This window comes from Asprobacillus argus (assembly GCF_032248395.1).
Lineage (GTDB): Bacteria > Bacteroidota > Bacteroidia > Flavobacteriales > Flavobacteriaceae > Polaribacter > Polaribacter argus.
In genome coordinates this window covers 1-45,007 of sequence record NZ_JAVTTO010000007.1, presented here as the reverse complement: position 1 = coordinate 45,007, position 45,007 = coordinate 1, and the positions used below count along the sequence as shown (strand labels likewise).

The following is a 45,007-nucleotide window of genomic DNA, read 5'->3' as shown; positions in this document are numbered from 1 at the left end:
GTTTAACAGGAGATAATAAAGTATATGATGGTACCACTGCTGCTACGGCAACTGGAACGGCAACGTTATCCGGAGTTATTGGTGCGGACGATGTATCTATAGGAGGATCACCGGTGTTTACCTTTGCGAGTGCGAATGTAGGCACAGGAATTACCATAAATACGTCGGGTTATACGATTTCAGGAACAGATTCTGGAAATTATACCTTAACGCAACCTACCTTATCTGCTGATATTACAGGAATTGCATTAACCATTACCGGATTAACAGGAGATAATAAAATATATGATGGTACCACTGCAGGTACTGCTACAGGAACGGCAACGTTGTCTGGGGTTGTCGGTGCAGACGATGTATCTATAGGAGGATCACCAGTGTTTAGCTTTGCATCGGCTAATGTGGGTACAGGAATTACTATAAATACGACAGGTTATACTATTAGTGGAACCGATGCTGGAAAATATACCTTGATACAACCTACTATGTCAGCCGATATAACGGCGGCAAGTTTAACGGTTGTTGGTTTGACAGGTGATAACAAAGTTTATGATGGAACTACTGCCGGTACTGCTACAGGAACGGCAACGTTATCAGGAGTGATAGGAGCAGATGATGTATCGATAGGAGGTTCACCAGTCTTTACCTTTGCAAGTGCTAATGTGGGTACTGGTATTACTTTGAATACATCCGGGTATACTATTAGTGGAACGGATTCAGGAAATTATACGCTTACACAACCTACATTATCGGCTGATATTACAGCAATAGGATTAACCATTACTAGCTTAACAGGAGACAATAAAGTATATGATGGAACTACTGCAGGCTCAGCCACAGGAACTGCAAATTTATCAGGAGTCGTAGGAGCTGATGATGTGACTTTAGGAGGTTCACCAGTATTTACTTTTGCGAGTGCCAATGTAGGAACAGGCATTGCGCTAAACACAACAGGGTATACGATTAGTGGAACTGATTCAGGTAACTATATACTGACACAACCTACCTTATCTGGAGATATTACAGCTGCAAGCTTGAATGTTACAGGTTTAACGGGTGATGACAAGGTGTATGACGGAACCACAACAGGTTCAGCCTCTGGAACAGCGAATTTATCCGGAGTTATAGGAGCGGATAAAGTTAGTTTAGGAGGTAGCCCAACATTTACTTTTGCGAGTGCTAATGTAGGTACAGGTATTACGATAAATGTTGCGGGCTATACGATCTCAGGAGCCGATTCTGGAAACTATAACTTAACACAACCGACTTTATCAGCTGACATCACCGCTAAAGCATTAACGGTCACAGGCCTTACAGGAGATGATAAAATATTTGATGGAACTAATGTAGCTACTGCTTCAGGAACAGCGAATTTATCAGGTGTTATAGGTGCTGATGATGTGAGCTTAGGAGGCTCACCAGTATTCACTTTTGCTTCACCCAACGTTGGTGTCGGAATTACCATAAACACCACAGGATATACCATCTCAGGAACAGATTCAGGGAATTATACATTAACGCAACCAACTTTATCAGCAGATATAAATTACCCAACGGTATCTTTTAGCGCAACAAGTAGTAATGGTTTAGAGAGCGTTAGCTCGGCGAACCTTTCAGTAGATTTATCAACCGCTTTTGCTTCTCCAGTTATGGTTGATTATGCTGTAACAGGAACTGCTACTGGTGGTACAGATTATACATTAGCTAATGGCACGCTTACTTTTAATCCAGGAAGCACCAACGAGAGTATTACCATTGCAAGCATTGTAGCAGATATGGTTGTAGAGTTGGATGAAACAGTGATTATCACTTTATCAAACCCAACCAATGCAGCATTAGGGACTAACACGATGCACACCTATACCATTACCAATGATGATTCAGCATCACTAAGCATCGATGATGTAACTAGAGCAGAGAATGCCGATGGAGGAGCTACTACTGATTTTACCTTTACGGTCACCTTAACTGGAGATGTAGATACAGGATTTACGATTTCCTCCGCAACATCCAACGGTACAGCTACTGCAGGTGCTGATTATGTGACCGGTTTTGGTATTTTGGCATTTTCAGGAACTAGTGGTCAAACGTTATCTTATACGGTAACGGTAAATAACGATAGTGCATTAGAAGCAGATGAGACATTTAATGTACTCTTGAGCAATATACAAGCCAATGGACGAAATGTTATGTTTAGCGATGATACAGGGCAAGGAACTATTACCAATGATGATAGTGCTTCGGTAACCATTGCAGACATAAGTGGTAATGAAGATGATGGAAATATTACTGTAACTGCGACGCTGGATAATCCGGTACAAGGAGGTTTTATGGTAGATGTAAATACTACTGATGGAACGGCTACTACTGCGGATTCTGATTATACTGCTGTAAGTGGACAAACTTTAATCTTTGCAGGAACTGCAGGAGAGGCACAAACTTTTACGATTACACCAACATCAGATACAAAATTAGAAGCTAATGAAACCCTCACTGTAGGTCAAAATAACCTAAGCGCAACTAGCCTAGCAGTTGTGATTACAGATGGGGCAACAATAACTATTAATAATGATGATACATCTGCAGTAACAATTGGATCTGTAAGTACCAGTGAAGATAATGGAGCAGTTACGCTAACCGCTACATTAGGAAATGCTGTTCAAGGAGGTTTTACTGTGGATATGAATACAGTAGACGGAACTGCTACTATAGCTGATAACGATTATAGTGCTGTTACAGGCGAGACACTAATCTTTGCAGGAATTGCCGGTGAGACGCAAACTTTTACGGTTACACCAACAGCCGATACGAAGTTAGAGCCTAATGAGACGGTTACGATAAGCCAAAGTAATTTGGCAGGGACAACGTTGTCCGTTATTATAACGGGAACAGCAGTAGTTAAGATTAACAATGATGATAGTGCTGCTGTTACGATTGCAGACGTAAATCAAAATGAAGATGATGGGTCAATTACGCTAACTGCTATGTTAGATAATGCAGTTCAAGGAGGCTTTACAGTTGATGTAAATACGGCTGATGGTACGGCTACGGTAGCTGACGGTGATTACACTTCAGTGATAGGACAAACCCTAACTTTCGCAGGAACGGCAGGAGAAATGCATATGTTCACGGTGTCTCCAACATCAGATACTAAGTTGGAAGCCAATGAAACGGTTATGATAAATCAAAATAATTTAGGAGCTACTATTCTTGGTGTTGATATTACAGACACAGCAACTGTTACTATAGATAATGACGATGCCACAATGATCACATTAACCGATATTACGGTAGATGAAGATGAAGGTACGATCAATGTAGTTGCTACGCTAGGAAACGCTGTTCAGGGAGGATTTACTCTGAATGCTAGTACTGTAGATGCGACAGCAATTGCTCCTGGAGACTTTACGGCTTTAATGAATCAACCAATTCCTTTTGCAGGTACAGCAGGAGAAACTCAAAATATTGCTCTTACAATCACTGATGATAATGTGGGAGAGGAGACAGAAATGCTAACAATGATTCAGTCTTCCATAAGTGGAACAACGTTAGGAAGTGATATTACTATTTCAGATACAGCTACAGTAACAATTATTGATGATGATGCTCCAGTAGTAACGATGGTGTCAGTTCCTTCTGATGGAAACTACGGAATAGGAGATAACTTAGATTTTACGGTATCATTTACCAATGCAGCAACGATTAGTGGTAGCCCATCGATTCCTATCACTATTGGTTCAGTAACCCGTCAAGCTGTTGTTAATGGAACCTTTACTGGATCGTTGACAGCTGATTTTAGATACACGATCGTTGAGGGAGACTTAGATACTGACGGAATTTCTGTAGGAACAGATATCTTACTAAACGGAGGTTCAATAGTTGGATCCACTAATATTGATGCGATTCTTACTTTGAATAATGTAGCGAGCACGGTGAATGTAAATGTTGACGGTATTAAACCAACGTTAGTAATTACCACGAATGCACCAGATCCAACAAATACGAGTTTTACAGCGACCTTCACGTTTAGCGAAGATGTTACTGGATTTGAAATAGGTGATATTATTGTCGGTAATGGAGCTGCTAGTGCCTTTGCATCGACTAGTGCTACCGTATATACTGCTACTATTACACCAGCAGTAGATGGAAATGTGACTTTGGATGTGAATGCCGATATTGCTTTTGATGCAGTTTCTAATCCAAACGTAGCGGCAAGTCAATACAGTGTTTTATATGATGCAACACGACCTACGCTGACCATTACAAGTCCTGCGCCAGATCCAACGAATATGGATTTTACAGTTACATTTACTTTTAGCGAACCAGTACTGAATTTTGAAATGGCTGACTTGGTAATTACGAACGGAACGCCAAGTGCATTTACAATAATTGATAGCCAGACCTATACAGCATTGATAACTCCAGGAGTAACAGCTCAGGTAGTTGTAGATGTACCAGACAATGTAACTGAAGACCCAGCCACGAATGGTAATGTTGCTGCTCAGTTTAGTATAGAATTTGATAACACGCCCCCCGACATTCCGTATTTAAGTCATATTTCCGAGTACACATGTACAGGGAATGTGCTTAAGACGGGAGATAATACCTTGGAGATCTCAGGAGCGGCAGAACCATTATCTATAGTAGAAGTATTTATTGATGGAACTTCCATTGGTACTGTAGCGGCTACAAATAGTGGATTCTTCACATTCGATCATACGGGAACTACTCTTACAGATGGCGTTTATGATATTACGGTAACTGCTACCGATGCAGCTACTAATACAAGTCCAGTATCAAACACATTGACTATAGAAATAGACTCTTTGGATAGTGATGGTGATGGTTTACCAGATTTCTGTGATGATGATGCAGATGGAAATGGGGTAGCAGATACAGATGAAGATTGTGATGGTGATGGTATTATAGACAGTTTAGATACTGATAATAGTGCTTGTACTACCGAAATTCAAAATGTAAAAACGTATGGATTCTCTCCTAATGGTGATGGAATAAATGATGGATGGTTTATAGAAGGAATAACGGCCTATCCTAACAGTGTGGTGCAAGTATTTAATAGATCAGGAAAGTTAGTTTTCAAGAAGAAAGGATATCAAAATGATTGGACAGCAGTCTCGAATCAAATTAGTAATAGTGGAAACAATAGTAGACTTCCAGTAGGACCTTACCTGTTTATCATCGACTTAGGTGATGGCAGTAAACCCACTCGAGGATGGCTTTATATTAATTATTAATTCGAAAGATGATTCAACAATTTACAAACAGAACAATCATGAAAAGATCAATCATAACACTATTCGTAATCACCTTCTCTTTATTAATGAACAATAAAGCGCAGGCACAACAAGATCCTAATTTTACTTTGTATAACTTTAATATGAATATTATTAACCCAGCTTTTGCTGGTAATAAGGATACACCAGAACTGAATATGGTTTATAGAAGCCAATATATTGGTATTGACGATGCCCCAAGAACCGTGGCGTTAGCGTATTCCAGAGCTTTAGGTAGTAACCTGGGTATAGGAGTCTCCTTAATTAATGATCGTGTATTTGTATTAAATGAGACGGATGTAGCCATCGATATTTCTTATAAGATTCAAACGTCGGATGAAACCAATATCTATTTTGGATTAAAAGCTGGAGGTGGTTTTGTGAATATTGACTTGACAAAATCAAATGCTCCAGGAAATGACCCTTTGTTTACGCAGAATCAAAGTTTCTTTAATCCACATATAGGAGCAGGATTAAATATTCAAAATGAGAAGTTTAATATATCTATATCAGCACCAAACTTTTTAAATGGAAAACGTTACGAAAAACAAGGGAACGCGCCGTCGGCCGCAGTAGAAAATATGCATTTTTATATAGGAGGTTCTTATAACTTTAATCTAACAGATAACTTACTTTTAACTCCAAGATTTATGATGCGTACGGTAGAAGGAGCACCTACTTCTTATGATGTAGGTTCTTCATTGGAGATTAATAACAAGATCACAGCTGGAGCGAACTATAGAGTAGAAGAGATGGTCTCTATTTATGGATTGTTCAATGTAATAGATAACCTAAAGTTAGGCGTGGCATATGATATGGTAACGACAGATGTAAATTTGGTAAATGACAATGGATCTTTAGAGTTCATTCTAAAGTATCAGTTCAAATAGGTAGAAATATATTTTGTATCTTATTACAAACAATAAATCGAGAATAAAAACGATTACGTATATGAAGAGATTTAATAGTTGTTTTAGGGGTATAACTATTAGATAAGAAAAGGGTCAAACATCTGTTTGACCCTTTTATATGTTTTAAAATAATAATTACCCATATTAATATTGTTTTTAATAACAATCATTTGAGCTTCACAAAAAGAGACTAGAGCTTCACAAATTTTCATTAAACTTATTTTGAAATCCTAACTTTATTGACTCGAATCCACTTAAATAATTTAGGTATGGGTATCTAATTAATGATTTTAGATTCGTTTTAACAAGGTAATTATGTACGTTTATATTGCCGCTAAGTTCAAACTTCCAATGAAGTGAAAGGTATTATCTCTTTATCCTCCCCCGAGTTTTGGTAAGAGATATGGAAGAATAGGAATGCATCTTCTGGTAACCTGAAGATAAAATGCACTTCTATATTGAGGGCTCTTATAACTTTAATTCACTAGGTGAATTTGCAAGGTGGAATGAAATGAGCCCTCACTTCCTATTCAAATAAGTAGTAGTATACTATGTTAATCAAAGAATAAATCGAAAATAAAAACGATTAAGTATATTAAGAGATTTAGTAGTTGTTTTAGGGGTATAACTATTAAATAAGAAAAGGGTCAAACATCTGTTTGACCCTTTTATATTTTATGAAATAAATTTAATTATTTAGCATCACTGGCATTACCAACATGGTTACTTGCTCACCTTCATCTGTACCATCAATTGGTGTTAAGATTCCAGCTCTATTTGGCAAGGACATTTCAATCAATACTTCGCTCGAGCTTAGGTTGTTTAACATCTCACTTAAGAAACGAGAGTTAAATCCAATTTGCATATCGTCTCCTTGGTATTCACAACTTAAACGCTCATCAGCCTTATTAGAGAAATCTAGATCTTCTGCAGAAATATTTAACTCAGTTCCCGCCATTTTTAAACGGATCTGATGTGTTGTTTTACTTGAGAAAATAGATACACGTCTTACAGAGTTTAAGAAAGAAGCTCTGTCTACTGTTAATTTATTCGGATTCTCTTTCGGAATTACTGCTTCGTAGTTAGGATATTTTCCATCAATCAATCGACATACCAACACGAAATTATCAAATGTAAACTTTGCATTAGAATCGTTATACTCGATGGTAACTTCTTCAGAATTTGCTAAAATCCCTTTTAATAAATTTAAAGGTTTCTTTGGCATGATAAACTCAGCAGTTTGTTCTGCGGTTACATCTGTTCTTGTATACTTCACCAATTTATGTGCATCAGTAGCAACAAAAGTCAAGCTTTCAGAACTAAACTGGAAGAATACACCACTCATTACAGGACGAAGATCATCGTTTCCAGCAGCAAAGATGGTTTTAGAAATAGCTGTAGCCAAAACTTGTGATGGCATCGTTGTTTTACTTGGAGATGGTAAACTTACCGCTTTTGGGAATTCATCTCCTCCAAAGTAGGCCATGTCATATTTTCCCTGATCAGAACTAATCTCAATAGTGCTGTCACCTTCAGTTTTAAAGGTAAGTGGTTGATCCGGAAATGTCTTCAAAGTATCTAATAACAAACGAGCAGATACAGCAATAGAACCAGATGAGTCAGATTCTACATCTACTACGGCACTCATTGTTGTTTCTAAATCGGATGCAGAAACCTTTAACGTGTTTTCTGACAATTCGAATAAGAAATTATCTAAAATAGGGAGGGTATTATTACTATTGATAACGCCACCCAAAACCTGTAATTGCTTTAATAATTGAGAGCTAGATACTATAAATTTCATGAATTCTTTTTTTAAAAAAAATTGAATTACAAATATATCTTAAATAAGTGATTTTAAAAATATATTTATTAACAGATTTAAAGCTTTGTTGATAGCGGAAATTGAAACGTTATAAATATGTTAATGCCGATGTTTTCGGATATTAAAATGTTACATTTGTTAGCAACCAAATCGTTTTTTATGAGGAAAAATAGCCTATTTATTCTTTCTTTTTTGCTGATCTCTTCAGCAGTATTTGCACAAAAACCCAACAAGTTATCGTCAAATCAAATTTTTGAAAAACTACAAAAATTGAATTTTTTAGGATCTGCTTTGTATATCGCAGCGCATCCTGATGATGAAAATACACGACTTATTTCGTACCTCTCAAATCAAAACAAAGCGAGAACAGGGTATTTGTCATTAACAAGAGGTGATGGTGGACAAAACTTAATAGGACCTGAAATAAGAGAGTTATTGGGGGTAATCAGAACACAGGAATTATTAGCAGCGAGACGTGTTGATGGAGGTGAACAAAGATTTACAAGAGCTAACGATTTTGGATATTCCAAACACCCAGATGAAACATTGGAAATATGGGATAAAGAAAAAGTGTTAGCCGATGTAGTTTGGGCGATTAGAACCTTTAAACCAGATGTTATAATCAATCGTTTTAATCATAGAACTCCTGGAAGTACTCATGGACATCATACCACTTCGGCCATGCTCAGTGTTGAGGCTTTTGATTTGGTAAACGATAAAACTAAATACCCTGAACAATTAGCATACACTAATGTATGGCAACCTAAACGTTTGTTCTTTAATACATCTTGGTGGTTCTATGGTAGTCAGGAAAATTTTGCCAAGGCTAACAAAGACAAAATGCTTTCTTTTGATATTGGGGTATACTATCCTCTAAAAGGACTGTCGAACAATGAGGTGGCTGCAATTGCAAGCAGTCAACATTTATGTCAAGGATTTGGAAGACTAACAACTAGAGGATCTCAAACGGAATATGTGGAGTTTTTAAAAGGAGATTTTCCCGAAGATAAATCTGATATCTTTTCAGGTATAAATACTACTTGGAATCGTATCCAAGGAGGAGGAGATATTGGAGCCATCTTGTATGATATAGAAGAAAGTTTCAATTTTGCAGATCCTGCAAAGCATTTACCGAAGTTCTTAGAGGCTTATAAAAAAATTCAATCTCTTGAGGATGAGCATTGGAAGAGTATAAAATTGAAACAAATCACCGAGATCATTGAAGCGTGCGCAGGATTATACTTAGAAGCATCAGCTACTAGTTCAAGTGCAATTCCTAACTCAAAAATTGATTTGCGAATTGAAGCATTGAACAGAAGCAAATACAATGTAATCTTAAACTCTATAAGTACTTCATCGGACAAAAGAACTATTGTTAAGGATGTGGCACTAGAGAATAACAAAAGACAAAATTTTAGAGAATCTATAACCTTGAATAATGAAGCCTATTCCGACCCTTATTGGTTAAAGAATAATTGGTCGTTGGGGATGTATGATGTACAAGATCAAATGTTGATCGGGAATCCAGAAACGCCTAGAAATGTTAGGGTAACATTCAACTTGACAATTTGGGAACAAGACATAAGTATTACAAAGAATGTAGTATACAGATATTCTAAAAGAGATAAAGGAGAGTTGTATGAACCCTTTGAAGTATTGCCAATGGCTACTACCAAATTAAAGGATAAAGTGTTAATTTTTTCGGATGACAAAACAAAAACAGTTTCTGTTGCGGTAAGATCCGGTGCAAATACTATAAGTGGCAAATTAAGGTTAAATGCTCCTAATGGGTGGAAAGTAAGTCCATCTTTTATAGATATCTCTATTGCTCAAAAAGGAGACGAACAATTGTTTGATTTTAAAGTTACACCTCCAAATAGAGAATCGGAAGGAAAGTTAAAACCAGTACTATTGATTAATGATAGAAGATACTCAAAAGAACTGGTCGAGATTAATTATGATCATATCCCAAAGCAATCTGTCCTACTTAACTCTGAAGCAAAAGTGGTACGATTAAATATCCAAAAATCTGGGAACTATATAGGCTATATTAAGGGTGCCGGAGATGCGGTTCCAGAGAGTTTGCAGCAAATAGGATATACAGTAGTAGAAATTGATCCTAATAAAATTGATGGCGAGAATTTGCATAAGTTCGATGCTGTTGTTGTTGGTATTAGAGCCTATAACACAGTAGGAGCTTTGAAGTTTAAACAGAAATTTTTGTTAGACTATGTGAAAAAAGGAGGTAATATGATCGTGCAATACAACACAAGCGGTAGAAGAGGTGGCGTAGATGTTGGAGCTCCGTATGATTTAAAAATCTCGAGAGATAGAGTTACGGACGAAACTGCAAAAGTTAATGTACTCGCAAAAAATCACTCGCTCATGAATTTCCCAAATAAAGTTTCTGAGAAAGATTTTGAAGGGTGGGTACAAGAAAGAGGATTGTATTTTCCGAATCAATGGAGTGCTGAATTTACGCCGATATTATCCATGCATGATAAAGGAGAATCAGCAAAAGAAGGAAGCTTGTTAGTTGCCAAATACGGAAAAGGAAATTATATCTATACGGGCCTAAGTTTTTTTAGAGAGCTTCCTGCTGGAGTACCTGGAGCATATAAGTTGTTTGCAAATATGTTATCTATGGGTAAAGAGAACATAAAAAAGGATGGCAAATTAAAGCAATAATTATGAAAAGGTATTTGGGTCTGCTAGGTGTACTTTTTTTTATTTCATGTACTGCACAGCAGGCAAAATTTGATAAAGTCACCGCAGAGGAGGAAGTGGTTTTAAAGGAATTTCAAAATGTACCGAATTCTGCGAGCTTACAAATGACCAAAGCCAGCGAACCAGGAGAAACCATGATGTTATGTCTAACGTTTGTAGATAAGCAAACAAAAACTCCGTTACAAAATCAGAAAGTTTTATTGTATCAAACTTCAAATGATGGAAATTATAATCCAGAAGTATCGGGCGATGAAAAAACCGCTCGAATACGTGGTGAGGGGTTTACAGATACCAAAGGAAGACTTTATATAAAAACAATATTACCTGGAAGCTATGCTACTTCAGGAGATAATAGGCATATTCACACGCAGGTATTTGGTGCCAGACCAGAAGCTTATGATATGCATTTCAAGCAGTATACGAGTGCACGAATGAAAAGGTTTATACAAAGTAGAGATCAATTTTTTCTAGTAGATCTTAAGCATAACGCAGAAGGAAAACTAATCGGATTCTTGACAATTGAAGTCAAAAATCCAAAATAATACTACATGGCAAAAGAAGAAAGACAACCCTGGAGAAAGATCTATACCCTCATACTAGTGGCAAATCTCATCTATATTATCCTTTTTTATTTTATTACAAAAGCCTACTCAATTTCTTAAACTATGGATGGAACTTTACATTTTTTAGATTGGATTGTATTATCGGTAACCATATTATTTATTGTAGGCTTTGGAGTTTATAAAACCAGAAAAAATGGTAATGTAAAAGATTTTATCAAAGGAGGAAATGATACAAAATGGTGGACTATCGGTCTCTCCGTGATGGCTACTCAAGCTAGTGCCATTACTTTTTTATCTACACCCGGGCAGGCTTTTCATGATGGAATGGGGTTTGTGCAATTCTATTTTGGCTTACCCATTGCCATGGTTATTATTTGCCTTGTCTTTATTCCCATTTACTACAAGCTGAATGTTTATACAGCCTATGAGTATTTAGAAACGCGGTTTGATCTAAAAACAAGATCCTTGGCTGCCATTTTATTTTTAATCCAAAGAGGTTTGGCAGCTGGAATTACAATATACGCACCAGCGATTATTCTTTCTTATGTATTAGGATGGGATTTGGTCATATTGAATATCTGCATTGGTGTATTGGTTATTATTTATACAGTTTCTGGTGGTACCAAAGCTGTAAATGTGACACAGAAACAGCAAATGATTATCATTTTTGCTGGAATGTGGATTGCATTTTATTTGATCATGCAATATATGCCAGATGGAATTACGTTTGGAAAGGCTTTAGACATTGCTGGATCAAGCGATAAAATGAAAGTATTAGATTTTTCCTTTGACCTTAGTAACCGATATACTGTATGGACAGGGTTTTTAGGAGGTACATTTTTAATGCTTTCTTATTTTGGAACGGATCAAAGTCAAGTGCAACGCTATTTGTCTGGAAAATCACTACGAGAAAGTCAATTAGGATTGCTTTTCAATGGTCTATTAAAAGTACCTATGCAATTTTTTATTTTGCTAGTAGGAGTTATGGTATTTGTATTTTATCAATTTAATGCATCTCCTTTAAACTTTAATCCGCAAGTGAATGAGGCTATTATTAATTCGGAATACGCCGTTGAATATAAAGCTTTAGAGTCTCAACATGTTCAAATAGAAAATGAGAAAAGAACATTATTGTTAGATGGTGTTCAAGATCATGAAAGAGCTCTGATTAGAGAATTGAATCAGAAAGATCGATCCTTAAAAGAAAGAGCTAAAGAAATTATCGCAAAGGCTGATTCTAGTGTGCAGACAAACGATAAAGATTATGTTTTTATTCATTTTATTTTAACAAGGTTACCTAGAGGGATCATAGGGTTATTACTTGCTGTAATTTTAGCTGCGGCCATGTCATCTACTGCTTCAGAATTGAATGCCTTAGCATCTACAACAACGATTGATATTTATAAGCGAAATATAAGAAAAGGCAGGTCTGAATCTCATTACGTAAGCGCGTCAAAATGGTTGACATTTGGTTGGGGATTATTGGCGATTCTCATTGCCTGTGTAGCGGATCTATTTGATAATCTAATACAGTTGGTAAATATAATTGGCTCCGTATTTTACGGAAATGTCTTGGGTATTTTCTTATTGGCATTTTTTATAAAATATGTAAGAGGAACTTCGGTTTTTATTGCTGCTATAATTACTCAATTACTAATATTTGCTATTTATTTTATGGATGTTCTACCATACCTATGGTTAAATCTGATCGGTTGTGTTATTGTGATGATTTTAGCTATTTTTATTCAATCGGTTACGAGAAAAAATAACATGGACCCCATTGAAAAAATAACTGGAGTATAATGACTATTAGAACAGCTACTTTAAAGGACATTGAAGAACTATTGATCTTTGAACAAGGTATTATAGATGCCGAAAGACCTATGGATATTACTTTGAAGAGAGAAAAAACATATTATTATGATCTTCCATACATGATTAATGAGCCAAGTATAGAGTTGTTGGTCGCCGAGATCCAAGGAGAGCTAGTAAGTTGTGGATATGCTAGGATTGTAAAAGCAAGAGAATGTTTTCAATATGAGCGATTTTCATATCTAGGTTTTATGTTTACCAAAAATGAGTATAGAGGTAAAGGTATCAACAAGAAAATAATGGAATCTTTGTATGATTGGACGCGATCTCAAGGAGTTCATGAAGTGCGATTAGAAGTATACCCGAACAATCCGGCCGCAATAAAAGCCTATGAAAAAGCAGGTATGAAGGAGTGTTTAGTTACAATGCGAGTAGACCTTCGCGAGAAAATGTAAAAAGCGAACTACCTAGGTAATCCGCTTTTTGCCCCCTCAACAACTAATTAAAAATGTAGAAATCTAATTCAAAATTTGAAGATGGATGTCTTAGATTACCCCAAGTTCCATTTTCGCAAAAAATACCGGATACATAAGAGTTTGTCGTTTCATAATACAAATCTTGTTTCCAGTTAGTACTTATTCCTTTATCAATATATTCTTGCATAACAGCTGGAGACATAATTTCGAACATCGAAAGATGTCTATATCCACCAGTAGTTAAAACATAAACAGCAAAATCTCCCGAATCTAAATGTGCTGTTGGAGCAGTAGCAATTTCTTCACCCGAACTAACAATGTCTCCTACTGAAAGCCCATTTTTAGGTGTAATATGAAAAATCCGTACAATGACATTTTCATTCGCTGAAAGTCGAATATCTACCTCGTAATCCGTTGGGTCTTCTGAAACTCTGGTCTGTGTGATATTCACAATGGTGCCATCAGCAGGAGCATAATATTTTAAAGACGAAGGTAACTGTGTTGCTCCCGTGATCATTCCTTCAGAATAGGTGTGAAAATAGTGCTTTAAATTGACGCACGATTCACCACTATAGTCGACGAAGTTGTGACCGGCTGCGGATCTGTATCTAGATATTTTTTGAATTTTATTCAATTCAACATGTAAAGAAGTTAAATAGGGTTGTCCTATTACTTGGTCTAATTGGTTTGGCGTTAATGTGTAATTGCAACTTCCTTTTTTGGCTATCAATGTAGAAGTAATTAAAATATTTCCTTGTGGATCCACAATGCTAAAGGTGCCATCAAAAGAATTTGATAATTCGCTATAAGTCAAAGAACCAGTAAAGTTCCCTGTTCCGCTGGCAATTGTGTAAGTACCATTTATAGTTAAGATATTATTAGAAAAAGAGCCTGACCCTGATCCTGAATTTTCTCCCCCATCAAAGTCGTTAAATTGAATGTTATACTCGCCAGTGTTGTTGCTGTTAGAGATAACCAATTCGCTATCGACTAATGAAAAATCAAGGCAATAGGTCCCAACTATATTAATTTCGTCAACTGTTTCGGTAGTGTTATTAGTACAAGAATTAAGAATAAAACAACTAAAGACAATCCAAAAAAAAGAGATAAAATAATTTCGCTTCATAATGTTTTTTATGGTTTCCGTCAAAAATAAATAATGAGGAAAGGAATATTTTGAGTAGCCCTGTATTTTGGGATAAACAACACGCTTTTGTGATAGAATGCGGTATGTTTTTTTTACTAGAATTATGAAAGATTTATATTTGGGGTATTCAGCAATCGCGCGGTACATAATGAATACTAAAATCATACAGTTTTTTAAGCACCCTTATCCTTTTTATGAGAATATGATGCAGGCTTTTAAGCTGGGTTTGGGAATTGGCTTTTTTATTGGTTTTTTTTGTTACTTATTTCGTCCGTTTGGATTAGAACATGCAACGGATATTCAACTATTAGGTTTTGGATTGGTATCTTTTTTGGTTTGTGGATTCTACATGATGCTCTTACCATTAGTATTTCCAAACATATTGAGTCATAGAAAATGGAAAATATATAAGGAGATCTTATGGATACTTTTAATCACCAGTTCTATTGCAACAGCAAATTACTTTTATCTTGGATTTATATTTGATGCAGGCTATGCTTTTAATCTCCGCATTTTTGTTTTTGTTCTAACCAGTACTGCTATTATAGCCGTTATTCCTGCAATAGCCATTATCTTATACAAACAAGTATTTGTGTATAAGAGAATCGTGAAAGAAGTTGAAAAAATTGATGCAAAACTTGTTTCTAGAAATAGCTTGTTCATCGAAGATGAGAGTAAGATCAGGATCACGTTTAAATCCGACACTAGAAAAAATGATGTGCATGTTTTTTTGGATCAATTTGTTTTCCTGAGCTCTTTTGGAAATTATATTGAAGTCTATTATTTGAAAAATAATGAGTTAACAAAACAGTTAATACGAAATACGATTTCTAATGTTGAAAAGGACCTGAAGGAGATTAAAAGTATTGTGAGATGTCATAGATCCCATATGATCAATTTACAAAAAATAGATCGAGTAAAAGGAAACTTGCAAGGATATCAACTCTTTTTTAAGGTGGTAGATATGCAGATTCCGGTATCTCGGAGCTATACAAGACTGATAAAAGAAGCTGTACTTAATTAAACAAAAAAAAGCGAACCTTAAGGGTCCGCTTTTAAGCTTTTAGAATCAAATATTACATTGCTCCCCATTCTTTTAGAGATGCTTTGTTCATTTTCATATAATCAGCATTGTTTTCTTTCGTAGCTAATTTTAAAGAAGTTTTTGCGGCAGCAATTGCTCCTTTTTTGTTTCCTGCCTTTGCATAGATCAAAGACTGTTGCCTGTAATACCAGAAACGAGGACGTTCTTTCGTTAGTTCAATCGCTTTATCTATCCATTTAGCGGCTTGCGCTATATCCTTACCCTCTTGCTTAAAATACACAGCAGCAGCATAGTAATCATTTGCAGAAGGACCATTCATGGTTTTGTTAATAGAGGCCATTACAGATTTATCCGTTGGAGTTTCAAACTGAACGCCAACATAGGTGTTTTCCCATAGGATACCAATCACCGCTGAGTTATTAGTAAGGTCATCAAAAGACATGGTATAGGTCTCTATTTTCATAGGCATTTGCATTACGTTCGCTGTAGCTTTTGCCGCTACTTTTGCGTCGTCCCATTTTCTAGGAGTTCCCCAATTCTTAGCATCTGAATAGAATAATACTTCCCAGCTATCTTTATTTGGAATAGTATACATGGCATACGAACCAGCTTTTAAGTTCTGACCATTAACAGTAACATCTGTACTAAATGTAATCTTGGTATTTGCATTGGCACCAGTTCTCCAAACTTTTCCGAATGGAACTAGGTCTCCAAAAATGGTTCTTCCCTTCATACTAGGACGAGAAAACTCTAAAGTAACATCCGTCATTCCGACTTTTTGTTCAATTTTAGAGAAAGGGCTAGGTTGTGGCGTACTTACCTGAGCATTCGAAGTATACGTAAACGCAACAAGGCAGACAATCAATAATAATTTTTTCATGAGTTCTTAGTTTGTTTTTAAAGTGCCCTAAAAATACGAAAAAAGAACAAGGCTAATGTTAACTATAGCTTAAAATAAGAGAATGTATATTTGCAAAAACATTTCTATAAATGAAAAAATATATAGCTGAATTTATTGGTACATTTTCCATGATCTTTTGTGGAACAGGAGCAATGACCATTAACGAAGTTACAGGTGGCGATGTTACGCATGTTGGCATCGGAATTACATGGGGTTTAATTGTGATGGCAATGATCTATGCTTTTGGAGAGACCTCTGGAGCACATTTTAACCCGGCAGTAACTATTGCCTTTGCCTATGCCAAGAAATTTTCCTGGAAAGAAGTACCGAAATATATTTTCTTTCAAATACTAGGAGGCTTTGCCGCAAGTTTTTTGTTGCTATTCTTATTCCCAGACAGCGAGCTGTTAGGATCGACAATTCCTAAGGTTGATGTTTGGCGAGCCTTTGTATTAGAACTTTTATTGACTTTCTTTTTAATGGTGGTAATCATTAATGTTTCTACCGGTAGTAAAGAAGTAGGAATGATGGCCGGTATCGCTATTGGAGGAGTAGTATTGTTAGAAGCTATGTTTGCTGGACCAATTACAAACGCTTCTATGAATCCTGCACGTTCTTTAGCGCCAAATATTGTATCAGGAAATGTACATGGATTGTGGTTGTATATGGTGGCACCAGTTCTTGGGGCACTGCTAGCAGTCGTGAGTTGCAAATTAGTTAAGGACGATAATTGTTGTGATGAAGAAGAGTGTTAAGAATACTTTTTTCTTCGTAAGTAATTTAACACGAAACCAAATCCAAATAACAATAAAAGAGGTAACACAACATTCAGGAATTGCCAGTAGGTTCTTTCTTTAAAAGCACGTTGCTTATCCAGGTTATTAATCTGCAAATTCTTATTTCTAAGCGTGATCAACCCTGAATCATCTAATAAATAATCAACAGCATTGATTAAAAGGTCTTTGTTGCCAAATTGTTCATTGGTCCACTTATCGGTAGATAGGTCATGAGGTTTCCCTTTTAACAATTGATTTCTTCCAACATCTCCATCAGAAATAACAATCATTTTATTGGGAGTACTTTGTCCTTTGAACAAAGGAGTGTTATACGGTTTTATACGACTTTTATATGCTGAATTAAAATCACCTTCTAACAGTACACCAAAGAGTTGATAACTGCCCTTATATTCTTCCTCTTTAGGCTCATTGGCAATGCTTTGTAGCTCAATAAAATTAGGTGTTCCCGTTTTTTTTGTCAATAAAGAGCTTACCAAAAGAGGTGTTTTTTGAATAGTATTTTTGAGTGTATCAATCTGAGTTACGAATTGCATCCGAACAGGAGATACGTTTTTTGTAATCGGATGATTCGGATTTCCATTTACAACAGGATGGTAGAACCAAGGCAGGTTTTGAAACTGAGGCTGATTCCCAACGTTCCCAGTTGAAAGAGGAATCTTAGCTGCATACAAATCTTGTATTAAGGATGTGTTTATACGAACTCCATAACTAAACAAAAGGTCTGTAAGATTCAAATCTCTTGGATAAGCGAGCATCCTTCCGGAAGCTAATAAACTATCCATATCGGCTTGAACATTATCAATCATCCATAATGTTTTTCCCCCATTTGTGATGTACTGATCCAAGGTGAATTTTTCCTCTTCTGTAAATTTTTGCGTAGGTTTTGCAATGATCGCCAAATCAAAAGTTGACAAATCTTGTAATGTTCTTTGTGGGTTGGAAGCAACAGAATCTAAAGTAAATTTAGCCAGGCTGTTTTTCTTGGCAACTTCGGATAAAAAGCTGTATAGATATCTATCTTCCAACTGACCATTACCAGTAATAACCGCAACTCTTTTTCGCTTCTTTTTGACAATGTTGTTTATTGCGTCTACGAATGAAAACTCTAAACTTTCTACGGCATTTTGTAATTGTTCTTCCTGAGACGCTACAATAGATTGGGGAAGTAAAGAAACTATTGAACCCCTGTTTTGATATTCAACCTCAGCCCATGGAAAAATAATAGCCTGAGAAAGCTGGCCATCTTCTTCTACTGTCAATTGACTTGGAATCATGCCTTTTTTAACGAGTTCTTCACGAATGTCGTCTGGATTTTCAAATCGAATTACAATGCTCGAATTTTCTGCTCTTAGCTCCTCTAAAAATTGTTGTGTTTCAATTTGCAGTCTTTTAAACTCAGCAGGAAAGTCTCCCTCAAGATATACGGTAATATATAGAGAGCCATCTATTTTATCTAAGATAGAAGTGCTTACTTCGGATAGCGTGTATCGCTTGTCTGTAGTAAGGTCAAAACGACCATAAAAACGTTGAGTTCCAATATTAATAAGAACCAACCCAACGAGTACCAATATAAACGCTTTAATCTTTTTACTCATCTCCAATTTTTTGTTTGGTTATAAATAAAAAGAATACGATCACACTAAGGAAATACACAATGTCTCTGGTATCTATTACTCCCCGACTAATACTTTTAAAATGTTCATTGATACCCAATAGCCTAATGGTATAACCATCTTCCGTAAAACTAGCTGCCATTGCATCAAATCCGTAGAACAGCAAAAAAGTGATGAATACGCCTAGTATAAATGCGACAATCTGATTTTTAGATAGGGTGGAAGTAAATAATCCAACAGCAGCATACGTAGCTGCTAAAAGAAGTAATCCAATATAAGAGCCAATGGTGCTTCCCATATCTATGTTTCCTACTGGGTTTCCTAACTCATAAACTGTATACACATACGTAAGAGTTGGAATCAGAGCGATAATAATAAGTGTTAGAGCAGCGCCAAATTTACCTAGTACAATCTTCCAATGACTGATAGGTTTTGTTTTTAATAATTCTATAGTACCTGAATTCAACTCGTCGGCAAAACTTCTCATTGTTATCGCTGGAATCAAAAAAAGGAAAATCCATGGAGCCAGAAAAAAGAAATTGTTGATGTCGGCAAACCCAGCATTCAAAATATTGAAACCATCTTTAAATACCCATAAGAAAAGTCCATTTAATAATAAGAAAACTCCAATCACCAGGTATGCTACTGGTGACGAGAAGAATGCATTAATCTCTTTTCTTAAAATTGGATACATTGAGTTCTAATTTATTCTAGGCTAACAAGTTTATCTACACTCCAAGCTTCAGGTTTATCATTAAACAATACCTTGGTTTGGGCCCATACATCTTTAAATAGTGCTGAGTTTCTATAACGTTCAAGATCTTCTTCTGTATCCCAATAACTATAGGTGAAAAAAACATTGGTGTTTTGTTTATCTCTATACAATTCTAATAAACGACAACCAGAGCTCTTTCGTATATATTCCTTTTTGTTATTGAAATTATTCAAAAATGTCGGAATATGTTCTGTATGAAAACTCATTTTTACAATTCGCACAAACATATACTAAATTGGTTTAAATTCTTGAGTGTTCGGAGGTAAGAACTCTATACTGATAACATCTCTATATTCAAGGCCCAATAATGTGGAGGCACCTCCTACGGTCTTTAAATTACTTCTGTAAATAGCAATCTCTAAATAACCAGCGGAGTTGAATAAGGCTAATCGATTCCCATCAAATTGTCTTTTATCTTTTGCGCCGTCATCTACCACCTCATTATATTTATTAAAGACCTTTGTAAAAGTATAACGAGAAGCAGTAACTACATAATCCCGGCCTTTTCCTATATCCGTAAACATTTTCCTACTGATATTGGAAATAATATTTCCATAATTATCGATATAAATAACGCCACCAATAATTTTGGTTTGCTCTTGATTTACTTTTGGCTGAATCTCGATTAACTGTTTGTATTTTTTGATTTCCTTTCCTATGACATCTAAACTGCCTCCTCTAGAAATGAAACATGCTACCTGAACAAACACATCTAACACCGGGAAACTACTTTCAACACGATCATGAATATTGATCTCTACAATTTTAGTAGGTTTAATATCAGAAGTGATCATACAGATCAAGCCATTATCTGGACAGATGAAATAATGTCCATCTAAAGCCAAGGCTATATGTTTGTTATCTTCACTTAATTCGGAGTCAACACCTACAATATGTATAGTGCCTTCTGGGAAACTTTTATAAGAATTTTTAATAATATAAGCCGTTTCCGCAATGTTAAATGGAGTTATTTCGTGTGTGATGTCTACAATCTTTGCATCAGAAAGCTCAGAATGAATGGCTCCCTTTACCGCACCGACAAAGTGATCTTTGGTTCCAAAATCGGTGGTTAAGGTTATTAGAGACATTAAACGTTGAACTGTTAATTAAATGTGTAAAAGTTGCAAAAAAAATCCTCACAAATCTAAGCAATTCTGAAAATTAATTAGCTATTTTTAAAATGAATTATTAATGAAAAGAAACTTCTAAACCTAAACATTTGAACGAACGAATTATAGAACTCACAGAAATTAATCCAAAAGATTTTTTTGGAACACATAATAGTACAGTTGAACAATTAAAAAGATACTTCCCTAAAATGAAGATTGTAGCGAGAGGATCTAAGCTAAAAATCTACGGAGAGCCGGATCTTCTTGACGAGTTTGAAAAAAGATTGGAAATGTTGATCAAATATTATAATCGATATAACAAATTGGATGAAAATAGCATCGAACGCTTATTAACATCCAACGGAAAAGAAGAAAGTACTACTGCCGCAGCAAATGCGAAAGATGTATTGGTACATGGAGTGAGTGGTAAGTTGATTAAAGCACAAACCACCAATCAACGTAAGATGGTATCTCTAATGCAAAAGAATGATATGCTTTTTGCCGTGGGACCTGCTGGTACAGGGAAAACCTATACCGCTGTGGCCTTAGCGGTAAAAGCATTAAAGGAAAAAGAAGTTCGTAGAATTATTCTAACTAGACCTGCGGTAGAATCAGGAGAGAACCTCGGGTTTTTACCTGGGGATCTAAAAGAAAAATTAGACCCATATATGCAACCTTTATATGATGCTTTAAGAGACATGATTCCACACGAGAAATTAGAATCTCATATTGAAAAAGGAGTTATCCAGATTGCACCTTTAGCATTTATGCGTGGTAGAACATTAGATAATGCATTTGTGATCTTGGATGAGGCACAAAATACGACACACAATCAAATGAAAATGTTTCTAACAAGAATGGGTAAGCATGCGAAGTTTATTATTACGGGAGATCCTGGACAAATAGATCTTCCTAGAAAGCAAGTATCTGGTTTAAAAGAATCGTTATTAGCCTTAAAAGATATTGATGGTATTGCTCAGGTTTACCTAGACGATAAAGATGTAATTAGGCATAGATTAGTGAAAAGAATCATTACAGCTTATAAGAGTATAGAGACGGAATAATCTGAAGAAAGATAGTAAAAAATATATCTAAAAGAGTATTTTTGCCGCCAACAACAACACAACAAAATGAACACTATCAACGAAACAAACTTTCAGTTTCCGAACCAGAAATCAGTATACAAAGGTAAAGTACGAGAAGTCTATAATATCAATAATGAGGTATTGGTGATGGTTGCTTCCGATAGGTTATCTGCTTTCGATGTTATTCTTCCAAAACAGATTCCGTTTAAGGGACAAATACTAAATCAGATCGCTACAAAGATGATGAACGAAACAGCCGACTTAGTTCCGAATTGGCTCGTTGCAAATCCTGATGAAAATGTAGCTGTAGGACACTTGTGTGAACCTTTTAAAGTTGAAATGGTAATCCGAGGATATTTATCTGGACACGCGGCTAGAGAATATGCATTAGGAAAACGTGTTTTGTGTGGTGTACCAATGCCAGAAGGTATGAAAGAGAATGGAAGATTTCCTGAACCCATTATAACTCCTTCTACTAAAGCGGATAATGGAGAGCATGACGAAGATATCTCTAGAGAAGAGATATTGGCAAAAGGGATTGTTTCTGAAGAGGATTATGTAGTATTGGAAGAGTATACCCGAAAGCTTTTTACGAGAGGAACTGAAATTGCTGCTAAAAGAGGATTGATTCTGGTAGATACGAAGTATGAATTCGGAAAGACCAAAGATGGTCGTATTGTTCTTATTGATGAGATTCATACACCAGATTCATCTAGATACTTTTATGCTGAAGGCTATCTAGATAGACAAGCGAAAGGAGAGAAACAAAAACAACTCTCTAAAGAGTTCGTGCGTCAGTGGTTGATAGAAAGTGGATTTCAAGGAAAAGTAGGACAGCGAATACCAGAGATGACTACCGAAAAGATCACTGAGATTTCGGAACGCTACATAGAATTATTTGAACAGATCACTGGGGATGATTTTGTAAAAGCAAATACAGATAATGTACTGAACAGAATTGAGAAAAATGTAACTTCGTTCTTAACTTCATGAAAGCAGTCACAGTAAAAAAGATTAAAGACGAATTACAACATCGCTCAAATAGTGATCTTATTGAACTGTGTCTACGATTATCGAAATTTAAAAAAGAGAATAAAGAACTACTTACCTATTTACTTTTTGAATCACATGACGAAGAAGCTTATATAGAAAGTGTAAAGGAACATGTAGATGAATTGTTCGAACAGATCAATACCAAAAGCTTTTTCTATATCAGAAAGAGCGTCAGAAAGATCCTGTCTCTTATAAAAAAATATATACGGTATTCTAAAAAGAAAGATACGGAAGTAGAATTATTGCTTCACTTTTGTAAGAGGTTAAAATATTTCAGCCCATCAATAACAAGAAGCCCAAGACTTCAAAATGTGTATAATACGCAAATGGGGCTACTTCAAAAGGCAATTACCACGCTCCATGAAGATTTACAATATGACTATCAATTAGAGCTAGAGAACTTAGCATAAAAAGAACCCGCTACGAAAGGCAGCGGGCTCACAATCAACCAAAACTTCTAGTTATTTTGGCATTACTACGCTATCTATAGCGTGAATAATACCATTGGAAGCCTTTACATCTGTAATAATAACTGTGGAAGTGTTTCCTTTTTCATCAGTTAAAATCACATTGCCATCCCGCAATGAAGCCGTAAGCTTACCACCTTGAACTGTGGTAATTACAAATTTCCCTTTGTTTGCTTTAATTGCTTTTACAACTGCCTTGGCATTAAATTTTCCTGCTACTACATGATATGTTAAAATCGATGTAAGCAGTTTTTTATTCTCCGGTTTTAATAAAGTGCTAACAGTTCCTTGAGGTAATTTTCCAAAGGCGTCATTTACGGGTGCGAATACCGTAAAAGGGCCTTTCGCTGAAAGAACATCCACCAACCCTGCTGCTTTTACAGCAGCTACGAGTGTAGTAAAGTTTTTATTAGATACAGCGACTCCGACAATCGTTTTGTTGCTATCATTCTTCACTTCCTTTTTTACAGGATCTGTTGAGTTCGTTTCGTTCGCAATACTTGTAAAAGAAATACTTAAAGCTAAGATTGCGATACATAATGTTTTGAATTTCATGGGTTTTGTATTTAAGTTCTCTACAAAAGTACTACCCAAATACATAGTTTTGTTTAATGTTTTGTTAAAAAAATTAAACAAAATATTAAAATTGTATTAAAAAACTGCATATTAGGGTATATGCAGTTCGTTGCTTTTTGATCATAAAGCCTTACTTCGCTGAAGATTGTCTTTTTTCTAGTAGTTCTCTTTCTGCCATTATTTTCTTTTGATAACGACCTTGAACAATATCGGTGATCACTAAAATACCAATCACAAAGTAGAAGGTAGTTTTACTCATAGGTACAATTTCGTTTCCGAAAAGTTTTAGATGAGCTAAGTGCCCTCCTTCTGTGATTAGCATAATTCCTACTATAAAAAGAATAAACAAACCTAATACCTCATACATTCTATTTTTGGCCAAAAATGCAGATATTCTATCCGCTAAGAACAACATCAACAAACCACTGATAACAATAGCTATTGCCATTACAATAAAAGCCGTTGTTGAGTTTTTAATTTCGTTTGTAAGCCCAATAGCCGCTAAAATTGAATCAAAAGAGAAGACAAGATTCATTAAAACGATACTTGTGATTACAGCATTAGGGGATTTGGACGTTTTCGAATTTTCTGCTAAGTCATGAGAAAGGTCCTTCAATCCTATCATATGCCATATTTCTTTAATAGCCGTATAGATAATAAATCCTCCCCCAATTAACACAATAATACTATGACCATTAAAGGCAAACTTCACAACGTTTTTTATTTCACCAGTTAAAAAAGAAAATGGTTCTTGGAAAAAATCAATAACAGACACCAATACAAAGAGTAAAACAATTCTCAAGGCAATCGCTATAATAATTCCTACTTTACGTACTCTTTTCTGATCAGAAGCAGGCGCTTTTTTTGATTCTAAAGAGATGTATAAAAGGTTGTCAAAACCTAGAACAGCTTGCAACAGTACAAGCATTAACAATGTGAAGATGATTCCTATCATAATATTTATTTTTTAAGATGCTAAAAGTATTAAAAAAGATATTTCCATAAAATTCGAATGGCTACAAATGCGATCAAAATAGCTGTTGCTTTCTTCAATTGAATAGCCGTAAAATAACGATTACTCAATCGACTTCCAATCTGACCTCCAATAAACACGGTCACCAATAACGTTATGGTAAAGCCCCAATCAATCGTAAAATTCTCATTAGAATATTGTCCTATAAGCCCAGCTATGGAGTTAATTAGAATAAAAAGACTGGCTGTTGCAGCAATTTTTTTAGGAGTATTCCAATGAGTTAAATGAAGTACTGGAGCTAAGAAAATACCACCTCCAATACCTACCATGCCCGAAACGAAACCAATAATACCACCATACATACTATTTTTAAGTGTCCCTGATTTTTTAAGAACTTTTTCCTTTCCGACGATTCGTTTTGAATTCCACATGGTAATGGCTGCAAATAGTAAAGTAAATCCTAACAAAATAAAGAAAAAGGTCTGGCTGATTTGTAGCATTCCTCCCAAGTAGGCTAGGGGAACACTGAATACAATTAAAGGCGTAATGCGTTTCCAGTCTAATAGTTTACGTTGTTGGTACAATAATACATTTCCAGAAACCACTGCAATATTACACAACAAGGCTGTCGATCGAATTTGAATAAAAGCAATTCCCATGAAAGCAAGTACCGCCAGATAACTCGATCCACCTCCAAAACCCACGGAAGAGTAGAGTAGGGCAATGGCAAAGAATAATACTATTATTGGCCAGTGTGTTTCAAGAACAGTTACAAGTGATAAAAAATCCATAGAATGCTATGTGAGCTAACAAATATAATTTTATCTTGTTCTTTTTTTAGTAGAAAACTAAATTTCAACATATGAGTTATCAACAAAAAGCCACTTCCTACTGGAAAAAGAACATTCAATACTTAATCATATTATTGTCCATATGGTTTTTGGTTTCCTTCGGAGCCGGAATATTGTTTAAGGAAGAACTAGATACGATACGTATAGGAGGATTTAAGCTAGGTTTCTGGTTTGCTCAGCAAGGGGCGATCTATGTATTTGTGATTCTCATTTTTGTATATGTTAAGTTGATGAATCGATTGGATAAAAAGTATGGCTTTGACGCAAAAGATGAATCTTAAAAAATAATGTAATGGATATTCAAACTTGGACTTGGATTCTCGTTGGAATCACTTTTGCCTTATATATTGGTATTGCGATATGGTCTAGAGCTGGATCTACTAAGGAGTTTTATGTAGCAGGTGGAGGCGTTTCTCCTTTAGCCAATGGTTTAGCTACAGCAGCAGATTGGATGTCTGCAGCTTCATTTATTTCTATGGCAGGACTCATTTCTTTTAATGGGTATGACGGTTCGGTGTATCTCATGGGGTGGACAGGAGGCTATGTGCTACTTGCCTTATTATTGGCGCCATACCTAAGGAAATTTGGGAAGTTTACAGTCCCAGATTTTATCGGAGATAGATATTATTCCAATGTAGCAAGATTTGTGGCGGTAGTTTGTGCTTTGTTGGTATCCTTTACTTATGTTGCTGGACAGATGCGCGGTGTTGGCTTGGTATTCTCCAGATTTTTAGAAGTAAATATTAATACGGGTGTAATGATCGGAATGATCATCGTTTTGTTCTATGCTGTCTTAGGAGGGATGAAAGGAATTACCTATACCCAGGTGGCTCAGTACTGTGTACTGATCTTTGCGTTTATGGTACCCGCTATATTTATCTCTATTCAGATGACAAATAACCCCATTCCACAATTAGGTTTTGGAGGAGCGGATGAGCAAGGTGTTTATTTGATGGATAAGCTGGATAAGCTACATCGAGATTTAGGATTTTCTGAGTATACTTCAGGAAGCAAATCTATGCTAGATGTATTTTTGATTACAGCTGCTTTAATGGTTGGAACTGCAGGGTTACCACATGTAATCGTTCGCTTCTTTACAGTAAAAAAAGTATCCGATGCACGTAAATCTGCAGGTTGGGCATTATTGTTCATAGCTATACTATATACAACAGCGCCAGCAGTGGCAGTTTTTTCTAGAACGAATCTTATTGAAACAGTTAGCAATACACCTTATAACGAAGCTCCGGATTGGTTTAAAAATTGGGAAGCAACAGGATTGATCAAATTTGATGATAAAAATGGAGATGGTAAGATCCAATATCTGGCTGATAAAAATAAAAATGAGTTGACCGTAGATAGAGATATCATGGTGCTAGCAAACCCTGAAATTGCAAATTTACCCAACTGGGTGATTGCTCTGGTCGCTGCAGGTGGATTGGCAGCGGCATTATCAACGGCCGCAGGATTGTTGCTGGTAATTTCATCATCAGTGTCACATGATTTGATCAAGAAAATGATCAAACCTAACATTTCAGAAAAAGGCGAGCTATTGGCCGCCAGAATTTCTGCGGTTGTGGCTGTATGTGTAGCTGGGTATTTTGGAATACACCCTCCAGATTTTGTTGCCGCTACAGTTGCATTAGCATTTGGATTGGCGGCTGCTTCGTTCTTCCCGGCAATAATATTAGGAATTTTTAGTAAGAGAATGAACAAGGAAGGCGCGATAGCTGGTATGATTGTTGGAATCTTGCTGATGCTGTTTTATATGACCAAATTTAAGTTTGACTGGTTTGGTGGAGGTACAAAAGAAGATTGGTGGTTTGGAATTTCACCAGAAGGTTTTGGTACTGTCGCCATGATCGTTAATTTTACCGTGGCGATATGTGTATCCAAATTTACTCCTAAACCGCCCAAAGAAGTTCAAGAAATTGTAGAAAATATAAGAATACCAAGTGGAGCAGGAACGGCTCAAAATCATTAAAAATCATGTCCTTAGAAATAAACTCCTATCAAGAATATCAAGAACACTATCAAAGAAGTGTTGAAAACCCATCTCTTTTTTGGGAAGATATAGCGAACCATTTTTTTTGGAGAAAGAAATGGGATAAAGTGCTAGAGAACGATTGGTCTATACCTTTAACTAAATGGTTCACGGGAGCACAATTGAATATCACTGAGAATTGTTTAGACAGACATTTAGAAGAACGAGGAGATCAGACGGCAATCATTTGGGAACCTAATGATCCAAAAGATAAAGCGCAGCATGTAACCTATAAACGGTTACACAGTAAAGTTTGTACATTTTCTAATGTATTAAAGAAGAACGGAGTTCAAAAAGGCGACCGTGTATGTATCTATATGCCTATGGTTTTAGAATTAGCTGTCGCTGTGTTAGCTTGTGCTAGAATTGGAGCAATCCATTCAGTGGTGTTTGCTGGATTTTCCGCTACGGCACTGGCAGCAAGGATCAATGATGCTTCGTGTAAAGTGTTATTAACGGCCGATGGAGGTTTTAGAGGAGATAAAATAACACCTTTAAAAGACATCGCGGATGAAGCTTTAAAAGAATGTCCAACGATTGAAAAGACAATTGTATTTAAGAGAACAAAACAGCATGTTTCATGGAATCCATCCATGGATGTTTGGTGGCATAAGGAGGTGGAGAAAGTTGATGACGTATGTCCAGCAGAAGTTATGAATGCAGAAGACATGCTATTCATTTTATACACTTCGGGATCTACGGGGAAACCTAAAGGAATGGTGCATACATGCGGTGGTTATATGGTGTATACGACCTACTCTTTTAAAAATGTTTTTCAGTATAAAGAGGGAGATGTTTATTGGTGTTCAGCGGATATAGGTTGGATCACTGGTCATAGCTATATTGTATATGGACCATTAGCAGCAGGTGCTACTACCGTAATGTTCGAAGGTGTTCCTAGCTATCCCGATTTTGGGCGCTTTTGGGAGGTTTGCGAAAAGCATAAAGTGACGCAGTTTTATACTGCTCCAACAGCTATTAGAGCGCTGGCAAAACACCCGATTTCATTGGTGGAAAAATACGATTTATCCAGTATTAAAACCCTAGGAACGGTAGGAGAACCGATTAATGAAGAAGCCTGGCATTGGTATGATGACCATGTAGGTAAAAATAAATGCCCCATTGTAGATACCTGGTGGCAAACCGAGACAGGAGGGATGATGATCTCTTCTATGGCAGGTATTACAAAAGACAAGCCTACCTATGCTACATTACCACTTCCAGGAATTCAACCTGTTCTATTGGATGGAGAAGGAAAAGAAATTCAAGAAACAGAAGCAGAAGGAATAGTGGCAATTAAACATCCTTGGCCTTCATTGGCAAGAACGATTTATGGTAACCACGAACGATATAAGAATGTGTATTTCTCTGCCTATCCAAATTATTATTTCCCCGGTGATGGAGCGCTAAGAGATGCGGATGGAAACTACAGAATTACCGGGAGAGTAGATGATGTAGTTATTGTATCAGGACATAATTTGGGAACTGCTCCCATAGAAAATGCGATTAACGAGCATGAGAAAATCGTAGAAAGTGCGGTGGTAGGATTTCCGCATGATATAAAAGGAAATGCATTGTACGCCTATGTAATTACCTATGATGGCGTAGAAGAAAAACCTGAGTTGATAGATGAGATTAAGCAAGTCGTGGCAAATACCATTGGACCGATAGCGAAACCCGATAAGATTCAATTTGTAAAAGGATTACCTAAGACCCGATCTGGAAAAATCATGCGTAGAATTCTGCGTAAAATAGCTTCTAACGACACATCAAATTTGGGAGATGTATCTACATTGTTAAACCCTGAAGTGGTTCAAGATATTATTGACCATAAATTATAGTAGCTGTAATACATTTGAACCAAAGTAAATATAGATAGAGCATAGAATAAGCTCACCTATAAACACGCCTGTAAAAATGTATTTAAAAGGCGCTTTTAAAATACCGCCTGCATAACAAATAAAATCGGTGGGTACAACGGGTAGTAAAGACCAACCAGCTATAAATAAGACAGATTTTGAACTGGAAAAACGACTTCTCCAAGCGTTTACTTTTGACGAAAAACGATGATCTAATCGCTTACTGAAGCCAAGAAAATCTGAAAAATAGTAAATGCAGGTTGCGGATAACATGATACCAATCATGGAGATAACCAAGATTAACAGTAATCTGCCAGGGAATAGGAGTGCACCAGCCAGCACAAAAGGTGTACTGGGGATTAGGAAAAAACCACGAATCAAACTTAATAGAATATAGATCCATAACATCTCACTATTGAATGTTTTAACAAATTCAGTAATACTCTTTGGAGAGAAAGTTTCAGGAGATAAAAAATATAGTATAGCAAGTACAACGATGATTACGACCCATATACTATAAATAACAATTTTTCCTTTTCTAGGCATACTTTTGGTTAGGTGTTGATAGTTACTTTTGATATCAACGAGTCTAACCAAATATTGTTACAGGGCTGTTAAGAGAAGTTAACGGATATATGAAATCTATTTAGGCACTGGAATTTAGATAAAACCCTTGTCCCTAGCAATTAAGATCAGCTCGCGATCATCCTGACCATTGGTGTCAAATATTTGACGTAAATGACGTTTGCGCTTTTCAATTCCTGCGCTAGAAAGCGGTACCAGATGTTGCAATTCTTTTGTTTTAGTTCCTATAGATAGTTCGTATAAGATCTTTCGGTCAATATCATCTAGTAAAAAATCGCTAGATACTTGTTTACGGAGCAATTTCATCACAGTTTTGCTGTAATACGGAGGCTGAGTGAGTACTTCTTTAATAGCGGTAACTAGTTCTTGTGGAGTGATGTCGTTTTTAATTAAAAAACCATCAGGATCGATGTTTTTAAAAATACTATGTACCCTATAGTTGTCATTAAATGTGGTAGATACAATGATTTTTGCATTCGGCAATAACTGGTTGATCTTTAGACCGAGGTCTTCCCCGGATAAGATCTTTCCATCTTTAGAAGGAGGCAAGCGCATATCTAAAAAAACAATATCTATAGATTTCTTATGTTTGGCATGTTCGCAAATAGTTGCATAAGCTGAATCGCAATCATTTGCCATATGTATCGCAAATGAATATGAAGAATCCTGTTTTTCGAGATATGTAAAAGCGCTTTTATATGCTTCTGAGATCAACGGGTGATCGTCAATTAGTAAGGCGGTATATGATTTTCGTGTAGCCATAATTTACATAGGTATTTTTATGAGTATTGAGGTACCTTGTCCTATCATCGAAGAGACCTCAATGGTGCCTTTTAATTTCTGCACTCTTGAGCGCATATTTTTCAAGCCGATCCCTTTCCTTTTCTGAGTTTGAAATCCTGAACCATCATCTTTAATAAAAACGACAAGTTGAGAGTTTTGTGCAGAGAAATCTACGGTAACAAGTTGTGCATGTGCATGCTTTGTGATATTCTGCAATGCTTCCTGAAGGATACGATAGATGTTTACCTTGGTAACCTGATCGATGTCTTTCCAGCTAATATTTTTTTCGATCTGTAGCGAATACTTGAAATCTCCAATAGTGCTTTTATCTTTAAGTAATTGCTCTATAATAGTTGAAAAATTAACTTTGGAACTTTCAAATGAAGTGTTCAGTTTGTGAGAAACATCACGTATCTCTTTTTCGATCTCTTGCAATTCGTCTAAAAAGGATTGATGTTGCTCTTTTACTTTTTCATCCGCATTCACATCTAGGAACCCTAGGCCTACGCGTGTACCGAATAATTTACCCAGAATACCATCGTGCAATTCTTCTGAAATACGATTACGTTCTTTTACTTTTTCTTCCTCCAAAATGGTTTGTTGCTGAATGGTAAGTAGATACACCTGCTCGTTGGCTTTTTGTTGTTCGGTTTCCAACAATAGTTTTTCTGTTTTGGCTTTTTGAATACGTAAAAAGTAAAGCAAGGATAGAATTAATAATACCCCTGCACCGGAAGATAAGATCCAGATCTTTTGCTCCGAAAGGCGTTTGGTTTCTTCTATATATTCGTCTGTTTCAAAATCGATACGGGTAAATTTATTTTGAACCTTACGCTCAACAGCTATCAAACTATCATTGTATTGAATATGTCGACGTAAATATTTTTCGGAGTTTTGAGGATCTAGATTTGCCATTAAATCTAAAGATTCTAGATAGTCAACTCCATTTTTGACTTTGTTGGCCAAACCGTTAGCTTCTCTGGCATATTTAAAAGCTGTTGTAGTATCTTTTATATAAGTATAATACTTAGATAGCCTTATTTTGCTACTAACTATACCTGCTTTATTGTTTGTACTGTCTCGAATTTTTAAAGCTCTGAGCATATCTTTTTTCACCAAACTAGTATCTCCCAACATTAGTTTACAAAAAGCTCTATTGTCTATAGCACGAGCATATCTCGTTTTACTTAAGTCATGGTCTAAAACCTTATTAAAATATTTAATAGCTTTTTTATATTTCCCTTTCTTTAAGTATGTCAATCCGATATTGTTTAAACTAGCCTGTAAGTAGAAATCTTTAACTTCAATTTTCTCAATATACTCAAGCGCTTTCTCATTATAGAATAAAGCTTTTTCATATTCTTTAATATCTATCTGAATAAGAGCCAGGCTATTATATGATTCAAATAGGTATTTATAATTTTTTAAAGGTTTAAACTTTTTAATGGCTTCGAATAGTAGCACTTCACTTCCTGTATAATCTCTATATCTACTTTTAATAAAGGCCATAGAATAAAGCATCCGAGCAGCTTGGTATTCTTTATGAATCCCATTAAAGTAGTCGTATGCTATGGAATAATGAGGGTATGCCTTAGTATAAGCTTCTCCATTCAAATAGTAGTCGGCATAGCTCCATTGTGCGTCTGCAATCCCAAAAGAATCTTTTAGTTTATAGGCCAGTTTTAAGGTTTCTTCGTTGATCTTTTGAAAGTTTAAGGTATCTTTTAACTCATAAAAGCGATAAGCAATGGTACTTAGTTGATTCGCTTTTGCATTTGTACCTTCTTTTAATATTACTTGATTATACGCTTTTTCTAAAAACACTTTTTGTTGATGAGAAGTGTAGTTCTTATTTTTTGCTGCCTTGATCCAAATGGTAATACTGTCCTGTTGCGTTTGTAATGTTGGTAATATTAGCGTAGCACGTGATTGCAGCGAAAACACTAGCGCATACAATAATACAGCAATTTTTAGAAGGGATACTTTCAACAGCTTTTGAGTTTGGTAAAAACAAATCTAGTAAAAAATAAAAAAACCCTTAGCATACATGCTAAGGGTTGGATATATCAGGAAGGATTATCACCCTCCTTTTCCACCACCACCGCCTTGCGTACCATTATCACCAGTTAAGCCTTGAGTGTTTTCGATGGTATCTAGTACGAGCTCATCGTTTTCGTTGATAAGATCTGTACAAGATGCTAAAAATAGCGACATGATAATCAATACTAAAATTGTTTTTAAAGTTTTCATAATGTAATTTTTAAAATTTGACAATAGTCTCCTGTGCCGTAAATACAGCGTGTGTGTAGAAAAGAATCGCGAGGTAGATTGTATCGGAGCTACCGATGAAATACTACCCTGAATTCATTTCAGGATCATTGCCTTCTGCAGTCAGGCATAAAGAATTTCAAATTGATTTTTTTAGCAATTTTGAAGCCTACTGAGCACTCCTAGGCCTATCATGGAGATAGTAGGGCTCGAGAAATTCTAATCGTTCGTAAATAAGGAAGCGTTCGCAATTTTATAAAACGCTAGTTGAATCTATACTCTAAAATACGATAGTCTTTGAAAGAAAGCAACGTACTTTTAGTAAACGAAGCTTATCGGTGAGTAAACGCTCTTTTTCATTTAGTGTTTGCATATTTATTGTTTTCATAGTCTTAGTGTTTCTTACTATTAAGATACGAAAAATCAACGATTTATCCAAGAAAATTCAAGTGATTTTGTCGATCTTAGTATTGGTAATATCAATAAATATGCCGTAACAATTTTTGCTTTTCATAGACAATAAAAAAGGCACCTTATGTTGGCGCCTTTATAGATGAATAATGAGCTTTATACTCATGTTATGTCGTTCTCTATAAAAGACTCCCGTATTTGAATTAAGATTGAGGTCAGTTCCTTGAATTGACCAAAGGTGTTCATGTCATTTTGTTTCATGTGTTCTTGTTTTAGTTTTTTAATACTCGTAGCAAATAACTGCTTGCTATCTGGGTACAAAGATGAAAACATTTTTTAGAAAAACAAATAAAATTTGAAATTAATTAATTGATAATCAATTATTTATGATTAAATTAGGTATAGGGAGTACTGCTCGGACCATAGTCCAAGTATCGCATTTTTGACAATCGTTTAAGGGTCAATTGTTTAGAGTTCAATGCTTGTTATTTTGTATGTTATGTTTCACTCATTATTTTTTTTAATAAAAAACATAAAAAAAGCGTCCAAAATTCTTTGGACGCCTTCGTATATGTTTATTTTTTGATTAGATCTTATTCATATAATCGTTTAAAATTGACATACAACAGCGCCCTTTTCGTAGAAAAGGTCTCCATAATGTTTATTACATCCCATCCTGAACATAGTAGATTAATAGCGATATGTATACGTTGTTGTCTCATTTATAACACTACAAATATAGAATCTTTCTCGGAATTGTAACTGCTTTTCGCTTTAGATGTCTGTGTAAAAAATGAAAAAGTAAGGTTTTGCCTTACTTTTTGTATGGCAAAACCTTACTTCTATTCTTCAGGATGCAAGTACATTTGAAATGGATATTTGTTGAATATTTGGTACAAGCAATTTCAATATTTATTAGAACAACCAAAAAGGGGAAAATTTTTGTATGAAAAGGAAAGATGAAACTCGGAGACTATATATTGCTTGTATCTTGTAAGCTAACTAAATGTATTTAGTTTGTTTATTGGAGTCTTTAGAGTTTTCATATAGATTATTATATAGTCGATAAAAGGCGCTTTGTTATGAAGCGTCTTTTATTTTTGTAAATTGCCAAGCTAAAATTCGACATAGAAACAAATTAACTACTCATGAAGAAAATAGGACTTCTACTATTGGTTGTCGTTTTTACGATTTCTTGTAAAAATGAACCTAAAAAAGATGTACAAAAAGAAAAATTCCCTGAAGCTTTGGGAAAAGTGTTTGATAAACATGGAGGTATAAACGTCTGGAGAAAAGCAAATACATTATCTTTTAATATAGGGGAGGAATCGCATACTGTAGATTTGCACTCAAGAAAAACGGTAGTACATTCGCCTAAGTACTCATTAGGATATAATGGTAAAGATGTATGGATGGTACGTCAGGATTCTACTGCCTTTAAAAGGGATCCTAAGTTTTATTATAATTTGTACTTCTATTTTTATGCAATGCCTTTTGTCTTAGCAGATGATGGAATTTCTTATGAAGATGCATCTCCTTTAGTATTTGAAGGAAAAGAATATCCAGGAATAAAGATATCTTATGCTTCAAATGTTGGGACATCACCAGACGATAACTATTATATATACTTTAACCCAGAGACCTATCAAATGGAGTGGTTACGCTACTCTGTAACATTCTTCTCTAAAAAAACTTCCGAAAAGTTTAATGTAATTCGATATAACGATTGGAAAACTGTTGATGGTTTATTATTGCCAAAATCAATTACTTGGTATCAAAAAGATGAAAAAGGATTACCGACCAAGCCAAGAGGTACAGCAACCGAATTTACATTGGCAATTGTCAAAGAAGCTAAATTGCAAGATGCTTTTTTTGAAAAACCTAGCCAAGAATAGCTTCAATAGTTGATATAATAAACTGATAATACTCAGATGTATCAGGCACCAATGAAATTTTTTTATTGGTGCTTTTTAATACATTAAATTCAAATAGCTTAAGATCATCCACTTCCTCTTCTTGCATAGAAAGTTCTTCAACGCTTTTTGTTAGTTCACAAAGGAATACGTGGTAAAATTCATTGTCTTGAATACCATTTGGATGACTGCGCTCTCCTTTGCGAACGGCAATTTTACGGAGCTGATTTTTTGTAACATCTAAACCAATTTCTTCAAGAATTTCTCGCACTGCAGCGTTTTCTATAGACTCTCCTGCATGCACATGACCCGCTACCGAAACATCCCATCTATTTGGATAGGTCTTTTTCTGAGCACCTCTTTTTTGCAAAAGAAGTTGTTTGTTGCTCGTGTAAAACCAAACATGTACCGTGGCATGATAATACCCTTTTTGATGAGCTATAGACTTTAGACAACTATTTCCAGTTGGTGTTCCATCAGTAGTAAGAATATCTATGAATTCGTCCATGACCCCAGTTTTAACTGGATCAATATACCGCTTTTTTGTTATGGTCATTGTCCTTAAGTGAAGGAATTTTGGCTTCTTTGGAGGGGAAATATGTATGATGAGTTTCCTTACCATTCTTGTACACTTTGAACTCAGCTTTGAATTCCGGATTTCCATAATAAAAACTTCTTAAAGTCAAACGATCTCCCTTTCTCAAACCAGCTTTATAGGCGTTGGAGTTTTCATCAACACGAGCAATAGACTTTTTGTCTTCGCTTAAGGTTAATCCAAGGTCGAATACAACACTAGTCGGATTGAATTCACAGTCAAATTCGTTGAACATGCCAATAAGATCAAACAATTTCCCTTGAACAATATGTTTATTAAAGAACAGCGAAAGATCCTCAGTTAGATATTCGTTTGCCTTTGAAAGAAAATACGGGTGGCTTAACTTTTGTTTATTGCTGACAGCATCCTCTTTGATAGCCAACATAAGGTCATCGAGGGATTTTGCACCATTAGACGCTTTTCGAATTTTATTGTCTAGATAAAAAGCGAAGATAGTGCCACGTCTGTAGGGTAATTTCTCATAGTCTCGGCTAGTCCAAAAATTGTTGTAATTGATCTCTGAGTTTGGGGCTTCCTTCACAGGTGATATATATAAAGCTTTTATTCGTTTATTGAGTTCATTAATAAAATAACTTTCGTCTAAATTTGCGATTCTATTTCGCGCTATATTTTTGAGCGTATAATACTCGGTAAAGCCTTCACTAAACCAATACTGTTCTTCCTCATTTTCGTTTACGATAATATGTCCAGTCCAATTGTGTTGTAATTCATGATTGAATAAATATACCAACCCTTCTAGATTTAAATAAGTATTGTTAGTAGCAGTAGTTGCAAAAGAATTAGTAAGACCACTTCCTTGAAACCCGGTCCCTCGTTCTAAAAAAGTAGGTGTCATAGTTACAGCAAAGTATTCTTGAGAGTGATCTTGCCAGAAATCGCGTTGCGCTTGTAATGTGCTTTCTAAAACATCCACAATGGTAGAATCGTTAAATACTTTCCAATCTCCACGAATACCCAGCACCGCATCATTTCCATTAATTATTATTTCATGAGCTCTATAATCCCCTCCTGTAAATACTGCGCTGTGAAAATGATTTTTGTCCGTATTTTTAATTACCTGATGTTGATCGTTAGTGCCAAAACTATTGATCAAGTTGAAAGTTGAGTCAAACCCTTTCCAATGAATATGAACATTGAATTTCGAATCCGAACTTGAAGCATAATTGCTTGGGAGCATAAACAAGTTGTGCGAAAAAGCATGGAAATATTCATCCTGAACGATAGGTCGAAAAGCTTTTTTTGTGGTGATTGGAAGTTTGGTATCCTGGACAATCTTGTATTGAAAATGGATCGTTTCAAGATCTTTAGGATGTTTAAGTATAATTTGACCACTATCCTTAATTTTCATGACTTCTACACCCTCATTTAATGATTCTAGATCTGCTAAGACATTATGGATATCTGTTTCCCCCCAAGCATGATCTTGAAACAATAACGTGGTTTCTCCATCATTTTCAGCATCGAATTTCATAGCTATATTAAGAACGGGAATCGAATCGTATAAAGTTTTAGTGACAGTATAGTGTAGTGTTTTTTCTTTAGAACAAGAAGCTATCAGAAAAGTAGTGCAAATAATAAGAACAAGTTTTCTCATGATCTTTGGTTGGTTTAATTCATTTAAAAGACGAGAGAAAAAATGGAGTGTCACAAAAAAAGCTCCTTTAGGAGCTTTTTGTTATTTAAAGTAAGAAAAGGTTTCCCCATCTTCAATCTTTAAGAGTGTCTCATAGATCAATTTAATCACGTTTTCTACGTCATCTCTATGCACCATTTCTACAGTTGTGTGCATATATCGTAAAGGAAGTGATATTAACGCCGAAGCAACTCCACCATTACTATACGCAAAAGCATCTGTATCCGTCCCAGTAGCTCTAGATAAAGCAGATCTTTGAAATGGGATCTTTTTCTCTTCCGCAGTGTCAGTAATTAAATCTCGTAGCTTTTGTTGCACTGCAGGAGCATAAGCTACTACAGGACCGCCACCATTCTTAATGGATCCCTGTTTTTTCTGATCAATCATTGGTGTAGTCGTGTCATGGGTCACGTCTGTTACGATGGCTACATTGGGTTTGATCGTCTCTGTGATCATCTCTGCACCTCGTAATCCAATTTCTTCTTGAACCGAATTTGTTATATACAAGCCAAAAGGTAATGATTTCTTGTTTTCATGCAGTAAACGAGCTACTTCAGCAATCATAAAACCACCCATTCTGTTGTCAATAGCACGACACACAAAATTATTCTTGTTTAAAATATGAAATTCATCTGGGTAGGTAATTACACATCCTACATGAACACCTAACTTTTCTACTTCGTCTTTGGTCTTACAACCAACATCAATAAAAATATTATCAGGCTTTGGAGCTTCTTCTTTAGCTTTATTTCTAGTATGAATGGCGGGCCACCCGAAAACTCCTTTTACAATACCCTTCTTGGTATGGATGTTTACTATTTTACTAGGTGCAATTTGATGGTCGCTTCCTCCATTTCTAATAACATAGATAAGTCCATTGTCCGAGATATAATTTACATACCATGAAATCTCATCGGCATGTCCCTCAATGACCACTTTATATTTAGCATCTGGATTAATAACCCCCACAGCACTACCATATGTATCTGTAATAAACTCATCTACATACGGTTTTAAATAGTCCATCCATATCTTCTGACCTTCCCATTCATATCCAGTCGGTGCCGCATTGTTCAAATATTTCTCTAAAAATGTAAGTGATTTTTTGTTCAGTATTGATTTTGCCATATTTCTTTTCGTTTGTGTAAAAATAAAAGGATTTTTAGAATCATTTTAATTAAATGTAAAAAGTTGTAACAATTATTGTTACTTTGATACTTATCAACTAATTAAAACCAAGTAAAACCATTTTAGCATGCAATTAACCATACAGAATTTGACAAAAACCTATAAAAATGGTGTCAAAGCGATAGATGACTTAAGTATAGAAATAGGTACCGGAATGTTTGGACTATTAGGTCCAAATGGGGCAGGAAAATCATCATTGATGAGAACCATAGCTACACTGCAAAGTCCAGATTCTGGGACCATTACTTTTGGAGATATTGATGTGTTGAAAGATAAAATGGAATTGAGAAAAATTTTAGGATACTTGCCACAATCTTTTGGTGTATATCCAAAAATGTCTGCAGAGGCATTGCTAGATTATTTTGCAACCTTAAAAGGAGTGAGTTCCAAAGTAGAGAGAAAAGCATTAGTAAAAGAAGTATTAGAAATTACCAATTTATACGATGTCCGTAGGAAAAATGTAGCAGGATATTCTGGAGGGATGAAACAACGTTTCGGAATTGCACAATTGCTATTGAACAACCCAAGGTTGATTATCGTCGATGAGCCTACTGCGGGGTTAGATCCAGCAGAACGTAACCGTTTTTTAAATGTATTGCGCGAAGTGGGAACCAATTGTACTGTTATCTTCTCTACACATATTGTAGAAGATGTAAAAGAACTGTGCAATGAAATGGCAATTTTGAATGGTGGAAGAATTTTAAAACATACAACTCCGCTAGAAGCAACTAAAGAGATTGAAGATCAAATCTGGACAAAGGTGATTCAACGAGATGAATTAGAAGATATCGAGAAAAATCATAATATGCTTTCAGCAAATTATAACACAGACAACTCCTTAAATATTCGTGTGTACAATGCTGAAAACCCGGGAGATGGTTTTGAGAAAACAATTCCTCAATTAGATGATGTATACTTTATTGCATTAAAGAAAGATGAATCAGTTGAAGCCGTTTCAGCTTAAATAGCGAGTTTATGTTTTCAACAATATTCAAACACGAATTAAACTACTGGTTTAAGAAACCGGCATTTTATATATACTTAACCATATTCGCATTGTTATCCTTGTTTATAGCGGCATTGTCAGCGGGTATATTGGATTCTGTAACAGCAACCACTGGATCTTCAAGAATAGTGAACTCACCATTTGGAATTACCAGTCTTTTTAGCGGATTGACAGTTTTTATTTTCTTCTTGTTTCCCTCGATCATAGGGGTTTCCATCTATCGAGATTTTAAAAGTGAAATGCACACCATTTTATATTCTTACCCTTTTACAAAAGCCAATTATTTGTTTGCTAAGTTTTTGAGTGCAGTTGTAATAGTGACATGTATTGTACTAGTAATTGGGTTATTTATGGTAATTGGATTTCGTTTTCCAGGAACCAATCCAGAAATCGTAGGAAGTTTCAACCCTACTGTATACTTTAATACCTATGTCATCTATATATTACCAAACGTATTGCTATTTGGAACCATCGTATTTGCTGTGGTAACGTTTACAAGAAACATTGCAGCTGGATTTATCACTGTGATTATTTTAATATTTTTTCAAGAGTTAGCTGGGAGTTTATCATTCGATGAAAGTACAAGATATTTGGGAGCTTTTTTAGACCCTTCGGGGATTTCAGCTGCAAATTATTACACCAAATATTGGACACTTGCTGAACAAAATGAAATGTTGTTACCATTTAAGGGTGTAATCATTTATAACCGATTGATATGGTTAGGAGTTTCTGTTTTGATTTTCGGATTTGTCTTCAAATATTTCTCATTTAGCCAAAATGCATTTAGCTTTAGCTTCAGGAAGAATAAAGGAGAGCGCAGTACAAAGCGAAACTTTGGAGGTATAGTTACAGTGGATATCCCTATGGTGAAACATGATTACTCTTTCATTAGAAACCTTAAGACAACCTGGAGATTATCGATTATTGATTTTAAGTATATCGTTAAAAGTTGGGCTTTTTTATGTATTGTATTGGTTGGTTTAATGTTCATTTTAGTAGCCTTAAGCGAAGTTGGAAACATCTTTGGAACACCGACATTACCAGTTACATGGAAAATGCTTCAAGGAGGAAGTATATTTAAACTGTCAATAAATATTTGTACGTTCCTGTATGCAGGAATGCTGGTGCATCGAGCAAGTATAGCAAGGTTAAATCATTTAGTAGATGTAACACCGATTCCAAATTGGACATTGTTATTATCAAAGTTGCTAGCAATATTTAAAATGCAGTTACTCTTGTTATTTGTTATTATGGTTTCAGGTATGTTATTTCAAACATATAAAGGATACTATGACTTTAACATAAGGCATTATATTTATGAGCTATATGGCTTGAACTTTATAAATTTTGTGGTTTGGGCACTACTGGCAATCTGGATTCAGACTTTATTTAGAAACCCTTATTTAGGATTGTTTGTTTTACTTGTGATCTCTATTGGAATACCATTTTTGTCAATGGCAGGTATAGAGAATGACTTATATAAATACAACGAAGGGCCTGGTTTTGCATATTCAGATATGAACGGATATGGATCATTCTTTGCTAGCTATATGGCCTATAAAATATATTGGGTGTTATGCGGCTTAGTTCTTTTAGTGATCTCTAGTCTTTTCTGGGTGAGAGGAATTCCAAATTCTTTTAAAGAGAGATTAAGTATTGCGGTTTCAAGATTTAAAGGGATTACCGTGATTGGGTTTGTGGTATTTCTGGTAGGATTCTTTGTGCTAGGAAATTATATTTATAGTGAAGACTATTCAGGAGAAGATCGATTATCATCTAAAGAAAGAGAAAAGAAAAGAGTCGAATGGGAAAAAACCTACAAAAAGTATGAAAACTACAAACAACCAAGAGTTGTAGCGGTTAATGTCAACGTAAATATATTTCCAAAAGAAAGAAACTTTAACGCAGATGGGGCATATGTAATAATCAACAAAACGGATGAACCCATTGATAGTCTGTTCTTAAATTATAATGACTATCCATCAACATTTAAGTTTGATCGAGAGACTGATCTAGTCTCAAAAGATTCTGTATTCAATTTTGATATTTACCAATTAAAGACTCCATTACAACCTGGAGATACACTTGGATTAACCTTTACAGTAAAGAATAGTCCTAATACTAGGTTAAATACGAATTCTCCTGTGTTGAACAACGGAACATTTATTAATAATTTCCAATTGTTCCCATCTTTTGGATACAATGGCTTTAGAGAATTAACAGACGATAAAACCAGAAAGAAATATGGACTACCAAAAAATGATCTGAAACCACACCCTTCTGATTCTACTGCACTGGGGAATACCTATATTTCTAAAGATTCAGATTGGGTAGATTTTGAAGCCACGGTGAGTACCTCAGAAGATCAGATTGCTATTGCGCCTGGGTATTTAATAAAAGAATGGAATAAGGAAGGTAGGCGCTATTTCCATTATAAGATGGACAGTAAGATCCTCAACTTTTATGCCTTCAACTCGGCGAGATACGAAGTGAAAAAAGAGCTGTGGAATGATATAAGTTTAGAGATCTATTACCACAAGGGGCATACTTACAATTTGGACAGAATGATGGATGGTATGAAAGCCGCATTAAAGTATGATGCTGAGAATTTTAGTCCATACCAACATAGACAAGCCAGAATTATTGAATTTCCGCGAACAAGTGGAGGCTTTGCACAATCGTTTCCGAATACCATTCCTTTTTCTGAAGGGCTTGGGTTCATTGCTGATGTAGATGACACTGATAAAGGAGGAGTAGATTATCCCTTTGCAATTACTGCACATGAGATAGCACATCAATGGTGGGCACATCAAGTTATAGGTGCCGATGTACTAGGTGCTACCATGTTATCAGAGAGCTTATCAGAATATGTATCTTTAAAAGTGCTGGAACATGAGTACGGCAAAACAAAAATGCACAAGTTCCTTAAAAAAGCGTTGGACGATTATTTAATACAAAGAACCTTTGAGGAAAAAAGAGAAAAGCCATTAATGTATAATGATGGACAGGGATATATTAGATATCAAAAAGGATCTTTGGTGTTTTATGCACTAAGCGATTATATAGGAGAAAAGAATTTAAACAATGCTCTAAAGAAATATGTAGAGAAAGTGCAGTTTCAGGAACCACCCTACACAACGTCTATAGACATGGTTAATTATATACGAGAAGTGACTCCAGATTCATTGCAGTATGTGATTAAGGACATGTTTGAAACCATTACTTTATATAGGAATAGGATCGTGGATGCATCTTATAAAGAATTAGATAATGGAAAATATCAAGTCGACATAGAGTTTAATGTAAGTAAATATAGAAACAATGATAAAGGGAGAAGGTTTTATGGAGAACAGACGGGAGATACCATTACATATAAAACTGATAAGATGCGTAAACCGATACTGTCAGTCAAGTTGAATGATTATATAGATCTTGGGATATTTGGTGAAGAAGAAGTTGATGGCAGCAAAAAAGAGATAGAATTGTATTTCAAAAAGATCCATGTCACTGAAATAAATAATAAGATACGTATTATAGTGAATCAAAAACCAGTAGAAGTAGGAATTGATCCTTATAATAAATTGATTGATATACAATCGGATGATAATAGACGGAAGATCTAATATATAGATTACTCAGATAAAAAAAACTCATGAATACTTTTCATGAGTTTTTTCTGTTAAACTAGATGACCCCATATATAATTAGACAATCAAATAAGTATATTTACAAATGCTAAAAAGAAAGCCTTGAAAAAACTAATTTGTTCAATACTGTTGTTACTAGCGACTTTTGTAAATGCACAAAAGAAGGATTCCTTGCCGTTAAATATTGAGGACTATATTGTTGTTAAGAAAGGAGATACCTTAACAATAGATCTAGACGAGTTTTCAATCATACCGAAACATCAATTTTCATCGTCCAAAGATGCTAGGTATTATTATTGGTTTAGAAGTAAGGTACATAAGGCCTACCCTTACGCAAAGCTAGCCTCTCAAAGATTGGATACCTTAAATAGTAGATTACAACGAATAAAGTCGAAAAGAAAACGAAGAAAGTATACACGAAGAGCGCAGAAGTATTTAGAAGGAGAATTTACAGATCAATTAAAGAAAATGACAAGGACGGAAGGACGTATTCTGATAAAGCTTATTCATAGGCAAACAGGAAAGACTGCATATCAAAACATACGAAAATTGAGAAGTGGTTGGAAAGCCTTCTGGTATAATACGTCAGCAAATCTATTTAAGCTTTCTTTAAAAAGTGAGTACCACCCCGAATCAATAAACGAAGACTATTTGATAGAAGATGTATTATTTAGAGCTTTTCAGAATGAGACATTAGAAGCTCAACGAACCAAGTTGAGTTTTGATTTTCCAAAATTGGCTGCAAAGAATAAAGGTAAAGTTGACGTAGAAGAGTACAAGCTGATGTTTTCTAAAATGAAAAAGAAAAGAAAAAAGAAGTCTTCCAAAAAATAATTTTTGTCATAAGAGATTCATTCTGAATGAGTTTACTTTTGAAGTTAAAAAAAGTACTTTTTTTTCGATAAAAAATAGATGTAGATTGTAAAAAGTTTCTATCTTTGCGGTCCGATTTTTCGGGTAGTTCATTGAGAGTTTGTTAGGGTTTAGAGTTGGGAGAGAAAATAATTTCAAAAAAAATTATTTTTTTGTTTGTAATTCAAAAATAGTTATTACATTTGCA

At 35.4% G+C, this 45,007-nt stretch carries 35 protein-coding genes; 18 read left to right on the top strand and 17 right to left on the bottom strand.

All coding sequences use genetic code 11. The features are described 5' to 3' along the window. On the top strand, positions 1 to 5,252 hold a 5,252-nt coding region (locus RQM59_RS14320; RefSeq protein ID WP_349242810.1), incomplete at its 5' end, for a YDG domain-containing protein. Between the two features lie 38 nt (positions 5,253 to 5,290). Then, the gene (locus RQM59_RS14315; protein ID WP_349242809.1) at positions 5,291 to 6,181 is read left to right on the top strand and encodes a PorP/SprF family type IX secretion system membrane protein; all 891 of its coding nucleotides are present in this window, start codon (positions 5,291 to 5,293) and stop codon (positions 6,179 to 6,181) included. A 709-nt stretch (positions 6,182 to 6,890) separates the two neighbouring features. Here the strand turns inward: RQM59_RS14315 and dnaN are convergent. Next, a complete protein-coding gene (gene dnaN / locus RQM59_RS14310) occupies positions 6,891 to 8,006 on the bottom strand; it encodes a DNA polymerase III subunit beta (protein WP_349242808.1) in 1,116 nt (371 codons plus the stop codon). A gap of 180 nt (positions 8,007 to 8,186) precedes the next feature. Between dnaN and RQM59_RS14305 the strand changes: the two genes are divergently transcribed. From RQM59_RS14305 to RQM59_RS14290, 4 genes are all read left to right on the top strand, one after another. After that, positions 8,187 to 10,715 carry a PIG-L family deacetylase gene (locus RQM59_RS14305; RefSeq protein ID WP_349242807.1) on the top strand — a complete coding sequence of 843 codons (2,529 nt, stop codon included), beginning with the start codon at positions 8,187 to 8,189 and terminating at the stop codon, positions 10,713 to 10,715. Between the two features lie 2 nt (positions 10,716 to 10,717). After that, the gene (locus tag RQM59_RS14300; RefSeq protein ID WP_349242806.1) at positions 10,718 to 11,296 is read left to right on the top strand and encodes a dioxygenase family protein; all 579 of its coding nucleotides are present in this window, start codon (positions 10,718 to 10,720) and stop codon (positions 11,294 to 11,296) included. Positions 11,297 to 11,419: 123 nt separating this feature from the next. Continuing rightward, a complete protein-coding gene (locus tag RQM59_RS14295; protein ID WP_349242805.1) occupies positions 11,420 to 13,120 on the top strand; it encodes a sodium:solute symporter family protein in 1,701 nt (566 codons plus the stop codon). Then, on the top strand, positions 13,120 to 13,584 hold the full coding sequence (locus RQM59_RS14290; RefSeq protein WP_349242804.1) for a GNAT family N-acetyltransferase: 465 nt from the start codon (positions 13,120 to 13,122) through the stop codon (positions 13,582 to 13,584). The genes RQM59_RS14295 and RQM59_RS14290 overlap by 1 nt, the downstream gene beginning before the upstream one ends. A 43-nt stretch (positions 13,585 to 13,627) precedes the next feature. Here the strand turns inward: RQM59_RS14290 and RQM59_RS14285 are convergent, their stop codons facing one another. Beyond that, entirely contained in the window at positions 13,628 to 14,731 is a 1,104-nt protein-coding gene (locus tag RQM59_RS14285; RefSeq protein WP_349242803.1) for a hypothetical protein, read from the bottom strand. Between the two features lie 169 nt (positions 14,732 to 14,900). Here RQM59_RS14285 and RQM59_RS14280 point away from each other — a divergent pair, with 169 nt between their 5' ends. After that, complete coding sequence (locus RQM59_RS14280; protein ID WP_349242802.1) at positions 14,901 to 15,776, top strand: LytR/AlgR family response regulator transcription factor; 876 nt, start codon at positions 14,901 to 14,903, stop codon at positions 15,774 to 15,776. A 52-nt stretch (positions 15,777 to 15,828) separates the two neighbouring features. Here RQM59_RS14280 and RQM59_RS14275 read toward each other — a convergent pair whose 3' ends face one another. Further along, a complete protein-coding gene (locus tag RQM59_RS14275; RefSeq protein ID WP_349242801.1) occupies positions 15,829 to 16,677 on the bottom strand; it encodes a DUF2911 domain-containing protein in 849 nt (282 codons plus the stop codon). 110 nt (positions 16,678 to 16,787) lie between these two features. On the opposite strand from RQM59_RS14275, the gene RQM59_RS14270 reads away from it, so the two are divergent. Further along, positions 16,788 to 17,453 (top strand): MIP/aquaporin family protein, encoded by a 666-nt coding sequence (locus RQM59_RS14270; protein WP_349242800.1) that lies wholly within the window; start codon positions 16,788 to 16,790, stop codon positions 17,451 to 17,453. Here the strand turns inward: RQM59_RS14270 and gldG are convergent. From gldG to RQM59_RS14250, 4 genes are read right to left on the bottom strand one after another with little or no spacing between them, the layout of a single operon-like run. After that, positions 17,450 to 19,090 carry a gliding motility-associated ABC transporter substrate-binding protein GldG gene (gene gldG, locus RQM59_RS14265; protein WP_349242799.1) on the bottom strand — a complete coding sequence of 547 codons (1,641 nt, stop codon included), beginning with the start codon at positions 19,088 to 19,090 and terminating at the stop codon, positions 17,450 to 17,452. The genes RQM59_RS14270 and gldG overlap by 4 nt on opposite strands. Further along, positions 19,083 to 19,802, bottom strand: coding sequence for a gliding motility-associated ABC transporter permease subunit GldF (gldF, locus tag RQM59_RS14260; protein ID WP_349242798.1), 720 nt, complete (start codon positions 19,800 to 19,802; stop codon positions 19,083 to 19,085). Before gldF ends, gldG begins: the two co-directional genes overlap by 8 nt. Before the next feature lie 11 nt (positions 19,803 to 19,813). Further along, complete coding sequence (locus tag RQM59_RS14255; protein ID WP_349242797.1) at positions 19,814 to 20,110, bottom strand: putative quinol monooxygenase; 297 nt, start codon at positions 20,108 to 20,110, stop codon at positions 19,814 to 19,816. Positions 20,111 to 20,113: 3 nt separating this feature from the next. Further along, positions 20,114 to 20,971: an SAM hydrolase/SAM-dependent halogenase family protein gene (locus RQM59_RS14250; RefSeq protein WP_349242796.1), complete on the bottom strand. Its 858-nt coding sequence runs from the start codon at positions 20,969 to 20,971 to the stop codon at positions 20,114 to 20,116. Between the two features lie 131 nt (positions 20,972 to 21,102). Between RQM59_RS14250 and RQM59_RS14245 the strand changes: the two genes are divergently transcribed. From RQM59_RS14245 to RQM59_RS14235, 3 genes are all read left to right on the top strand, one after another. Further along, a complete protein-coding gene (locus RQM59_RS14245; protein ID WP_349242795.1) occupies positions 21,103 to 22,056 on the top strand; it encodes a PhoH family protein in 954 nt (317 codons plus the stop codon). Between the two features lie 66 nt (positions 22,057 to 22,122). Next, positions 22,123 to 23,070 (top strand): phosphoribosylaminoimidazolesuccinocarboxamide synthase, encoded by a 948-nt coding sequence (locus RQM59_RS14240; RefSeq protein WP_349242794.1) that lies wholly within the window; start codon positions 22,123 to 22,125, stop codon positions 23,068 to 23,070. Next, positions 23,067 to 23,540: a hypothetical protein gene (locus RQM59_RS14235; protein ID WP_349242793.1), complete on the top strand. Its 474-nt coding sequence runs from the start codon at positions 23,067 to 23,069 to the stop codon at positions 23,538 to 23,540. Before RQM59_RS14240 ends, RQM59_RS14235 begins: the two co-directional genes overlap by 4 nt. Before the next feature lie 51 nt (positions 23,541 to 23,591). On the opposite strand, the gene RQM59_RS14230 is transcribed toward RQM59_RS14235, so the two are convergent. The 3 genes from RQM59_RS14230 to RQM59_RS14220 form a co-directional block, all read right to left on the bottom strand. Then, the gene (locus RQM59_RS14230; protein ID WP_349242792.1) at positions 23,592 to 24,152 is read right to left on the bottom strand and encodes a fasciclin domain-containing protein; all 561 of its coding nucleotides are present in this window, start codon (positions 24,150 to 24,152) and stop codon (positions 23,592 to 23,594) included. Positions 24,153 to 24,303: 151 nt separating this feature from the next. Next, positions 24,304 to 25,128, bottom strand: a complete 825-nt coding sequence (locus RQM59_RS14225; protein WP_349242791.1) for a TerC family protein — start codon at positions 25,126 to 25,128, stop codon at positions 24,304 to 24,306. Between the two features lie 29 nt (positions 25,129 to 25,157). Then, a complete protein-coding gene (locus tag RQM59_RS14220; RefSeq protein WP_349242790.1) occupies positions 25,158 to 25,937 on the bottom strand; it encodes a sulfite exporter TauE/SafE family protein in 780 nt (259 codons plus the stop codon). Positions 25,938 to 26,008: 71 nt separating this feature from the next. On the opposite strand from RQM59_RS14220, the gene RQM59_RS14215 reads away from it, so the two are divergent. From RQM59_RS14215 to acs, 3 genes are read left to right on the top strand one after another with little or no spacing between them, the layout of a single operon-like run. Beyond that, positions 26,009 to 26,278 (top strand): DUF4212 domain-containing protein, encoded by a 270-nt coding sequence (locus RQM59_RS14215; protein ID WP_349242789.1) that lies wholly within the window; start codon positions 26,009 to 26,011, stop codon positions 26,276 to 26,278. Between the two features lie 11 nt (positions 26,279 to 26,289). Next, entirely contained in the window at positions 26,290 to 27,978 is a 1,689-nt protein-coding gene (locus tag RQM59_RS14210) for a sodium:solute symporter family protein (RefSeq protein WP_349242788.1), read from the top strand. 5 nt (positions 27,979 to 27,983) lie between these two features. After that, the gene (gene acs, locus RQM59_RS14205) at positions 27,984 to 29,879 is read left to right on the top strand and encodes an acetate--CoA ligase (RefSeq protein WP_349242787.1); all 1,896 of its coding nucleotides are present in this window, start codon (positions 27,984 to 27,986) and stop codon (positions 29,877 to 29,879) included. On the opposite strand, the gene RQM59_RS14200 is transcribed toward acs, so the two are convergent. The 4 genes from RQM59_RS14200 to RQM59_RS14185 all read right to left on the bottom strand — a co-directional run bounded on the left by RQM59_RS14200 (position 29,874) and on the right by RQM59_RS14185 (position 33,515). Continuing rightward, positions 29,874 to 30,443: a TVP38/TMEM64 family protein gene (locus tag RQM59_RS14200; RefSeq protein ID WP_349242786.1), complete on the bottom strand. Its 570-nt coding sequence runs from the start codon at positions 30,441 to 30,443 to the stop codon at positions 29,874 to 29,876. The genes acs and RQM59_RS14200 overlap by 6 nt on opposite strands. A 114-nt stretch (positions 30,444 to 30,557) precedes the next feature. Then, complete coding sequence (locus tag RQM59_RS14195; RefSeq protein ID WP_349242785.1) at positions 30,558 to 31,244, bottom strand: response regulator; 687 nt, start codon at positions 31,242 to 31,244, stop codon at positions 30,558 to 30,560. Positions 31,245 to 31,247: 3 nt separating this feature from the next. Then, entirely contained in the window at positions 31,248 to 33,254 is a 2,007-nt protein-coding gene (locus RQM59_RS14190) for a tetratricopeptide repeat-containing sensor histidine kinase (protein WP_349242784.1), read from the bottom strand. A 90-nt stretch (positions 33,255 to 33,344) separates the two neighbouring features. Then, positions 33,345 to 33,515 carry a hypothetical protein gene (locus RQM59_RS14185; protein ID WP_349242783.1) on the bottom strand — a complete coding sequence of 57 codons (171 nt, stop codon included), beginning with the start codon at positions 33,513 to 33,515 and terminating at the stop codon, positions 33,345 to 33,347. A gap of 1,577 nt (positions 33,516 to 35,092) precedes the next feature. Here RQM59_RS14185 and RQM59_RS14180 point away from each other — a divergent pair. Then, on the top strand, positions 35,093 to 35,839 hold the full coding sequence (locus tag RQM59_RS14180) for a DUF6503 family protein (protein WP_349242782.1): 747 nt from the start codon (positions 35,093 to 35,095) through the stop codon (positions 35,837 to 35,839). Here the strand turns inward: RQM59_RS14180 and RQM59_RS14175 are convergent. The 3 genes from RQM59_RS14175 to RQM59_RS14165 form a co-directional block, all read right to left on the bottom strand. Continuing rightward, the gene (locus RQM59_RS14175; RefSeq protein WP_349242781.1) at positions 35,826 to 36,365 is read right to left on the bottom strand and encodes an NUDIX hydrolase; all 540 of its coding nucleotides are present in this window, start codon (positions 36,363 to 36,365) and stop codon (positions 35,826 to 35,828) included. The two genes, RQM59_RS14180 and RQM59_RS14175, sit on opposite strands and share 14 nt — an antisense overlap. 19 nt (positions 36,366 to 36,384) lie before the next feature. Beyond that, positions 36,385 to 38,067 carry a M1 family aminopeptidase gene (locus RQM59_RS14170; protein ID WP_349242780.1) on the bottom strand — a complete coding sequence of 561 codons (1,683 nt, stop codon included), beginning with the start codon at positions 38,065 to 38,067 and terminating at the stop codon, positions 36,385 to 36,387. A gap of 81 nt (positions 38,068 to 38,148) precedes the next feature. After that, positions 38,149 to 39,234, bottom strand: coding sequence for a M42 family metallopeptidase (locus tag RQM59_RS14165; RefSeq protein WP_349242779.1), 1,086 nt, complete (start codon positions 39,232 to 39,234; stop codon positions 38,149 to 38,151). A gap of 127 nt (positions 39,235 to 39,361) precedes the next feature. Between RQM59_RS14165 and RQM59_RS14160 the strand changes: the two genes are divergently transcribed. The 3 genes from RQM59_RS14160 (at position 39,362) to RQM59_RS14150 (ending at position 44,781) form a co-directional block, all read left to right on the top strand. Then, positions 39,362 to 40,258 carry an ABC transporter ATP-binding protein gene (locus RQM59_RS14160; RefSeq protein ID WP_349242778.1) on the top strand — a complete coding sequence of 299 codons (897 nt, stop codon included), beginning with the start codon at positions 39,362 to 39,364 and terminating at the stop codon, positions 40,256 to 40,258. An 11-nt stretch (positions 40,259 to 40,269) separates the two neighbouring features. Further along, positions 40,270 to 43,923, top strand: a complete 3,654-nt coding sequence (locus RQM59_RS14155; protein ID WP_349242777.1) for an ABC transporter permease/M1 family aminopeptidase — start codon at positions 40,270 to 40,272, stop codon at positions 43,921 to 43,923. A gap of 126 nt (positions 43,924 to 44,049) precedes the next feature. Next, positions 44,050 to 44,781, top strand: coding sequence for a DUF4294 domain-containing protein (locus tag RQM59_RS14150; protein ID WP_349242776.1), 732 nt, complete (start codon positions 44,050 to 44,052; stop codon positions 44,779 to 44,781). The last annotated feature ends 226 nt before the right edge of the window (positions 44,782 to 45,007 follow it).

Excerpts from the sequence above, each read along its gene's own strand:
- RQM59_RS14315 (WP_349242809.1), top strand. The coding sequence starts at position 5,291 with ATGAAAAGATCAATCATAACACTATTCGTAATCACCTTCTCTTTATTA.
- dnaN (WP_349242808.1), bottom strand. The coding sequence starts at position 8,006 with ATGAAATTTATAGTATCTAGCTCTCAATTATTAAAGCAATTACAGGTT.
- RQM59_RS14305 (WP_349242807.1), top strand. The coding sequence starts at position 8,187 with ATGAGGAAAAATAGCCTATTTATTCTTTCTTTTTTGCTGATCTCTTCA.
- RQM59_RS14300 (WP_349242806.1), top strand. The coding sequence starts at position 10,718 with ATGAAAAGGTATTTGGGTCTGCTAGGTGTACTTTTTTTTATTTCATGT.
- RQM59_RS14295 (WP_349242805.1), top strand. The coding sequence starts at position 11,420 with ATGGATGGAACTTTACATTTTTTAGATTGGATTGTATTATCGGTAACC.
- RQM59_RS14290 (WP_349242804.1), top strand. The coding sequence starts at position 13,120 with ATGACTATTAGAACAGCTACTTTAAAGGACATTGAAGAACTATTGATC.
- RQM59_RS14285 (WP_349242803.1), bottom strand. The coding sequence starts at position 14,731 with ATGAAGCGAAATTATTTTATCTCTTTTTTTTGGATTGTCTTTAGTTGT.
- RQM59_RS14280 (WP_349242802.1), top strand. The coding sequence starts at position 14,901 with ATGAATACTAAAATCATACAGTTTTTTAAGCACCCTTATCCTTTTTAT.
- RQM59_RS14275 (WP_349242801.1), bottom strand. The coding sequence starts at position 16,677 with ATGAAAAAATTATTATTGATTGTCTGCCTTGTTGCGTTTACGTATACT.
- RQM59_RS14270 (WP_349242800.1), top strand. The coding sequence starts at position 16,788 with ATGAAAAAATATATAGCTGAATTTATTGGTACATTTTCCATGATCTTT.
- gldG (WP_349242799.1), bottom strand. The coding sequence starts at position 19,090 with ATGAGTAAAAAGATTAAAGCGTTTATATTGGTACTCGTTGGGTTGGTT.
- gldF (WP_349242798.1), bottom strand. The coding sequence starts at position 19,802 with ATGTATCCAATTTTAAGAAAAGAGATTAATGCATTCTTCTCGTCACCA.
- RQM59_RS14255 (WP_349242797.1), bottom strand. The coding sequence starts at position 20,110 with ATGTTTGTGCGAATTGTAAAAATGAGTTTTCATACAGAACATATTCCG.
- RQM59_RS14250 (WP_349242796.1), bottom strand. The coding sequence starts at position 20,971 with ATGTCTCTAATAACCTTAACCACCGATTTTGGAACCAAAGATCACTTT.
- RQM59_RS14240 (WP_349242794.1), top strand. The coding sequence starts at position 22,123 with ATGAACACTATCAACGAAACAAACTTTCAGTTTCCGAACCAGAAATCA.
- RQM59_RS14235 (WP_349242793.1), top strand. The coding sequence starts at position 23,067 with ATGAAAGCAGTCACAGTAAAAAAGATTAAAGACGAATTACAACATCGC.
- RQM59_RS14230 (WP_349242792.1), bottom strand. The coding sequence starts at position 24,152 with ATGAAATTCAAAACATTATGTATCGCAATCTTAGCTTTAAGTATTTCT.
- RQM59_RS14225 (WP_349242791.1), bottom strand. The coding sequence starts at position 25,128 with ATGATAGGAATCATCTTCACATTGTTAATGCTTGTACTGTTGCAAGCT.
- RQM59_RS14220 (WP_349242790.1), bottom strand. The coding sequence starts at position 25,937 with ATGGATTTTTTATCACTTGTAACTGTTCTTGAAACACACTGGCCAATA.
- RQM59_RS14215 (WP_349242789.1), top strand. The coding sequence starts at position 26,009 with ATGAGTTATCAACAAAAAGCCACTTCCTACTGGAAAAAGAACATTCAA.
- RQM59_RS14210 (WP_349242788.1), top strand. The coding sequence starts at position 26,290 with ATGGATATTCAAACTTGGACTTGGATTCTCGTTGGAATCACTTTTGCC.
- acs (WP_349242787.1), top strand. The coding sequence starts at position 27,984 with ATGTCCTTAGAAATAAACTCCTATCAAGAATATCAAGAACACTATCAA.
- RQM59_RS14200 (WP_349242786.1), bottom strand. The coding sequence starts at position 30,443 with ATGCCTAGAAAAGGAAAAATTGTTATTTATAGTATATGGGTCGTAATC.
- RQM59_RS14195 (WP_349242785.1), bottom strand. The coding sequence starts at position 31,244 with ATGGCTACACGAAAATCATATACCGCCTTACTAATTGACGATCACCCG.
- RQM59_RS14185 (WP_349242783.1), bottom strand. The coding sequence starts at position 33,515 with ATGAAAACTTTAAAAACAATTTTAGTATTGATTATCATGTCGCTATTT.
- RQM59_RS14180 (WP_349242782.1), top strand. The coding sequence starts at position 35,093 with ATGAAGAAAATAGGACTTCTACTATTGGTTGTCGTTTTTACGATTTCT.
- RQM59_RS14175 (WP_349242781.1), bottom strand. The coding sequence starts at position 36,365 with ATGGACGAATTCATAGATATTCTTACTACTGATGGAACACCAACTGGA.
- RQM59_RS14170 (WP_349242780.1), bottom strand. The coding sequence starts at position 38,067 with ATGAGAAAACTTGTTCTTATTATTTGCACTACTTTTCTGATAGCTTCT.
- RQM59_RS14165 (WP_349242779.1), bottom strand. The coding sequence starts at position 39,234 with ATGGCAAAATCAATACTGAACAAAAAATCACTTACATTTTTAGAGAAA.
- RQM59_RS14160 (WP_349242778.1), top strand. The coding sequence starts at position 39,362 with ATGCAATTAACCATACAGAATTTGACAAAAACCTATAAAAATGGTGTC.
- RQM59_RS14155 (WP_349242777.1), top strand. The coding sequence starts at position 40,270 with ATGTTTTCAACAATATTCAAACACGAATTAAACTACTGGTTTAAGAAA.